Origin of the sequence: Pontibacterium sinense, assembly GCF_015209595.1 — a bacterium.
GTDB lineage: Bacteria > Pseudomonadota > Gammaproteobacteria > Pseudomonadales > Balneatricaceae > Pontibacterium > Pontibacterium sinense.
Genome location: NZ_JADEYS010000001.1, coordinates 1 through 57,671 on the forward strand (window position 1 = coordinate 1; position 57,671 = coordinate 57,671).

45 protein-coding genes, 1 tRNA gene and 1 pseudogene are annotated in these 57,671 nt (G+C 49.7%); 23 read left to right on the forward strand and 24 right to left on the reverse strand.

Annotated features, from left to right (window positions below; all coding sequences use genetic code 11):
• Nucleotides 1-179: 179 nt before the first annotated feature.
• The 5 genes from IOQ59_RS21080 to IOQ59_RS00030 are packed head-to-tail and all read left to right on the forward strand — an operon-like array spanning nucleotide 180 to nucleotide 7,173.
• Nucleotides 180-1,043 (forward strand): putative Ig domain-containing protein, encoded by an 864-nt coding sequence (locus IOQ59_RS21080; protein WP_193951202.1) that lies wholly within the window; start codon nucleotides 180-182, stop codon nucleotides 1,041-1,043.
• 24 nt (nucleotides 1,044-1,067) lie between these two features.
• On the forward strand, nucleotides 1,068-2,933 hold the full coding sequence (locus IOQ59_RS00015) for a L,D-transpeptidase Cds6 family protein (RefSeq protein WP_193951203.1): 1,866 nt from the start codon (nucleotides 1,068-1,070) through the stop codon (nucleotides 2,931-2,933).
• Nucleotides 2,933-3,736 carry an efflux RND transporter periplasmic adaptor subunit gene (locus IOQ59_RS00020; protein WP_193951204.1) on the forward strand — a complete coding sequence of 268 codons (804 nt, stop codon included), beginning with the start codon at nucleotides 2,933-2,935 and terminating at the stop codon, nucleotides 3,734-3,736. Before IOQ59_RS00015 ends, IOQ59_RS00020 begins: the two co-directional genes overlap by 1 nt.
• Complete coding sequence (locus IOQ59_RS00025; protein ID WP_193951205.1) at nucleotides 3,729-5,057, forward strand: efflux RND transporter periplasmic adaptor subunit; 1,329 nt, start codon at nucleotides 3,729-3,731, stop codon at nucleotides 5,055-5,057. Before IOQ59_RS00020 ends, IOQ59_RS00025 begins: the two co-directional genes overlap by 8 nt.
• A gap of 1 nt (nucleotide 5,058) precedes the next feature.
• Nucleotides 5,059-7,173 carry a site-2 protease family protein gene (locus tag IOQ59_RS00030; protein WP_193951206.1) on the forward strand — a complete coding sequence of 705 codons (2,115 nt, stop codon included), beginning with the start codon at nucleotides 5,059-5,061 and terminating at the stop codon, nucleotides 7,171-7,173.
• A 43-nt stretch (nucleotides 7,174-7,216) separates the two neighbouring features.
• On the opposite strand, the gene metA is transcribed toward IOQ59_RS00030, so the two are convergent.
• The 4 genes and pseudogenes from metA to IOQ59_RS00050 form a co-directional block, all read right to left on the reverse strand.
• A complete protein-coding gene (gene metA / locus IOQ59_RS00035) occupies nucleotides 7,217-8,134 on the reverse strand; it encodes a homoserine O-acetyltransferase MetA (protein ID WP_193951207.1) in 918 nt (305 codons plus the stop codon).
• A gap of 131 nt (nucleotides 8,135-8,265) precedes the next feature.
• The gene (locus tag IOQ59_RS00040) at nucleotides 8,266-9,192 is read right to left on the reverse strand and encodes an MBL fold metallo-hydrolase (RefSeq protein ID WP_193951208.1); all 927 of its coding nucleotides are present in this window, start codon (nucleotides 9,190-9,192) and stop codon (nucleotides 8,266-8,268) included.
• Between the two features lie 261 nt (nucleotides 9,193-9,453).
• A complete protein-coding gene (nhaA, locus tag IOQ59_RS00045; RefSeq protein WP_193951209.1) occupies nucleotides 9,454-10,875 on the reverse strand; it encodes a Na+/H+ antiporter NhaA in 1,422 nt (473 codons plus the stop codon).
• A gap of 36 nt (nucleotides 10,876-10,911) precedes the next feature.
• A pseudogene (locus IOQ59_RS00050) lies at nucleotides 10,912-12,032 on the reverse strand (IS3 family transposase).
• A gap of 1,224 nt (nucleotides 12,033-13,256) precedes the next feature.
• Here IOQ59_RS00050 and IOQ59_RS00055 point away from each other — a divergent pair.
• The 3 genes from IOQ59_RS00055 (at nucleotide 13,257) to IOQ59_RS00065 (ending at nucleotide 19,488) form a co-directional block, all read left to right on the forward strand.
• Nucleotides 13,257-15,785 carry a DUF8727 domain-containing protein gene (locus IOQ59_RS00055; protein WP_193951210.1) on the forward strand — a complete coding sequence of 843 codons (2,529 nt, stop codon included), beginning with the start codon at nucleotides 13,257-13,259 and terminating at the stop codon, nucleotides 15,783-15,785.
• 12 nt (nucleotides 15,786-15,797) lie between these two features.
• A complete protein-coding gene (locus tag IOQ59_RS00060; RefSeq protein WP_193951211.1) occupies nucleotides 15,798-17,600 on the forward strand; it encodes a hypothetical protein in 1,803 nt (600 codons plus the stop codon).
• Nucleotides 17,601-17,817: 217 nt separating this feature from the next.
• Nucleotides 17,818-19,488, forward strand: coding sequence for a hypothetical protein (locus IOQ59_RS00065; protein ID WP_193951212.1), 1,671 nt, complete (start codon nucleotides 17,818-17,820; stop codon nucleotides 19,486-19,488).
• A 27-nt stretch (nucleotides 19,489-19,515) separates the two neighbouring features.
• On the opposite strand, the gene IOQ59_RS00070 is transcribed toward IOQ59_RS00065, so the two are convergent.
• The 5 genes from IOQ59_RS00070 to IOQ59_RS00090 all read right to left on the reverse strand — a co-directional run bounded on the left by IOQ59_RS00070 (nucleotide 19,516) and on the right by IOQ59_RS00090 (nucleotide 24,696).
• Nucleotides 19,516-19,869, reverse strand: a complete 354-nt coding sequence (locus IOQ59_RS00070; RefSeq protein WP_193951213.1) for an HNH endonuclease — start codon at nucleotides 19,867-19,869, stop codon at nucleotides 19,516-19,518.
• 187 nt (nucleotides 19,870-20,056) lie between these two features.
• Entirely contained in the window at nucleotides 20,057-21,823 is a 1,767-nt protein-coding gene (locus IOQ59_RS00075; RefSeq protein WP_193951214.1) for a DUF927 domain-containing protein, read from the reverse strand.
• Between the two features lie 162 nt (nucleotides 21,824-21,985).
• Complete coding sequence (locus IOQ59_RS00080) at nucleotides 21,986-23,119, reverse strand: site-specific integrase (protein ID WP_193951215.1); 1,134 nt, start codon at nucleotides 23,117-23,119, stop codon at nucleotides 21,986-21,988.
• 2 nt (nucleotides 23,120-23,121) lie between these two features.
• Entirely contained in the window at nucleotides 23,122-23,586 is a 465-nt protein-coding gene (locus tag IOQ59_RS00085) for a hypothetical protein (protein WP_193951216.1), read from the reverse strand.
• Between the two features lie 498 nt (nucleotides 23,587-24,084).
• A complete protein-coding gene (locus IOQ59_RS00090) occupies nucleotides 24,085-24,696 on the reverse strand; it encodes a TM2 domain-containing protein (RefSeq protein ID WP_193951217.1) in 612 nt (203 codons plus the stop codon).
• 469 nt (nucleotides 24,697-25,165) lie between these two features.
• Between IOQ59_RS00090 and IOQ59_RS00095 the strand changes: the two genes are divergently transcribed.
• A complete protein-coding gene (locus IOQ59_RS00095; RefSeq protein WP_193951218.1) occupies nucleotides 25,166-25,774 on the forward strand; it encodes a hypothetical protein in 609 nt (202 codons plus the stop codon).
• A 58-nt stretch (nucleotides 25,775-25,832) separates the two neighbouring features.
• On the forward strand, nucleotides 25,833-26,834 hold the full coding sequence (locus tag IOQ59_RS00100) for a PD-(D/E)XK nuclease family protein (protein WP_193951219.1): 1,002 nt from the start codon (nucleotides 25,833-25,835) through the stop codon (nucleotides 26,832-26,834).
• An 86-nt stretch (nucleotides 26,835-26,920) separates the two neighbouring features.
• Here IOQ59_RS00100 and IOQ59_RS00105 read toward each other — a convergent pair whose 3' ends face one another.
• The 8 genes from IOQ59_RS00105 to IOQ59_RS00135 form a co-directional block, all read right to left on the reverse strand.
• On the reverse strand, nucleotides 26,921-27,517 hold the full coding sequence (locus IOQ59_RS00105) for a hypothetical protein (RefSeq protein WP_193951220.1): 597 nt from the start codon (nucleotides 27,515-27,517) through the stop codon (nucleotides 26,921-26,923).
• Between the two features lie 301 nt (nucleotides 27,518-27,818).
• Nucleotides 27,819-28,433 (reverse strand): tyrosine-type recombinase/integrase, encoded by a 615-nt coding sequence (locus IOQ59_RS21085; protein WP_228050577.1) that lies wholly within the window; start codon nucleotides 28,431-28,433, stop codon nucleotides 27,819-27,821.
• Nucleotides 28,397-29,035, reverse strand: a complete 639-nt coding sequence (locus IOQ59_RS21090) for a site-specific integrase family protein (protein WP_228050578.1) — start codon at nucleotides 29,033-29,035, stop codon at nucleotides 28,397-28,399. Before IOQ59_RS21090 ends, IOQ59_RS21085 begins: the two co-directional genes overlap by 37 nt.
• Before the next feature lie 217 nt (nucleotides 29,036-29,252).
• The gene (locus tag IOQ59_RS00115; RefSeq protein ID WP_193951221.1) at nucleotides 29,253-29,693 is read right to left on the reverse strand and encodes a DUF2787 family protein; all 441 of its coding nucleotides are present in this window, start codon (nucleotides 29,691-29,693) and stop codon (nucleotides 29,253-29,255) included.
• Nucleotides 29,690-30,337, reverse strand: coding sequence for a hypothetical protein (locus tag IOQ59_RS00120; RefSeq protein ID WP_193951222.1), 648 nt, complete (start codon nucleotides 30,335-30,337; stop codon nucleotides 29,690-29,692). Before IOQ59_RS00120 ends, IOQ59_RS00115 begins: the two co-directional genes overlap by 4 nt.
• A gap of 65 nt (nucleotides 30,338-30,402) precedes the next feature.
• The gene (locus IOQ59_RS00125) at nucleotides 30,403-30,678 is read right to left on the reverse strand and encodes a DUF1232 domain-containing protein (RefSeq protein ID WP_193951223.1); all 276 of its coding nucleotides are present in this window, start codon (nucleotides 30,676-30,678) and stop codon (nucleotides 30,403-30,405) included.
• Nucleotides 30,671-31,288 carry a hypothetical protein gene (locus IOQ59_RS00130; protein ID WP_193951224.1) on the reverse strand — a complete coding sequence of 206 codons (618 nt, stop codon included), beginning with the start codon at nucleotides 31,286-31,288 and terminating at the stop codon, nucleotides 30,671-30,673. The genes IOQ59_RS00125 and IOQ59_RS00130 overlap by 8 nt, the downstream gene beginning before the upstream one ends.
• A gap of 224 nt (nucleotides 31,289-31,512) precedes the next feature.
• Nucleotides 31,513-31,588: transfer RNA gene (locus tag IOQ59_RS00135), tRNA-Phe, on the reverse strand.
• Between the two features lie 247 nt (nucleotides 31,589-31,835).
• Between IOQ59_RS00135 and IOQ59_RS00140 the strand changes: the two genes are divergently transcribed.
• From IOQ59_RS00140 to IOQ59_RS00170, 7 genes are all read left to right on the forward strand, one after another.
• On the forward strand, nucleotides 31,836-33,005 hold the full coding sequence (locus tag IOQ59_RS00140; RefSeq protein ID WP_193951225.1) for a HupE/UreJ family protein: 1,170 nt from the start codon (nucleotides 31,836-31,838) through the stop codon (nucleotides 33,003-33,005).
• A 215-nt stretch (nucleotides 33,006-33,220) separates the two neighbouring features.
• Nucleotides 33,221-34,429: a hypothetical protein gene (locus IOQ59_RS00145; protein WP_193951226.1), complete on the forward strand. Its 1,209-nt coding sequence runs from the start codon at nucleotides 33,221-33,223 to the stop codon at nucleotides 34,427-34,429.
• Nucleotides 34,423-37,926, forward strand: coding sequence for a tetratricopeptide repeat protein (locus IOQ59_RS00150; RefSeq protein ID WP_193951227.1), 3,504 nt, complete (start codon nucleotides 34,423-34,425; stop codon nucleotides 37,924-37,926). The genes IOQ59_RS00145 and IOQ59_RS00150 overlap by 7 nt, the downstream gene beginning before the upstream one ends.
• Nucleotides 37,926-39,230: a glycosyltransferase family 2 protein gene (locus tag IOQ59_RS00155; RefSeq protein WP_193951228.1), complete on the forward strand. Its 1,305-nt coding sequence runs from the start codon at nucleotides 37,926-37,928 to the stop codon at nucleotides 39,228-39,230. The genes IOQ59_RS00150 and IOQ59_RS00155 overlap by 1 nt, the downstream gene beginning before the upstream one ends.
• The gene (locus tag IOQ59_RS00160; RefSeq protein WP_193951229.1) at nucleotides 39,231-39,413 is read left to right on the forward strand and encodes a hypothetical protein; all 183 of its coding nucleotides are present in this window, start codon (nucleotides 39,231-39,233) and stop codon (nucleotides 39,411-39,413) included.
• Nucleotides 39,388-41,283 carry a polysaccharide deacetylase family protein gene (locus IOQ59_RS00165; RefSeq protein WP_228050579.1) on the forward strand — a complete coding sequence of 632 codons (1,896 nt, stop codon included), beginning with the start codon at nucleotides 39,388-39,390 and terminating at the stop codon, nucleotides 41,281-41,283. Before IOQ59_RS00160 ends, IOQ59_RS00165 begins: the two co-directional genes overlap by 26 nt.
• Before the next feature lie 7 nt (nucleotides 41,284-41,290).
• Nucleotides 41,291-42,301: a hypothetical protein gene (locus IOQ59_RS00170; RefSeq protein ID WP_228050580.1), complete on the forward strand. Its 1,011-nt coding sequence runs from the start codon at nucleotides 41,291-41,293 to the stop codon at nucleotides 42,299-42,301.
• 70 nt (nucleotides 42,302-42,371) lie between these two features.
• On the opposite strand, the gene IOQ59_RS00175 is transcribed toward IOQ59_RS00170, so the two are convergent.
• The 3 genes from IOQ59_RS00175 to IOQ59_RS00185 form a co-directional block, all read right to left on the reverse strand.
• Nucleotides 42,372-42,644: an oxidative damage protection protein gene (locus IOQ59_RS00175; protein ID WP_193951232.1), complete on the reverse strand. Its 273-nt coding sequence runs from the start codon at nucleotides 42,642-42,644 to the stop codon at nucleotides 42,372-42,374.
• A gap of 66 nt (nucleotides 42,645-42,710) precedes the next feature.
• Nucleotides 42,711-43,766 (reverse strand): A/G-specific adenine glycosylase, encoded by a 1,056-nt coding sequence (gene mutY / locus IOQ59_RS00180; protein WP_193951233.1) that lies wholly within the window; start codon nucleotides 43,764-43,766, stop codon nucleotides 42,711-42,713.
• Entirely contained in the window at nucleotides 43,763-45,907 is a 2,145-nt protein-coding gene (locus tag IOQ59_RS00185; protein ID WP_193951234.1) for an AsmA family protein, read from the reverse strand. The genes mutY and IOQ59_RS00185 overlap by 4 nt, the downstream gene beginning before the upstream one ends.
• Nucleotides 45,908-46,083: 176 nt before the next feature.
• Between IOQ59_RS00185 and hisB the strand changes: the two genes are divergently transcribed.
• From hisB to IOQ59_RS00215, 6 genes are all read left to right on the forward strand, one after another.
• On the forward strand, nucleotides 46,084-46,677 hold the full coding sequence (gene hisB / locus IOQ59_RS00190; RefSeq protein WP_193951235.1) for an imidazoleglycerol-phosphate dehydratase HisB: 594 nt from the start codon (nucleotides 46,084-46,086) through the stop codon (nucleotides 46,675-46,677).
• 3 nt (nucleotides 46,678-46,680) lie between these two features.
• A complete protein-coding gene (gene hisH / locus IOQ59_RS00195; protein WP_193951236.1) occupies nucleotides 46,681-47,322 on the forward strand; it encodes an imidazole glycerol phosphate synthase subunit HisH in 642 nt (213 codons plus the stop codon).
• An 87-nt stretch (nucleotides 47,323-47,409) separates the two neighbouring features.
• Nucleotides 47,410-48,183 carry an imidazole glycerol phosphate synthase subunit HisF gene (hisF, locus tag IOQ59_RS00200; protein ID WP_193951237.1) on the forward strand — a complete coding sequence of 258 codons (774 nt, stop codon included), beginning with the start codon at nucleotides 47,410-47,412 and terminating at the stop codon, nucleotides 48,181-48,183.
• A 108-nt stretch (nucleotides 48,184-48,291) separates the two neighbouring features.
• Nucleotides 48,292-49,323, forward strand: coding sequence for an efflux RND transporter periplasmic adaptor subunit (locus IOQ59_RS00205; RefSeq protein ID WP_193951238.1), 1,032 nt, complete (start codon nucleotides 48,292-48,294; stop codon nucleotides 49,321-49,323).
• The gene (locus IOQ59_RS00210) at nucleotides 49,301-52,414 is read left to right on the forward strand and encodes an efflux RND transporter permease subunit (RefSeq protein WP_193951239.1); all 3,114 of its coding nucleotides are present in this window, start codon (nucleotides 49,301-49,303) and stop codon (nucleotides 52,412-52,414) included. Before IOQ59_RS00205 ends, IOQ59_RS00210 begins: the two co-directional genes overlap by 23 nt.
• Before the next feature lie 117 nt (nucleotides 52,415-52,531).
• Nucleotides 52,532-52,849: a hypothetical protein gene (locus IOQ59_RS00215; protein WP_193951240.1), complete on the forward strand. Its 318-nt coding sequence runs from the start codon at nucleotides 52,532-52,534 to the stop codon at nucleotides 52,847-52,849.
• Nucleotides 52,850-52,922: 73 nt separating this feature from the next.
• Here the strand turns inward: IOQ59_RS00215 and IOQ59_RS00220 are convergent, their stop codons facing one another.
• From IOQ59_RS00220 to elbB, 4 genes are read right to left on the reverse strand one after another with little or no spacing between them, the layout of a single operon-like run.
• On the reverse strand, nucleotides 52,923-53,849 hold the full coding sequence (locus tag IOQ59_RS00220; RefSeq protein WP_193951241.1) for a hypothetical protein: 927 nt from the start codon (nucleotides 53,847-53,849) through the stop codon (nucleotides 52,923-52,925).
• On the reverse strand, nucleotides 53,836-55,983 hold the full coding sequence (locus tag IOQ59_RS00225; RefSeq protein ID WP_193951242.1) for a putative bifunctional diguanylate cyclase/phosphodiesterase: 2,148 nt from the start codon (nucleotides 55,981-55,983) through the stop codon (nucleotides 53,836-53,838). The genes IOQ59_RS00220 and IOQ59_RS00225 overlap by 14 nt, the downstream gene beginning before the upstream one ends.
• Nucleotides 55,980-56,876: a phosphate/phosphite/phosphonate ABC transporter substrate-binding protein gene (locus IOQ59_RS00230; protein WP_228050581.1), complete on the reverse strand. Its 897-nt coding sequence runs from the start codon at nucleotides 56,874-56,876 to the stop codon at nucleotides 55,980-55,982. The genes IOQ59_RS00225 and IOQ59_RS00230 overlap by 4 nt, the downstream gene beginning before the upstream one ends.
• A gap of 45 nt (nucleotides 56,877-56,921) precedes the next feature.
• Nucleotides 56,922-57,575 (reverse strand): isoprenoid biosynthesis glyoxalase ElbB, encoded by a 654-nt coding sequence (elbB, locus tag IOQ59_RS00235; protein ID WP_193951244.1) that lies wholly within the window; start codon nucleotides 57,573-57,575, stop codon nucleotides 56,922-56,924.
• Between the last annotated feature and the right edge of the window lie 96 nt (nucleotides 57,576-57,671).

Below are 57,671 nucleotides of genomic sequence, written 5' to 3' on the forward strand. Positions count from 1 at the left end.
CAACACCAACGGATCCAACACCAACGGATCCAACACCAACGGATCCAACACCAACGGATCCAACACCAACGGATCCAGCACCAACAGATCCAACACCAACAGATCCAACACCAACGGATCCAGCACCAACGGATCCAGCACCAACAGATCCGACACCTCCGGTTCCTCCGCGCGATAACGTGGATAGGCAGCCGGTAGCACCCGCAGGTCAAGAGCGAACTCCGGTTGACCCGGGAACGCCAGAATTACCAGGAGCAGGTGACGATCCGATTCGTCCGGTCAAGCAGCCATTGCCTGATTTGGCATTGGATTTCGGTAACGATGCACCAGACAACACACCCGCTGCTCCGGCGCCAGCCCCTGCAAACGGTGAACAACCATTTGATCCAAATCCGTTTGGTCCTACAGCTGCTGGTGGAGAGCGTGATACGACTGCGCCACGGGGCACTGAACGGGCACTTCTGCCCGATGGTCAGTTCATCGAAGTCCTGCCACGTAACGCTAATCTGACCGATTACACACTGGATATTGGTCTGAATCTGGATGATCAGCTGGGATTGGTGAATACCCGATTCAGCTATGAAGTACCTGCCGCCGCATTTGTCTTTACTTCCGGCGGTGAAAGCTTCGTCGGAGAGCTGAGCTTACGTGCGGTACAGGTGGATGGTTCCCCATTACCTGCGTGGCTGAGTTTCGATGACGAAGGAGCGGTATTTAGCGGGGTTCCCGGTGAGAACGATGAAGCAGTGATCGAGATTCGAGTGATTGCCGAGTCGGCTGATGGTCAGAAAGCATCAGCCGTGTTCCAGATAAAGGTGAGTGATCAGCCGGGTGAAAACCCACAGGCCTCAGCACCTGAAAATACCGAGCAGGCCGGGGAAGAACTGGCCTCAGAGCAGACTGTCGACATGGAAATCGTCGCAGGTAAGGCGGGACTCAGTGATCAACTGGCGCAGCATGCTGCACTGGAGACCACGGCCACAGAGCAGCAGTTGCTTAAGCAACTGGCTCAGTTCAACTTTGACCAGACGCCTGCGTCGTAACCTACAAGAAAAAGATTCCGAGCCATGAATAAACGTATTTTTACACTTGCACCACTCAGCCTTGCCATGCTTTTAGCGGGATGCAGCATTGCACCGCAACCGATGAGCGTACAGGAGCTTGATACCCGTATGCGCGACGATCGCATTCGGATGTTTGCCAACCAGCCCCAGCGGATCGAAAACCTGACACTGGAGCAAGCGATCGATATGGCGGTGAATAACAACTTCGATCTGCGTCAGAAAATGATGGAAGAGGCGATTGCCAACCGTCAGTTGGATCTGGCGCACTACGACATGTTGCCTGAACTGGCTGCCTCAGCGGGTTATACATCGCGTAGCAATCAGGCGCTGTCTCGCAGCGTGGATGCCAATGGCAACGCGTCTAACACCTTCTCGACCTCTCAGGATCGCGATATCACCACGGCCAGTTTGAGCACAGTGTGGAACGTGTTGGATTTTGGTGTGAGCTACTATCAGGCGCAACAGTCGGCAGATCAGGTGTTAATTGCAGAGCAACGTCGCCGTAAGATCGTGCAGAATCTGGTGCAGCAAGTGCGATCTATGTATTGGAATGCCGTGGGCGCTCAGTACCTACAGTCCAAAGTTGACCCGCTTCTGATCAATGCACGTGAAGCCTTGGCGAAGGCTGAAAAAGTCGGTGCTGAGCAGCTGATGAATCCGCTGGATTCACTGCGCTATCGTAAGGACCTGCTCGAAATTATCCGTCAGTTGGAAGGCCTGCGTGACGAGCTGAGCAAAGCCCGTCCTGAACTGGCAACACTGCTGGGATTGGCGCCGGGGACTAACCTGGAACTGGCGGTGCCTGCCCAGTTCACGCTGTTGCAGCCGGAACTGAAATACTCCCTCGAAGAGATGGAAGATATCGCGCTGAGCAGCCGGCCGGAGTTGATCGAGGCAAACTATCAGCGCCGTATTTCAGCATTGGATACACGTAAAGCGATGGTGCGTTTGTTGCCGGGGATCGAGGTGGATCTGGGGCACTATTACGACAGCAACAGCTTCCTTGAAAACAGTGACTGGAGTCAGGGTGGTGTCCGCATCTCTTGGAACTTGTTCAACCTGCTGCGTGGCCCGAAAGATGTCGATTTGGCCAAAGCCCGCGAAGCGCTGGTAGACAGTCAGCGTATGGCGATGAACATGGCAGTGTTGTCTCAGGTGCACGTATCTTGGCTCGACTATCAGAGCCTGTCGCGTGAGTATGATCGTGCCCGTGAGTTGTCTGAAATCGGGACTGAAATCCATGCCCGGATGAAAGACCGTCAGGCCGGTTCTGTGCAGTCGCGTATGGAAGAGATCAAGTCGGCGACCAGTGCATTGACCGAAGAACTGCGCATGTTCCGCGCGTACGCCGGATTGCAGGAAGCGTACGGTCGTGTGAAAGCAACGTTGGGCAAAGATGATATGAACGATGTTGTGGGTGGCTTTTCTATCCCGGAACAGTCGCCCGTGGTTGTTGAACAACAGCCAGACACTGAGCAGGCTGTTGCTGCTGTGATTCCTGAAACACCGGAATATGATGCTGAACAGGCGTCTGCCGAGTTGTTGGCAACCATCGATCGTTGGGCTGATGCGTGGCGCAACAAGGATGTATCAACCTACCTGAATCAATACACATCGGACTTTCCGGGCAATGCCCGTGCACACAGTCGCTGGGCGAAAGAGCGTAGCATGCGTTTGCAGGAACCGCGCTATATCGAGCTGGAACTGGATAAAACCATGATCCAGGAGCAAAGTGCAGACGCGGCGATGGTTTCGTTTGAGCAGCTTTATAAATCCAATCTGTACAACGACCGTGTGCGTAAAGTGCTACGCCTGAAACGTGAGCAGGACGAGTGGAAAATCGTCGCTGAAGTCGCACAGGATCGTTAATGATGACGTTATTCATGGGACGGGTCTTCGGACTCGTCGTATTGCTTGTGCTGCTGACTTCGGTGGTCAGGGCTGAAGCGTTAGCCGACAGCGAAAAACTGCTGGCGAATACTTCAGACTCTCAAGCCCCAGGTGTGATGAGAAAGCAGGGGATTCGGGCACAAATCACTTCTCTGCAACGGATCACTCTCTCGTCAGAAATGCCGGGCCGGATCACCCGACTGAAAGGTTTACCGGGGGATCGTTTCAAGAAAGGTTCGACGCTGGTCAGCTTTGACTGTACCGAGCAGAAAGCGCTGTTACGTAAAGCACAGGCGATGGAGAAGTCAGGCGTGACTGAGCTGGCCGTTCAGAAACGTCTGCTGGAGCTGGATGCTGGCAGCACGATGGAGATGAGCAAAGCAGAAGCCCGTCTGGCAGAAAGCCGGGCCGAAGTGTCCGTGATGAAGGCACGCGTGTCTCGTTGTCAGATTAAAGCGCCGTTTGCAGGTCGCGTAGCGCAACGGGAAGCGTCTGAGCATGAGTATGTACGTGTGGGTACGCCCTTGCTGGAAGTGTTTGCCAAAAGTTCGCTGGAAATACGTTTGATCGTACCGTCGCGCTGGTTGGCAAAAATGAAAAAGGGTGATCCGTTTCAGGTTGCCGTAGAAGAAACCGGACGGGTGTACGCTGCGGAAGTAATTCGCACCGGTGCAGTGGTTGATCCGATCAGCCAGTCGGTTGAAATTGCCGGGCGCATCAAAGATAAAAGCAGCGAACTGCTACCCGGTATGAGTGGTTGGGCCCGCTTGCCGTATGAGTGAAGAGATCGTTGCACTGCAACGGCAGGTGACGGGGTTAAGTCGCTTGCATCAGCTGCAGAAAAAGTTACGTGAAAGTCAGTCTGTCGCCCAGATTGGCTTTTTGATGGTGAATGACACCCAACAGCTGGTGGCCTATCGGCAAGCGGTGTGGTGGCAGCCGGGTAAAGGTGTCAGTCATGCCTCCGGTTTGGTCGATGTCGAAAAGAATTCTCCCTATATCCGCTGGTGGAACAAAGTCTGTGCTCAGTTAGCGACGGATCAGATTGCCCCTGTGGATAAGTCCATGCTATCGGCTGATCTGGCCGAGCAGTGGGATGAATTTCTACCTGCCCATGCTATCGCCATACCTGTGTTATTGGCGGGAGGCGACGACAAGCGTGGTTTGTTGGTCCTGGCGCGTGATCTGCGCTGGCAGGATCATGAAATAGGTCTGTTGGCTGAGCTGGCCGATATCTATCGGTTTGCACTTCGGGGTCAACGTCGTCTACCGCGAAAACAGATCTCCACGCTGCGTAAACGTTTTCTGCCCGCTGCGCTTATTGCCGCTGTGGTACTGAGTTTTATACCGATCCGTATCACCGTACTGGCGCCAGCTGAGGTGGTTGCCAAGGATCCGCTGCCAGTGCGTGCTCCGTATGAAGGTGTAGTGGAAGAGCTTCACGTCCGTCCTAATCAGAGTGTGAAGCCGGGTGATCTGCTGATGTCACTGGACGGTACGGATCTGGAGAACCGGCTCTTAATCGCCCGTCAGGCCTTACAGATCGCGAACACCGAGTTTCGGCAGGTGGCGCAGCAGGCGGTATTCGATGAGAAAGGTAAGCTGGAGCTGGCCATTCGTCGCGGCATGGTCGAAAAGAGTGTGTCTGAGGTGAAATACCTGCAGTCCCTGTTACAACGAACTGAAGTGCGTGCAACCGTCCCAGGTATAGTGGTGTTGTCGGATGCAACAAGTTGGATCGGGCGTCCGGTAGCGCTGGGTGAGCAGGTGATGACATTGGCGGATCCGGCGTTGGCCGAGTTACGGGTGGAGTTGCCGGTGCGTGACGCGATCCCGCTGGAAATCGGATCGGATGTGCGTTTCTTTATGAATATAAGCCCGGATCAGCCGCTGGATGCGCGTCTGAACTGGCTTGCCTATAAGGCAACAGAGAACGATCAGAGGCAGCTTGCTTACAGTGGACGTGCCCATTTCGACGGGGAAAAAACATTGCCACGCATCGGTTTACGCGGCACAGCGCGGCTATACGGCGACCGTGCTCCGGTGATCTATTATCTCCTGAGACGACCTTTGGCCGCGCTACGTCAATGGGTTGGCTTCTGATATGGAAGCGGTGCTGAATGCGCCCGTTGATCTGCGGCCATTACGCGAAGAACTTAGTGTCCATCCTGCGGCACCGGGGCCTGATGGTGCACCGCGATGGGTCATTGAAGACCCGATAACCCATCGCTTTTATGAACTGGACTGGAGCAGCTTCGAAATATTACGTCGCTGGTCACTCCCACCAGAGCAGATCGTCACCGAGATTAATGCGCAGACATCCCTCGATCTCAGCCTTGAAGATGTGGAAGCAGTGCACGAGTATCTGGCGAAATCTCAACTGTTGCAGCCGGAAGTCGGGCAAGCCTTGTTTGAGCAATGGCAGCAAGGTCGTCGTTCATACGTCAGTCGGTTACTGCACGGTTATCTGTTTTTTCGTGTCCCGCTGATCCGCCCGGATAAGATGCTGACACGCATTGCCCCGGCATTTAGCGTCTGTTACCAACCGGGGTTCTGGTATCTCCTGCTGGCGATCTCGATGTTGGGCCTGTTTCTGGTGATGCGTCAGTGGGATCAGTTTGTGGGTACATTTGCAGGATACGGTCAGTTGCAGGACTGGGTCTGGTTTGGTCTGGCATTGGTGATCAGTAAATGTAGCCATGAGTTAGGCCATGCCTTGTCAGCCCATCGGTACGGCTGTCGTGTGCCGAGCATGGGGATCGCTTTTCTGGTGCTTTGGCCTGTGCTTTATACCGATACAAATGAAGCATGGAAGCTACAATCCCGCCGCTCAAGGCTGGTTATATCGGCCAGTGGGATGGCCGCTGAACTGGCACTCGCATCCGTGGCAACACTGGCGTGGAGTCTGACACCGGAAGGGCCGCTAAGCAGTGCGCTGTTTTTCCTCGCTTCCACCGCATGGATCATCACGTTGGGGATCAACCTGAACCCGTTTATGCGCTTTGACGGCTATTTTTTGCTGTCTGACTGGTTGCGGCAGCCCAATATGCACAGCCGGGCCTTTGCCGTTGCCCGCTGGTGGGTGAGGCGTACGTTATTTGGTTTAGACGATCGTCCACCCGAAGCGATGTCGTCAAAAACTCAACGCTTTATGATTTGGTTTGCGTTAGGGACCTGGTTGTATCGTCTGGTGCTGTTTCTAGGCATCGCGTTGATGGTCTATCACCTGTTTTTTAAACTGCTCGGTATCTTTCTGATGGTACTGGAGTTGGTGTGGTTTATTGGCCGTCCGGTCAGTAATGAGTTACTGGTCTGGTGGCAGAGGAGAGATGAAATTCGTTCACAGCGCCGTACTTTATTTCCGTTACTTGTCTTGCTGAGTGTGTTGATTGTCTTACTGTGGCCCTGGTCTCGCTCTGTACAGGCACCTGCTGTGGTTAAGCCGTTACAGCAACAGTCATTTTATGCAACGACACCGGGCATTGTGGTTCAGCTGCAGGTGCAGAAGGGCGATCAGGTCAAAGCCGGTCAGGTGTTACTCACCCTGGAATCGCCGGATCTGGCATTTGAACAGGCCCAGAGCCAGAAAGAGATCAATTTATTACAGTGGCAGCTGGATCATCAGACCAGCTCTGAGCGTCTGATGCAGCAGGGCGATCTGATCCGTGAACGTCTGACACAGGCATACTCGGAGTTGCATCGCATTCAGGATCAGCAAAGCAAGTTGATCTTTAAGGCGCCGTTTTCTGCAACGGTGACTGAGTTGAATGAAGGCTTACAAACTGGGCTTTGGGTTGCCGCACAAGAGCCGTTATTAACACTGGCTCAGCCGGTCGCCTTACACATCGAGATTCTGATTGAAGAGAGTGCTTTAGGTCGGCTTAGCAGTAACAAGCCGGTCGCGCTATATCCTGAACAGCCTGAGCTGGACGCATTTACCTGCTCGCAAACGGAAGTTGAGACATTGGCACTGTCGGAGTTGAGTACAGGGCATCTGGCATCCGTATACGGCGGCCCGATTGCGGTGAACCCGGCAGCAGAGGGCAAGCTGGTGCCCGATCAGGGCATCTATCGTCTGACCGCGTCAGGCTGTAACTCGACGGATATTGTTTTGCGTGAGCAGTTGGCAACCGCTCATCTGGTCGGGGAACCGTACAGTGTATTGAGCGGTTTGTGGCGGCGGATTCAGGGAACGTTTATTCGCGAAACAGGCTTCTAAGCCCGGCTAAGCAGTCTGTAAACGTTCCCCTCTGAAAGGTGTCTTACGACTCCTTATCCAACTGATACGGCGTGATCTGGTATACGTAGTAGTTCAGCCAGTTGGTGAACAACAGGTTGGCATGACTGCGCCACACATTGGTGGGTGTGTTTTCCGGATCATCACTGGGAAAGTAGGACTCAGGAATAATCGGTGAGATCCCGGCATCCTGATCACGCCAGTATTCCTGTGATAATGTTTCCGCATCATATTCCGGATGTCCGGTCACAAAAACCTGGCGGCGACAGGAACTGGCAAACAAATATCCGCCCGCATCCTCTGATGATGCCAGCATATTTAGATCGGTGTGATTGCAGATGAAGTTAACCGGGAAGTCCGCGTTACGCGAGTGGGGCACCAGAAACTCATCATCGAAGCCACGTGTCAGTGGCTCATGCGGATTCAGCACGCGGTGTTTGTACACACCTGAAAGTTTTTTATCACGCGTCTGTTTTGGCAGATCATAGAGTACATTCAATGCGGCTTGTGCGGCCCAGCATAAGAACAACGTTGAGGTGACGTGATCCTGTGACCAGCGGATGATTGTCTGGATCTTTTCCCAATAGGAAATATCTTCAAACTGCACCAACCCTAACGGCGCTCCTGTGATGATCAGGCCATCATAGTTGCTGTCTTTTACCTCATCGAAATCGCGATAAAAGCTGTCCAGATGCTGGCGAGGAGTATTTTTACTCTCGTGATTGTCGATACGAAGCAGCTCAATGCCCACCTGTAGCGGTGTATTTGAAAGCATACGAATCAGCTGATTCTCTGTCTCGATCTTTTTTGGCATCAGATTGAGCAGCAGCAGTTTCAGCGGACGTACATCCTGATGGGCAGCCCGGGTTTCGGTCATCACAAAGATGTTCTCGGAACCCAAAACATCAACAGCTGGCAGTAAGTCAGGAATCTTAATTGGCATTAGTTTTACCTCGGACAATCACACCCCAACCCGAATCATCGTGGGGCTTTCAGCAAAGTTCAGCGTTCCAGACTAGTAAATCCGTCTCGTTGCATCAACCTAAAGTTGAATAAATACGCTAAATTGCAGGCTTATAGGTCGTGTACGGACAGATCTTCGGCGAAATTGACTGGTCCTGCGTAGTGTTTACGGATCTGATCCAGCGTTTGTGGTTCGCGTTCTAACGTCCGTAACATGCGGTGCGACAGCACCAGCTTTTTAACACTGGCCTGTGCGGCCACTTCACCAATCCGTGACGGTGGCATATGCAGACGTCGCGCTACACCCCGTGCTGATTCGGGGGTGGCGTTATGGGCGACGAGCATGTCTGCTGAGGTTGCAAGGCGAGTCAGGTTTTCGCTGCTGGCACTGGTATCGCCACTGAAGACAATCGAACATCCGGCTAACTCGACCCGCCATGCGACAGCGGGTAATGGACCATGATTGACGTTCAGGGCTTTAAGGTTGATTCGCTCCAGCGACTGAAACCACACGCCTTCGTCGGCATTGATGACGGTTGCGGGCAGTTTGTATTCAGAGCGTTCGGAGTTATCCAGATAGTTGCTTAGATAGGGCCACGCTTGAGAAAGCAGAGCTTCCTGAAATTTATCCACAGCAGGCAGATTGGAATTGCCGTAAGGCCCATACACAGGCAAGTCCCGATCACGTCCGGTGAAAAATCCGGCCTTAACGTAAACGGGCCAGTCGGCGCTATGATCTACATGTAAGTGGCTAAACAACACCGCATCTAAGTCACTGAACTGTGCGCGAGATTTTTCGAAGTTCAGGCTACTGCCACCCCCGGCATCCACCATGACGCGGGCTTTTCCATCAAGCCAGACAAGATAGCTGCTGGATGCCCGTTGATCGCCCAACTCCGGTCCGCCACTGCCTAAGACCTGGAGTTTCACGCGGTCAGACTGACAACTATTGGCCGCTAAGGCGGTTGGGCTGGATAGACCGGCCAGTAACAGAAGCAGCATGGTGATGCGGAAATTGGGTAGAGCCAATACAGTCACGGCAGGCACCTGAAAAATAGATGTTGAGATAGAGCCATTTTAAATGCCCTGAAGCATGGGGTGTAGTACCAAAACTAGAACACCGCGCCGACCGATCGGTGCCTATAAGAGATCTCGATTGCAGAACATTCGAAAGATGGAGGGGCTTAGCAGGTAGAGCTCCTCTATCAGTACGTCTTAAGTGTGATGACAGAGGAACTCTACCTGCTGAAAGTTTGCTCAGGACTCAACCTGCGCTGTTTTATGACGGAGAGTCTAACTCTAAGTGAGTGACTGATTATCTGCCGGTTTATCTTCTATCGGTTGCGGATCATCCAATGGTTTTTCTTTTTGGGCTGTCAGATATAACCAGATAAACCCAGTCAGGCCGGCAGTTAATGACGCAAACAGGATTCCAGTTTTAGCCATTAACAGGTCCTCTGGATGATGGGCAAATCCCAGCTCAGCAATGAATATCGACATGGTGAAACCGATACCACCCATGAAGGCCACACCAATGATGTGGTGGAGGTTCAGTCCCTTAGGTAAATCGCAGATTCCTGCTTTAACCGCAACCCAGGTAAATCCGGCTATACCAATTAGCTTACCCACCACCAGCCCTAGCCCGATGCCCATTGCGACGGGGTGAAACACAATCCCGTCAATATTCGACCAGTCTATTGGCACACCCGCATTCGCCAGCGCAAAGATAGGAATTATCAGATAGGCGGACGGCAGGTGAATCTTGTATTCCAGAATCTGAGCAGGCGCCTGTACCAGATTCACCCCCTCACCTAATGCACGGACTCTGGAGCGAAGTGTGTCGTTGACGATGATATTTTCGTTCTTTCTATAGGCGTTTTTGATGTTTTGGACACTGTTGTTAATGAGTGACAAGAAGCGCTTTGGGTCATATTTGGGTTTCATGGGAATAATAAATGCGAGGATAACGCCGGCAAGCGTGGCGTGAACGCCACTTTTTAACATCGCAACCCAGAGGAACGCTCCAATAATGAGATAGGTAGACAACTTACGTACGCCGCCGAGGTTCAGGCAAATGAGTGTAAATATGAACAAACCCGCTAACGCTAAGGCCGCCATATTCAGCGTATCGGTATAGAACAGGGCGATAACAACTACGGCACCTAAATCATCAACAATCGCCAGTGCAACCAGAAACATCAGCAGGCTCTGGGGAATCCGTTTACCTAATAGCGCCAACGCACCCAGTGCAAAGGCGATGTCCGTTGCCATCGGAATTCCCCAACCGTTGGCGGTATGACCGCTGGGATTGATTGTGAAATAGATCAGAGCCGGTACTAACATCCCTCCGACAGCTGCGATGATCGGAAGCATTGCTTGTTTGATGTTAGCGAGTTCGCCAACTAAGAGTTCACGCTTCAGCTCTAGCCCGACCACGAGAAAGAAGAGAGCCATAAAGCCATCATTGATCCAGTGGTGAAGTGATTTCGAGAGCTGGAAATTCTCCAGACCTATTGTCATATAGAGCTGAAAGAAGTGGTGATAGGCATCGGCCCATTGGCTATTCGCAATGAACAATGCAACTACAGCACAGAGCATCAGCAAAACACCACTGGTTGTCTGCCTGTGAATAAATACTTCTATCGGGGATAGAACCCTATCAAGAGCACGTTCCCAGGGAGCAACGTGCTCTTTTCCCGAAAGCCTACGTTTACCTTTCATTGCAATCTCCTGGTTTTACCCCGTTTCCACGGACAGTCAGTTAAGAGCCGTTTGAGTCATTTTGGGTAACTTACATTTTTTGCGTTGGTTATAAAAGCGTTCAATGTAATCGAACACATCGGTCCGAGCTTCTGATCGGCTGCGATAATTACGACGATTGACTCGTTCCCGCTTCAGTAAACCGAAGAATCTTTCAGCTGTTGTATTGTCGTAGCAACTACCTACTGCACTCATACTCGAGACGACGTTGTGGTCCTTTAGAAAGCGCTGATACTCATGGCTAGTAAATTGTGATCCCTGATCGTAGTGGAGAATGACAGGCTCTTGCTGCTTTTTCTGCCACAACGCTATGAGTAGGGCTTGTATCACCAGTTGCTTCTCCATTGTATGGCTCATAGACCAGCCGACAACAATCCCCCTAAACAAATCAATGACAACCGCTAGGTACAACCAACCTTCTCGAGTTGGAATATAGGTAATATCCGTCACCCATTTCGCATTCGGTTGCTGTGCCGTGAAATCCCGTTCCAGATGATTCAGTACATAATCAGGTCGTTGTTCTGATTTCCTTTTACGCCATTGTCTCGTCGCGGGGATGCCCACGATATTATTGACCTTCATCAGGCGGGCTACACGGTTAAGGCTACAGCGTTCGCAGTCATGCTGAAGGTCTTCCCAGATACGTGGACTGCCAAACACATTGTCACTGGCCTGGTGCAACTGGTGTATTTTTCTGACAAGCCGTGCATTGTCCTGCTGTCGCTGGCTTGGCTTACGCACACGCCAGTCGTAGTAACCACTCGCAGATACCTTGAGTAAGTGGCACATCATTCGGACAGGAAAGGCGTCGCGGCAGCGTTCAATTATGTGAAACTTCACTTGGATGTTTGGCGAAGTACGCTGCCGCTTCTCTTAAAAAGTCCCGTTCCTTTTTGACTTGAGCAAGCTCCCGCTTCAGCTTGGCAAGCTCTTCATCTCTAGGATTCCCGTGGCCTGTAAATGCGGGGGAATCAGGTGACTGAGATTCCTTGATCCAACGGTGAAGATTACCTGAATTGATTCAGAGGCTTCGGGCAACTTCAGCTATCATGCTGTAGGGCAAGTGCTATCGCTTCGCGCTTGTACTCTGCGGAATATTTTCTTCTGGAATTGGACATCTAAACACCTCGTGGAAGTAGATTATCTACTCTTAACTAGGTGTCCGACAAATCGGGGTAAAACCATGTATCGGTCGGATAGGCTAGGAGTTATCAGAGTCTGGCAATTCAACTGAATAAATGCAAAGTCAGAGCCCAGAAACAAAAAAGGCCTGCAACAAGTGCAAGCCTCTAGTGTAGAAATAAGTGGTGCCCGGACGCGGAGCGATGGCCAGCGGCCATCACAACATCGCCCTTGTGGCGATGGCCCGAAGGGTGAGCCATGTAATGGTGAATAATCAACGAACGTAGTTCGATGAAGCTCCCCGGAAACAAAAAAGGCCTGCAACAAGTGCAAGCCTCCAATGTAGAAATAAGTGGTGCCCAGACGCGGAGCGATGGCCAGCGGCCATCACAACATCGCCCTTGTGGCGATGGCCCGAAGGGTGAGCCATATAATGGCGAATAATCAACGAACGTAGTTCGATGAAGCCCCGGAAACAAAAAAGGCCTGCAACAAGTGCAAGCCTCTAATGTAGAAATAAGTGGTGCCCAGACGCGGAATCGAACCACGGACACGGGGATTTTCAATCCTCTGCAAAACGCAGAGCCTTACATGCCTCAGCCCACGGGGTTCTGGTGACTTCAGACATCCTTCTGTCTATCAGTGAATTTCAAATGTCCTGAAGTTCCAGCATATTTCCACGTTAGCTATTATCATCTGTCAGGTGAAAACACCATCAAATCACTTTTCAGCGTTGGAGGATTGGTTTGAGGTTTCATTGCATTTAGTTTCCCCTAGATAGCGTAAAGCTCCTGTACATCCGACCAGAGAACGACCAGAGAGTCCGGTCCGAAGACGCCTGCTTTGATATAATTTGTAACCGCTCCCTCCCGAAAAATTAGCGGGGAAACCGGGGTGGCACGGACGGGCGAAGATGTGGTCTATATCAATCTACCCGACATTATGACGCAGTCTAGAAGAGCAACCGTATAGGAGTAGCTGTAAACTATTGTTCTTTCTTTGACCGTACTCGAACAGTATTGAGTGCATTGAATCGTGTAACTAGACCGATGTAGAGTTGAAAAGAAGGCAGTCATGACCTCACTATGTCACGGTATGAAGCAATGAATTAGCAGTATCTTATGAGCGGATACATAAGTCATGCTGCATGAACAAGAAAGCACTAGCTTTGTAAAGCTTTGATGGATTGCTAGATCAAGGAATCTTAAGGATTAAGAGTTATGAATGGACACTTACAACTGATTGTTGTTAAAGAGAAACAGTTATCAAACCCAGATCGCGGTATATGTAAAATTCTGTTTGTACGAGATGAAAACGGTAACTTGATACCGGTAGAAAGGGAGAAGGAGTTTTCTACTGGCGGGGTATGGATAAGTAAAGGTTATGAAAGTATAGAAAATAACTTTCATGATGGTGAATTATTTTTATTAGAAAACTACTATCCCCGAGATGATTCTGATAGAGAATCAGGTGCTGACTCTAAGATTGTGCATCACTCACATTGGGCTACGGGTGGATCAGCTAAAGCACTAGATAAGAACGAACTTGTACCAATAATTAACACTACGTTGCCTGAAGTGGGTACGGGATTATTGGAAATATATAGTCGTCCACCTAGAGGGGATTTCTTTATCAAGGAAGGTGGTGATATATATGGCCCTTTTACAGCATCGGTTTCCGGTGAAGAAGTAATCGCTACACCATCTCAAATTAATTTCCTTAACTTGTCAACGCATCACATTGTTAAAATATCTATTAGTGATTTAGATTCAGAAGGCTACTACTTGCCGTCTTTAGGGGTTGGCGCTGAAAGTAATATTGTTGGTTATATTCCATCTCTTCGTGATTTGTCGCGGTTAGATAAAGAAAAGCGTGCGATGCGGGACTATATTAATGATTCTCAACTTGTAACCTTTGTCGCGAAGCATTCTTTTGGAAAAAGAAACTTAGTAGGCCGAAAGGGAGCTGAGGCTCTTAAACAAGGTCTATCCGAAATGAGGCGAAAGGATAAAGCTTTTGGTAGTGACGAAAGGATAGTAAGGCTAGAGAAGCTTATAGATAGATACCTAGCAGAAACCGATGTCGGTTCAGAGATGATTGGTAGCTATCTTTCATCTAAGGACGGCCGAGAATTTCTTAAGTCGCAGCTGGAGACTAATCCTCGATTAGTTGAAGAGCATGCTCAAGATTTGATTCAGCATAATAAAGCTAGAGAGCAAGCCGAGGGTGAACTTAACGAAATAAAAGCACGTAAAGAAAGAGAGAAACAACAGCTTGTTGCAATTAGTGATAAGGTCGCGAAAGCTAAGCTTGAAGCTGAAGAAGAAATAGAGAAAATTCGAGAAAAAACAAAAGAGCAGGCTCAAGATCAGCTTCGAGCAATAAACCAAGATTTAGAACAGCAGATTGAAGCAAAAAGGGATGAGGTAGAGTCAATTGATCTCAAAAAAAAGGAGCTTCTCAAGGAACAACGCTTGCTTGAGAGTCTTGCAGGGATACAGGAAGAAATTCGCTATCAAGAAAGGAAAAAGAAAGAGTTAGATGATGCAGTAGACACTCAAGAAAAGGTGTTGAAAAACCCTGAGTTGCCTAAAGAAGTAACTCAGCTTAAAACTATACTTGATATACTGCATGGTCGGGTCTACGACTCTCAACTATCTGTTCCTAAGTTTGAAAGGCCTAAAAAGGCTACTAAGGTCCCTGATGATTCATCTGAACTAGTACAGCAGTTAGTTGAGCACTTTGAAGATACTGATGGTCGAAGTTTTACATTTGAAGAAATGGCTAACCTTGTAATTAGCGTTCAACAAAGCTTTTTAACTGTATTGAAAGGACGTCCAGGTACAGGAAAGACTTCTACCGCTATTCGTTTATCGCAAGCCTATAACTTATCCCCTGAATTCTCCTGTAGCGATAGCTTTTTGAACATTCCTGTAAGTCGGGGGTGGATGTCAGGAAGGGATTTTCTTGGATTTTATAATAGCTTAAAGGGTATTTACCAAGCTTCTAAAACTGGGATTTATCAGTTCTTAAGGCAAGGAGAGATTGAAGGTGCTAATGACTTTCTACGCATGGTGCTTCTGGATGAGGCTAACTTGAGCCCAATAGAGCATTATTGGTCGGATTTCTTGGCAATGTGTGATCCAGAAGGACGATATAGAAAAATTGATACGGGTGCTTCTGGAGCTGATAGGTTTCTCTCTGTTCCTGAAAACCTGAGGTTCATTGCAACCATCAATAATGACAATACAACTGAGCCGCTATCTCCACGATTATGCGATAGGGTTCCTGTAATATCGATGGATGTCTCTGGTGGTAATGGTGAAATAGTTGCAGCGGCAACTTCCATATTGGACGGTGCTGTTCCTTACACGACGCTAGACAACATGTTTGGGTGCCGCAGTGAAATTGAGTCAGAGATGCCTTTGGATCTAGTTAACTTTATTTCTCAAATGGAGCTAAGAGATAATTCTCTGGGATCCCCAATTATTGTAAGTCAGCGTAAGCGCAATGCTATGCATGCCTATTGCGATCGTGCTCAAAACTTAACAAACAGTCGTACTGCTGTAGATTTCGCACTTTCTCAACATGCATTGCCATTGGTAAACGGTCATGGAAAGGCATTCAAAAGCAGGCTAGAAAAGCTGCATGAACATGCTAGTAATAATTCCTTGGTGAGAACCGCTTCTCTACTTGAAGTAGTTTTATCTGACGGGGAGAACTTCGTCGGTAATTATTCCTTTCTCTAAGGGAAGCAAGAAATGGAACTATATGCAGAAATCCTCAACGGAAAGAGGAGAGGTAATAGTTTTAGGCTGCCACTTGTTGGTGAAGCGGCTGTTGAAGCAATACCTTATGTGCTAGAGACAGAGGCCATAGCGTTTCATCTCAAAGTAGATGAGCCTTGCGATCATGTGGAACTGATGTTGGAGCAGTTAAATTACAGCATGCATCCACAAATGAACGGAGATGATAGCTGTATCTACAGCTTGCTCCCCAACAGAACCTTGAAAGGCTACTACGAAACCCTCTTCTTCAATTACTTCGGATTAGCTTCCTTAGCATTGAAGGTTTCTAAGGGAGGGGAAACTATCATCTACGAAGTTTGCCCTTTTGAAGTACTTGCGCGCCAGTTGTCGGCTGATCAAGCGGAAAGAATGCTGACATATCTTCTGAGGGATACTGAAGCTGATCTGTTGAAAGCACTTGGAGCAACACGATTGGGAGCTGACCCGAACGGATCTGGGGACAATCCAGAAAAGCTTCTTGAGCAGTTGCTACAGCATATTGCCCTGCTAGAAGACGTAGCGCCTTATATTGCTCACAGACCGCTTACAGCCCTGACTGCACGTGCTGAATTGGTGGATGGCGTGAGTGTGGATGCCATTGATGAGAATGGTGTTGGCTGGTTGTTGGAAAATCTTTCTGTATTGGAAGAAACCGACGACCCTGATAAGGCACATCTTGAGAACGATGGGATTTATCTAAGTGCAGCAGAGTTGCAAACGACGGTAATTCGAGAAGACACCGATATACTGGAAAACAGAGCGTTGCATGGGTACGTTAGAAGCATGCAGGAGTTTGTGCATGAGCTGTTGTCAGGCTATCAAGGTTCTGAGTATCCGACCTCTAACAATTCGCATGATGGCTACGTTAGTTTTTTCACCGCGATGCAGAGATGGATTGGAAAGCTAGCAGGAATTCGAGTTGAGAGCTTACGTGATTGTGAGTTACGTTTAAGGAAGCTAGATGCGACATTTTGCCAGTACTTACCTGTCAGGCAGGACGTCATAGGTATTCCTCAATTCTCTCAACGTATTAAATCTAACACTCACTACTTAACTGTCTTTAAATCTGCATCAAGTTGGTATCAGCGTAATAAAATTGATTGGCGGACTCATCAAATGTTGCTTGCCATTAATAGTGTGCCAAAACTCTGGGAGTACTATACGGTAGTAAGGATGCAACGTTGGTGCAAACGGTTCGGAGAGGGAATCTCATCCAGTTGTGATTCTCTATGGTCTGGCAGTTTCTCGAATTGGACAGCCCACTTGTACTATGAACCATATTATTGGATGACAGGTCACCGGAATGCTGGAGTGGTTGTGAATAGTCAGCTACGTAGTGCTATTCGAGCAAGGCAGGACTACCCTGGGAGAATTCGGCAAGGTGAATACAATCGTCGAGTACCTGACATAATCATCGAGTTAAGACCACCAGAAGACTCTACTCTGCCAACGAAGTTACTGGCTTTTGATGCAAAGTATACGTCTCGAGAGAAAGCCTTCGAGCACTATCTGCCAGATGTTACCTTAAAATACGTACATGGTATTTCACATAAAAGCCAGGGCGCATGCATAGAATCGATGCTTGTGCTATATCCTGATGTTGATGATGCGCTGATGGATTTTCATGCTCATCCCTACAACTTATTTGGTTCGCGGCCTCATTTTCCTGTTTTGGGAGCTCAAGCTATGTCGTTAGGGCATGGAGATGAAGAATCTCACTGGCAGTTTGAGAGAACATTAGAACGTCTTATTGAGCTTGCTATTGATCGGGAATAGCTGAGCGCCAAAAGCTAGGTAGTACGCTGTTGCTGGAATGAGTCAAACTAAGATGCGTATGGGGTAAGTCTACCGCTCTTAACTGAACTTCCGGGGAGTCTAGGTACAATCAATAACTCTCAATGCAGGGCCATTCGAGGAGAGGGTGGTTCCTGTTTGGGACGTGATCGAACGTGCTTGCGCCTTCGCAAGTTCCTAATAGCCACAGGGATTGGCAATGAGCAAATTACTTATTCCATATGGATTTAAGGACGGGCGCTACTTCTCGCCGTTCGAAGTGGAGAACGGTGATCACTGTGGTTGCATATGTCCAGGTTGTGAGAAGCATCTGAGAGCGAATCATGGTAAGGGGCGCAAGCGGCCTTACTTTTCCCACCAAACCAATGCTGAGTGCACTGCAGGTTATGAAACAGCAGTGCATAAGGTTGCTAAGCAGATCATCCAGGATGAGGGGCTAGCTTACCTCCCTGAGCATATCATTTCGTTTCCCTCGCTGTTGCTGCCTAGCGGTAGGAGCTTCACTCGTGAGCCGCTAGTCATTTCAGGACATAGCCCTGCATTTGAGTTAGTCGAGCTAGAGAAGACAGTTCATCCCTACCGTCCAGATATCACTGCTCATACGTCCACAGATGTAATCTATATCGAAATTTTCGTCACGAATTCCACCAGTTACGAAAAATCAAACCACTTTAAACACAGTAACTTAGTCGAGATCGATTTGAGCCAGGCAGAAAGGGACGTTGTATTCGATCTTGAACGGTTTAAAGAGTTGGTATTGCATCAGGCTAGCCGGAAGTGGATTCACTGTAGTTTGTATGACGACAGAAAGAACAGGGCGCTGGAATCATTTCACAGTGAGTTCGAAAAGCAAAAGAAACAGGAGATAGATCGCCTAGAGGCTCGCCGGAGAAGCCAAGAACAGTTTAATAAAAATAGAGAAAAGGCCCGAGAGCCTTATCTTGAAGCGTTAACAGAACTCAGCCAGGTTATGACGAATGAGGGACTGCAACACCGCGTAAGTAACCTCAAACGAGAATCAGGGGAGACGTTAGCAAAGGCTAAGGCTTTCTTAGGCTTTCACCAAGGCTGGCCTGATCCAATAGGCTACTGCACAGTACATTGCTGGATTTTCAATACTCACTGGATTGTTTGGCAAGCATATATCTACGCAAATTATGTTAAGGGTAAAACTCGGGGCACCGTTGTTGATGCATTCAAGGTAAAAAAAGATGTGGTTGAACGCTATGGAGTGATGGACTGTGTCTTTTCATTGAATAATGCAAAGCAGGCGGGAAAGCGACAAGGAAGGATGCGAGAGAAATACTATGCAGACGTGGGGGCATGGTTTTTTTCTGATAGCGAGAACAAGCAGATTCCTAGCCCTTATGTACCGGTGATCCAGTTTCTGGAGGAACTAAAGCGCCTAAATATTTTGCGTTCTGGGGCGTCAGACCATCTGTTCTATGTGCAGCAAAATGATTTAGCGGTAGCACAGGAGAGGCGTTTACAGCAGCGGAGAGCTATTGAAGTGGAAAATGCTAAGCGACGAGAGGAGGCAGAGCGTTTGGCTCAGGTGGCAGCAGAGGAGCGCGAAAAGAAGCGTATCGCAGACCGAGCTGAGCAGGAAAAGCTGCGAAAAATAGATGCGGAATTAGCACACCACCGAATCCAGACCAGGATAAAAAGAATTACCGAGGAAGTTCTGGAACTCTATCAGTCTGGCTGTAATGTAGGTTTCCGATGCAACTATTGTTCATCAATCAAAGATCGGTGCGACCAAGCTTGTGAGTACTGTGGAAAGTCTCACTTTGAGCCTGTCGAGATCGATAAGGCCTTTGTCGATACTTTGGAGCATCGCCTGCTCTGCGATCCAAGAGTTGGAAGATAGAGTGTGTTTAAAAGACTATGGTAGCCGTCAATCCGTGGTCAGGAAAAGCAGGTCTTGGGGATGCCACTTACCCCGATTCTTACGTTGGGTGATCAGTTGTTTATAGCTGACGGGATCGGGCGCTGATGAACGTTGGTGTCGTTTCGCATTACAGAACCGGCAAGCCGCAACGATGTTCTTCTGCGTATCTTTTCCACCATCACATCTAGCAACCAGATGTTCGGAAGTACATTGGAATCGACTGGCTTGTTTAGCAGTGATCTGATGGTTGCCAGAAAACGTGTTGGGATCAGTTAGCCACATGAGGGCATTGCAGTAGTAGCAGCGACCTTTCTGGCGATTAAAAGCACGGTTTTTAAGTTTGGATTTGCGAGTTGGCATGTAGGGCTCCGTTGTAAGTGAAGCCCGCATGCCCTCAGGACAGTGGCGGGAACCAGCCGATCATTCGTACTGGCTATGCTGCTGATCCTATGGATACAGCAGGGGCTAGATTAGCGAATTTGGATTGTGGTGTGCAAGTAGCCCGCCACCACTCTCCTTGAGCGGTAGCGGGGAATGTGGGGCTGGATTATGCGGAGGACTTACGTTTAGCTGTTACTACGGGGTCGTCAGGCTCGGTGGGTTGAGGTTCTCCGATGAAGGAGTTGTGTACAGCGTAGACTCGCGGTTCTTTATCCTTAATGAATCCTGGTATGGCTCGTTTCACTTTCAAACGTCTTGCTTCGTCTGTATGTAACAAACCCTGATCTCTTAGAGTTTTGGCTACAGTCGTTGGAGTAACATGGTCAATCACCTTTTTGATTTGCTCGTCCGTGAAGTAGTAGAAATTTCTGTCCGCGTAGCACACTGGTGGAGCACTGGATTGGTAATCTGTCCGTAGGTAATGAATTCGCTGAGGGTTCTCTATCACAGAAGAGCGTAGTGCATTTACTGCTCGCTCTGCGTCAGACGGTGCTTCTAGTCCTTCGAGCCATGCCTGAATAGCGGATTTCACTGCCCCCTGCACTTGCTCTACGGTATAGGGAAGGATTCCCAGATCGACCGCTATCTCACCAGCAGTTTGAATGAGTGCGAACTTGGGCAGTACTCGCTGCACAGCGTTCCCTTTATTGAACAGAGGTGCCAACTCTGCGCCAATCTCGTCCATCAGCGCACCTACTTTGTTCCTGAGTTCATCCAGTGACGAGCTCGATTCGAACAACCTTCGCACATACTCAGGACCAGCGGTTCCATACTGCGTGTTCAGTGCGTGTCTTAGCCGGTCAGCTTCCGCTGAGGTGAGAGTAACTTCAGAATCGCTGTTCATCTCCATCATGGGGAGGTCCAGTAAACGAATCTGAGCGCCCATGTAGACTGCACCGCCGGTCATTCGCGTCATTGAAGCCGCTGAGAATTCGCCGGTACTAATAACGTTTACAAACCAGCTAAGCTCCTGGACGCGCTGAAGGTCACCATTCATGCGGGTTTTTCCTTTCCCGTCGAAAATGGTGTAGGTAACAGCCTCAAATCGACCGTTAAACTGCCGCAACTCGTCCAAAATAAGGGTTAGACCGTCACGCGCCTTGCACTTGAGTTCTATACCATTATCAGACGAATACCACTTATCTATAAAGCTGGCACCCTCAAGGCCAGGGTTGCCAAAGACACTTGCCGCAATACGCGCAGAGTTGGTCTTGCCATTTGATGATCCCCCGTAAGCGTGCACACCGATAGCCTCTGCGTTCATCAACCTGCTAATTACACACGTGAAGGCTAGGCTCAGCATGAAGATATTTAGCGGTGTGCCCGCTTGTGCAATGATCGCTTGCCACTCCTCGAACGATCCTGCTTGGTGTATTGCACCCACATCTTGGGCTCGCTCTGCACTGAGTTCAGGAACAGGTTGGGTAGCCCATGATGGGATGATAGTTTCCTGTGGAAGCAAGAAGGCTCCGCTTCCCAAGTGCAGCCCGAATTGATCAACCGTTGGCTGAGGTGGAGTAGCAGCCCCAAGCATGAGGTACTTGATGAACTCTCTTCGAAGCTGTAAGTCGGGTGATACATAGACCCCCAATTTCCCCAGCTGCGAGCACACGGCATTGTGGTTTCCAGCAAGGTCTCCCGCTGAAATCAGACACTGCTGCTCGAAACCGGCATTGGTCCGGAATGAGAGTCTTGTAAACCAGTTGCCACCGCTATCGTTATCGTAGATCTGCCTATCAACCCAGACGGGCTGATAGGCGAGTTGTACAAGCTTTGGTGGTTGGTCTTTCTTGCCAGATGGCACAAGTTTAAATGTGCCATCTTCGTTGAGTTCGTAACCTTCACGGACTGGTGGAAATGCCAACTGATTCATACCCCTACCTCCATGTTGCTCATGATCCACTGTTCTACCGTCTGCTCATCGTATCTAACCGATCTGCCGATTCTCACGTGAGCCCGAAGCTTCTCAATTGCCGACTTGCTAACGCCCAGACGCGCCGCTAGCCATTTAGTGTCCTTCAGTTGTTTCATCGTTTTAACCTCCATGTTGAGTAGGTTGGCTGATTTCGACAGCGTGTCTGAGATGTTCAGCGGATAGGTGGGCGTAGCAGGATGTGGTGTCTACGTTGCTGTGCCCTAACAGTTCTTTAACGGTGTAGATAGAAACACCGTTCTGAACGGCAGAGCTTGCAAAGTCATGGCGAAGATCATGGAATCGGAACTCTGCAGGGATGTTGGTTTCCCGTTTAATCCGTTTCCACTGGCTACGAGGTTCAGGAATTGGTCTACTGCCATCTCCCGCAGAGAAGACATAACCGGTTGAGGTAGCATTCATTGCTCTCTCCTTCAACAAAGCCAGAGCTTCAGTCGAAAGATAGACCTCTCGAGAGCGCCCTGACTTGGATTGTTCGATTCGCACAATACCTGCATGCCAATCAATCTGGTCGAACGTCAGGAGTCGGGCTTCACTAAGCCGCATCCCAGTTACCCAGAGGATGTAGATCAGGTCATGTACGGGGTTTAGTTTTTGGGTCTTGAGGGTATTAGCGAGTCGTTGCCTTTGGGCATCAGTCAGGTATCGAACAAGTGTATTGTTCTCCTGGAGCGACTTGATGCCATGTACTGGCGACTCTTCGATGTAGCCGAGCTCTTTGGCTTGGCGGAAGATAGCTTTCATCAGGTGCAGAAATTTATTAACGGTGGCGGTTGCCAAATTCTGCTGAAGCTGGGTCAAGAATGGATGTATTTCCTTATGGGAGATACTCTTGACCGGTAGGAGCCATAAGGAATCTGGAATAGATTTCATGCGGCTCAGGTCTGTGCGATGAGACCTTAGGGTGTTCTCCCGACTCGGTATGAATACCGTATCGACGAACTCTTTCAGAGTGATGTTGTTTGTTTGTACAACATCTCCGTACTCTAAAATTTGGTATCTGAGATCGACAGCTTTCTGTCGAGCTGCTTCAAGACGTAGAGAGGGATGCTCTCCTAACTTGATCTTATGTCTCTTCTTCTCGTGTTCCATGAAGAAGTAGAAGGACTTTCGTCCTGTCGGATATACGATGAGTACAAGTCCTGCTGCGAGGCTGTCTCTGTATTCCGCTTGTCGCTTACCGCTGGAACATTGTAAGCGCTTGAGGAGGGATTCACTGAGCTTGCGTCGGCTCATAACTACTGTCTAATCTGGCCGCTTTGCAACGTTTCCCCTCTTACTAGAATCTTCCGGATTTCCTTCAGTTTTTCTTCTGGATCTTGGCCCGGTGTTGCGGTGCTGAGGTTGGGGTAAGCTTCATCACCGTATGCTTTAAGAAGTTCCAGCCATCTTAGGGCGGCAGCGACAAATCCGTAATCATTATTTGCCATTTCTTGGTTGCCCCGAAGAATTGCTCTTGCAGAAGAAGGTTGGTTGCCTTCTAAAAGAAGCTTCTTTACAGCGAGAACTATCTTTTCCAGTGAGAAGCGTTTCTTGCTGGTGTTTCCTGTTTCTGTTACCGGAGAGAGGAGCGTTTCTTCAGCTGTACATTGGATGACGTACTGCAAGACGCGAGTCTCTTTATTCGGTGCGAGATGTTTAGGGACACCTATCGTTTCCATATCAAAGCGTTGTTCCGCAATGATTGTTGATTGGGAAGTCATAAGTTTTATCTCTAAATAATTGTAATTTTGATACGTTGACCCAGATAAAGTATCTGGCGTATCACGGGGTGCCGATCTAAAAAGCCATTCGGGTTTTTAGATCGGCGAAAAAAACTAAAATGTTAAGGAGCGTAGGAAGAGTGTTTTCTTCCTGTCAGCAATGCTGAATTCATTGCATGCTATGTCTTGGTTTTGTTTTGGTCAAGCTCTTTGTTTTTTATATCGTGCTGCCAAAATCTTTTAATATGACGCTAAAATCTTTTAATGTGATGCTAAGATTCGATGGCGTGATTTGTGGTTTTGTTTGAATTTATGGTGGGTAAAGTGAAAGGTCCTGAAGTTGGAGGGGATAATGAGTTGGTTGTTTGTTGAAGTGTTTGATTAAAAGGCTTTGTAACGCGTAATCGGTTGAATGAGACCAATGAAATACCGTATAAAAAAATTAGATACCCACCGACCTTGGAAGGTCGGAGGGTATCTAATTTCAGGCTGAAATCCTTACCACTTAAACTCAAACGGCTTGATCTGGCAGTAGTTGTACTTCTCGTTGAAATCATTCTCGTTGAGCATGAAATAACGAATCCCTTCGACGAGAGCTATTACCATTGCCAATCCTGGAATAACGAACGAGCTGATCAGGTAGGCTAACCCCAGTCCCCAACTGCCGATGTAGAACTTGTGCGCACCAAGGCCTCCGAGAAGCACAGCTAGGATGCCCGCCATGACTTTGCTTTTCCCACGGTTCATGACTGAGTCACTACCCATCCGAGGAGGCTGATCAGCAGCTTCAGGAGCGCTGATTCCCTGAATGGCCCGTATAATTTCCATCGCTTTCTTCTGACCTGCACCCGTCGTATCGAAGGAGTCTTTAAACCCTCCTTTAACGTTAAGCTCTATCGTGTTGTCGTCCAGTGTTCGGAACTGGATGGTGACGCGAAGACCAAACGGATTCAGACCGTACCGCCAAGCAGCCTCTAATAGTCCATCCTGAAGGTTTTCTTTCTTCAACTTTCCACCGGCTTTAAGCAGCGTTTCGCGCACATACTGAAAGGTATCAGAGTAGTTGGCAGTGGTTTGTAGGGTCGTATCAGATACTTTTTCAAATTCCATTGTTCATGTCCTTAATGTTGGGTGTCTTCATGACATTCCTATTGAGTTAACGGGGCCGCTCAGTCGGGTTTTAATTAAACGGCGAATAAAATTTCCCAAGATGGGATATTTAACAAACCCACTTACATTGCTTCGTATGGCAAAGATATTGTGGGAACCAAGGCAGCAGGCTTTTCGCGATGCGTTGTGGGCGATGCGAAAAGCGGCTTGTCCGAATCAGGTGGAAATGGTTAAGAAGCTAGGTAAGTCTCAGAACTTCGAAATATGAAAGCGGCGAGCACCGCTTGGAGTACGCAGAGGAGGAATGATTTGTCACACTTACGGCAAGATATTGAGTGAGTTTGCAGGACAGTTTGAGAGTGACAATCCGTTTTAAATCGTCTTGAATGTAAGAACCATAACGCATAGCCTTGAGCGATAAACACGCTCATATTGAGTACGACTGGAACTGATTACTAAAGGGACTTTTATGAAGATTTTGACTCAGGGAATCTTTGATGGGTTTTGCCTGCATTATTCCATTTTTAACGCGTTCAAAGCGTTAAACTCCCCATCTTCAAGCGCAATAGAATTCTCCGCTAATCACCTGACGAAGTGGGAGAAGATGATCGGACTATCTCCGTCTTTACAGAGCTTCGCATCTGGTGAGGGTAGTGACTTTGGCCCTCTAAGAGATGTAACGGATGTTCAGGTTAAGCGGAATTTCATCGCATCATGCTTTAATGTGGTCAATGAGAAGAATCTGAAGAAAGATTACAGGCCAAGCTCAATCAGTCTGGATGACCTTTGGGATGTAGATTTTCAATCCGCAGTCGTAATCCTGTGCCTGCAAGAGAATGCCATTCTGGAGCACCCTGATTTAGGTGATCATTGGGTGACAATTATCGGGAAGGATGATGAGACAGAGCGATTCCTAATTGCTTGCTCCTACACTCCTCATCTACACAACGATACTGAAGAAAAAGACGCTGTGACAAAGCGGTTTTTCAATAACTCCATTCGTTATGCGGAGCTCCAAGTTACTTGTATCTATCCTGAGAGTATCCAACTAATCGAGGTGTCAAACCGAAAATCCTGAGAATTAGCCCCTCAGGGCGTCATATTGATGGAGCATTAAATCAACAGGAGGTTGATTCGTGAACGCACCAAATCTATTTAGCCTGGCAACCAAGGAATTGTCACAGGATGCATTTCTTGCGTGGCTGCTACAGTGGGGAGATCCAGCACATGCTTCGGTTGATCCCTATCTTCATGAACTCGCTGTTAGGTTTATTCGACGTCTTGCCGGAAAGGATGAGGACTATCAGGTCCATAGTGTTCAGGCTGGGCGGCAGTGGAAGAATATTGATGTCTGGGCCTTCGTCAATGACGAGCTGTGTCTGGTCATTGAGGACAAGAAGGGTACTAAAGAGCACTCCAATCAGTTAACTCGGTATCGGGAGTTTGCTGCGAAGGAAAAGCCCAAGATGGAGCTGAGCTGCATCTACGTCAAGTTCGAAGAGCAATCTGACCTGAGCGCTGTTCGGGCTGCTAACTACAGTGTGTTTGATCGTGAGTTGATGATCGCTTTACTGGATAAGTATCTCGCAAATACACCACAGGCAAAGCAGAACAATATCATCAGGGACTTCTTCGATTATCTTACTGGGCTGCACAATGCCATTAACAGCTATCAAGTGCTCCCGTTAGATCAGTGGGGATGGTACGCGTGGCAGGGCTTTTTCTCTACGATTCAGAAAGAGCTGGGTACTGGCCGATGGGGCTATGTTGCTAATCCTGCCGGTGGGTTTCAGGGGTACTGGTGGCACACGCGTCGGTTCGAAGGGGTCGACTTCAGTTTCAATTGCTATCTACAGCTTGAACAAGACCAATTGATCTTCAAACAGAAGGTGGATAGCAGTGATTCCGATGGACGTCGTGTTGCCCGTAACTTCTATCGGAAGTGTCTAAAAAGAGCCGCGTCTAATACAGATATTTCGATCGAGAAGTACGGTCGTTTAGGAAAACATATGGGGGTGGCTCGATTAACAGATGGCTATCGGATTGTGAAAGACGATGGCTTGCTGGATCTTCCCGCAACGGTTGCGAAGCTTAGAGGTATGATGAGCTTACTAGACTCAGTGGAGTTCAGCCCATAGGTCGTGGCTTCTTTCCCAGATATAGAGCCCTACTAGCAGCACTGGTCTAGTAGGGCGTTTTTGTGCGTTTCATCTCTATCCTATGATCAGTGGAACGAAATAAATTCTTCCATCATCTCCCTCAGAATCAGTACAGCAAATTCCTTAGATACTGTTACAACGGACTGATCAAATTCATCTTGGATGTAATAGTGGGATTCGTCGTGATGGATGGTAATCCCTTCGTGAAGCCAGAAGACGGCAGGGCCGATCAGTGACGTTTTGTTGTTACGACGGTTCAGGTTCTTGAACAGTGTATACGGTCCACTGATCGTGACCGCTCCGTAGAGGCCGGTAGAAATTTGCTCCACGGGATGATCATCGAGTAAGTCGTTAAAGGCTTCAAGTAGATAGTCTTCCCCTACTGCGTCGTCAGCAAGTTCCCTGTTCACTAGCTCAGCCGAGCACTTGGATACTTCCAGAGTATATTCCTGTACCTCATCTACCATGATGAAGTTGGTCTCGCTTTCGTAAACTATTACTCCGCCGTGGAAGAAAACAAATGTTGGTTCATCCTGCCGGAGAGTGGGTGCTTTGGGATCAGAGTATGAAATTTGGTACACACCATTGATTTCGATACCGCCGTAGGTTGTTGAAACGTTAGTGACTAATTCGTTCTGAGGGGTCGGTTTGAACTGATACATTTTGCTTATCCTCATAGCTGAGCTTCTGTTAAATGATGGTGGAAGTCCCTTTCAATGTATCACGGATTTTTAATTGATCAAGACAAGAAATGTCTAATAATCAATTACTTATATAGTGTGTTGCTGGCTTCCTAGTAACCCTGTGGCTAGTGTTCTCGAGACTGGTTAGTAAGTGGTTAGCAGTAGTATTGGACCGTGATGATATTACTAAGAGGGCAAGGTTTCTTAGTAAGGGATTGCCGCTTAATAGGTGACAAAAAGATCTAGATAGGAAGCCCTTCCGGAAGGGGAAGGGCTTAGGTCAGGCCTGGTTACTAAACCTGAGTGCTTGTTCGACGCAGTTAGCGATCTGCTGTCCCGTTTGCTCTAGGCGATTATCGGCATAGTGGCTATATCTTTCTGCCATGCGAGAGGATGAGTGCCCCAGAGCAGCCTGTACGTCACTGAGACTGCCGCCTGAGTTGATGATCATTGAAGCGTGTGTATGCCGAAGCTGGTGGATGCAGAATGGCCCTTTAATCCCCGCTCTTTTGAGCATGCGATTAAAGGCTTTGGTAGGGGATTGGATAGGCTGCGCATACGAGGACGGTTTCTTAGGGTTCCCTCCTGGAAACAGGTAAGGGTGGCCCGGTATGCGTTGCAGGTTATGGAGTAGTTCAGCCGCCAATCGATTCAGCCGAACAGTTCTGGACTTACCAGATTTGGTTAAGGGTATGATCCAAGTAGGCCGTTCGCCAACCAGATTAACGTCCTCCCATTTGGCGTTAGCCGCTTCTGAACGTCTTACACCGGTTAACAGCAGAAACTTAATGTACTGACCGGCGTAGTAGTTTTGATCGCTGTCCGCCGCATCGAATAAGCGCTTAATCTCAGCAGGGCTCAGGAAGCGTTCACGCTTGTTGTTTTCGATAAGCAACTTGAGTCCAGTGACAGGACTTTTTTCCAAGAACCCCACAGCACGGCCATGTTGAACATGTGGCGCACCAAGGCCATGATTCGGTTGTTTGTTGCGGGTTTTAACTTGGCCATCAGGCGATTCTGAAACTGCTGCAAGGTCTGAATGTTAACTTCATCCAACAGCATGGAACCGATTGCAGGCTTCACATGATGGGTAAAGCGGCTGTAGTCATTTCTAGAACTGCGTTTAGAGGATGCAGAGTGGGGCAGGTAATGTTTCACCGCGAACTCTTCCACCGTGAAGGCGGTTTGAGTTCGCAGTTTCTGTTGTTTGGGATCTTCATCCCGACTGAGCATACCTTTGTACTCATTGGCGATGCCTCGGGCATCCTGCACTGTCAGTGGCCCGTATGCACCAAGCGCGATGCTTCGCTTTCGGCCACGCCACGTGTAGCGCAATAAGAACTTCTTAGAGCCATTTTTACCAACAAGGCATTTCAGGCCTGACACATCAGCGTCGCTGTACTCCTTTTCCGTGGACTGAGCATCAGCAGGGTTGGGTGGAAGTTGTTCAATCAAGCGGTTGGTAAACCGAAATCGGGTAGGGGAAGGGCTTCGCATAACGCCTCCTGAACGAGTGGGGTTCTTACAATCCCCGACACCTCCTCAAACATTTCACACACGCACACTCCATCCTCCCTAGCGGTCTGACGTTTCATGCAAACACACGAAACCGACACATCGGGTGAAACGAAAGGTTCCGGTCTATGTCCGGTCGTCTTGGTGAAAAAGTGAGTGAATGGTGCGAGAAGGGTGGGGAAAGCGGGGTAGTAGGTATTTACTCAGTCTCTAATGTGACGTCGAGATGGAAGACGCGCATGTCGATGTAGTTCATGAAATTGCCTTCCCAGATACGGTAGAAGTTGTGCATATCTTCCAATGCGTAGCGGCCAACGTATCTGACAAAACAGCAACCGGTGGTGAAATCGAAATCCACCTCTTTATCCAGTTCACAGTCCTGGCCCGTACCGACGTAGCTGAAGTCTGTGATGTACTCCAGCGTTCCGGTTTCGCCCTGGACTTTCACCCGAATCTCTACCGGATGGTAACCGCCTTTATCTGGAGCATAGTCGGGGTCGCGGAAGTTAAAGGTCGCAGCAGTTATGCTCCGGTCAGGGTTCTGGTCTTGCACCGCTTGGTTCAGATAATCGGTTAATAGGGTCACACACGCATGAGAGAGAGGAAGTGCATGCGCGTCGTGGGGAATTGAAAAAATCATGGTTCCTCCGTTGAGTTAGAGTCATTTTGGGATTTTGGAGATGCAGAAGCCTTTTGGCGCTTAGCCGCCCGTCCCTTTCCGGGGGACGTCGGCGTTTGCGCCTGATCAGATGAGTCAGCGGCATCAGCTACTGTGGATGACTTGGCATTCTTACCAACGTTATCCACGGTATTTGATGATTCAGGCTGTTCGGAAATTGGTTCCAAAGCATCCAGGCTTTCCATCCAGTTCTTAACAGGATGGCCAGGTACATGGAAAAAGATCGCTTTTGGAGCCTGAAGCAATACGCCTTCAGCACGCAACGCGGCACATAGAAAACCCGCATTGTTGGCACTGCCTGCCTTGAAGAGTGATTTAAAGGCAACGGACTTAATCGGCTTATCCGATTCAGCACTTGCCAACAGTTCGGCAATGTCCGTAAGCGCAATCCACTCCTTCGAAAACAATCCACCGGAGTCGTTGTGAGCAATGCGAATCGCCAATGTCTGGTTATCCACATGCTTACCGATCTCGTATGTGATCGAACCGGGAAAGCGTGGGCTTTGCTTTTTCGCTGGATTGGATTTCAGGATCAGGTACCGGGGTTGTACCTCAGATTCAGATGCAGCCTCTACGCTGCCTGTAGATGCAGTAACATCAGTCATAGTGTCATCCTAAGCGTTTGGTTAGATGTGAGTGTTGAAACGTCCCAGAACGGGACAGGACAGGTTTAGAGATCGTGGAACTTGGCTACCACGCCGAGTACGATCGCCAGATCATCGCCGTATCCCACGTAGGGAATCATGTCGGGTACAGCATCCGTAGGACAGAGGAAATAGAGGAGTGCGGCTATAGCTAATGCCTTGAGCCAAGCCGGGGTATCTGGGTCTTTCAGAAGCCTAAGCAAAGTCATGACCGCTTCGTACAACTCGTATGCTTTGCCTCCAAGTTGACGGAGCTTCTCTTTGATCTCATCTTCTGGAATACCTGAATGGTAACTACTCATCCCTATACCCCTTTAACCCCGAAAACCCCGATTTAATTAATGGAGGGAGAGATTCATGAGCCCAATCCTGAGCGTAGAGCAGATGCACAGGATCAAAAGCTTCCAGAGAATCAGGGACTTTTTCATTAAAGGAGCCAAAGGCTAAGTGTTTCAGGACGGGAACGTTCGGACACGTTAACGCCTTGAAGGGCGTGCCGTGTCCGTTGTAACTCACAATCTCCCATTGATCAGGAAGATCTATCCAGTACACCGCGTTTTCACAGCAATCACTGACTAATGAACTTGTTCCCGCCAGAGACCACGTATCCTCCAGTACAGCTGACTCCCAATCCCGTACCGTTTTACCGGTATGGGAAGCTATACAGAGATTGAGTTTGATTGGTTGGGTGTGCAGGGACTTGGCTGAAAGGGTAGTAATACCTTCAGCGATGATCAGCAGAACGGGTGTTTCAGGGTTAGGGATGGACAGAGGAACGTATTTGGCGTGCTCGACGATCTCTGCGAGCAGACTGCTCATAGAGAGATGGGCTGAGCTACTGAGGCTGAGTGCCAGATCTGTAGCGTACTTACCTTCAGACAGGGCTTCATCAAGGGAAAAACCGTCACACATGTTAAATCTCCTGAAAGTTAATTCAGGACATTGATATATGTTTAAGGGCTGCAAAAGCACGGTATTTGAGCGAAGCGTCAAATGCCCTGAAGTTTTGGTATTGGAGAGGGTGTATTGCAGTTTGTAGGAAGTAGCCAGACAGGGCTAGCAGCACATCCGACCAGAGAACGACCAGAGCCCAGAAACAACAAAGGCCTGCATTTGAGTGCAAGCCTTGAAGTAAGTGGTGCCCAGACGCGGAATCGAACCACGGACACGGGGATTTTCAATCCCCTGCTCTACCGACTGAGCTATCTGGGCAATGTCGTAAGACGATGCGTATTAAACGGATTTCGAAGCGTCCTGTCAACAAAGAAAACAGATATTTTTCATAAATTTATCGTTGCTGTGTTGGAATTTGGGGAAATCAGGATGTTGTGCTTGAAAAAGTTGAATCAGGCGATGTAATTAGAATGATTATTCAACCGTTTTACGTTGTATTTGAAGGGCTGTGATAAACTGGCTCAGGTCTAACAAACCATTAAGTGGGAGTGGGTCGGTAGCCAAGATGGTCTGGATCTATATGTCGAGAAAGTGTGCTTCTTACAGATCAGCCGAACGTGATGTGACAATGGGTTTGATAGGGGCTGCTGTTGCACCGAAGTATGTTGTTTCTATTCTTTTCCTCCTTCTTCTTTTCAGTAGCCCTGCATCTGCTCATCGTAGTTATGAATCTTATTTAACCCTTTCGTTTGATCGGCAGCCAGAGTTGATTTGGGAGATCGAAAGTAACAATTTTGAATTGTTATTCAATTTAGACGATAACGGTAATGAAATTATTAGTTGGAAAGAGTTGCTAAACCATCAGCAGGAAGTTTTGGAATACGCGCTCAATGAGATATCAGTACGCTTTGATAATCAATCGTTGTTATTGGAGGTGGGTACAGTAGAAGCAAAACGACGTGGAGATCAGACGTATCTGGTCGTGCATTTTCTATTGCCTGATGATTTTCACCCCGAGAAAATGGGATTGTCTTATAAGCTCTTTTTTGATGTGGATAAGCAGCAGCGGCTTTTATTAAGTATTTATTCAGTAAAAGGTAAGGATATTTACCTGTTATCTCCTGAAGAAAGTAGTATTCAGGTCGATATAACAGTTAATAACCTGTGGTTACAGGTGCGTCAGTTTGTGAAAGAAGGGGTCTACCATCTATTCGGCGGTTACGATCATGTCGCTTTCCTGCTGATGTTGTTATTGGCACATATGAGTCGAATCGACGATCGAAACACTATGTTGGTTGGTCGTCTGATTAAAGTAGTTACGTCATTTAGTGTGGCGCATACGCTGACGCTGTTTCTGGCGGCCACTAACACCGTTGTGTTACCGATAGCACTGGTTGAGCTGGTTATCGCGATTACGGTAATGGTTTCGGCATTGAGCAATGCCTTGGGCAGGGCACAGATGCTGAGTTGGCAGGTCGCATTTGTGTTTGGGTTAATTCATGGCTTTGGTTTTGCCAATGTTCTGAATGCAATTGAGTTGCAGCAAAATCATTACATGGTTTTGTTGTTTAGTTTTAACGTGGGTTTAGAAGTTGGACAGTTACTGCTGGTTTCTGCAGTTCTCCCACTGTTGTTATGGCTGAGACGTTTCAAGAGCAGTTTTAAGCGTTTTAGGAGTATTTGTTCAATAACTACGATCGCTCTCTCTTTTGTTTGGGTGTTGCAGCGCGTTTAGTGATTTGACGGGTACTCATATCAGGGCCATATATTCAGCTTCAGGTTTTATTATTCATGGTACAGCAGCAAACCCTAGGAAATACGGACAGTTGTATAGTGACAGGGGAGAGGCACAGTGGGAAGTTAACGCTAGTGCTAACCTTATTAAAGAGCGCTGAGTGTTTGCGCCCTGTCTTAATTACTCCATTTGAGAAAGAAACTAACAGCCGGAAAATGGATCAGACCCGCATCTTGGCGTCCAGCTTTTCAGGTTGTGAATCTTTTGAAATCTTATATGTGAAACCGGATTGGCGCTTACGTAAGCGTGATCTTGGGTTTAATTATCTTATTGATGATCTTCAGCAGGCCGTCGAACATGTACCCGGAGATGCGATCATCCTGCATCGGATAGAAGAGTTTTTCGAAGTGCAGGATCGCATTCATATTGAACTCTTTATCAGTGCCGTGACCAGTGCCGCTAAGCAGGTGGGGAAAAAGCTCTTTATAACCCTGCAACATGATGAGGCGCATCAGCTCTATCTGGAACAAGTTGAACGCTATGTCGATTTGGAGCTGTTGGTGGAGAAACCCGTCAATGGCATCGATACTCGGGAGGTAACGGTGCTTTACTCCTCGTTGCCGGTACAACAATCGAATTTTTCACTGGTGCGCAAAGCACTTGGGCATTTTGCTCTGCAAACTTCGGCGGATATGTCGACCGAAGAGTCGGTTGATAGCGGAAAGATATTGTTGATTTCGCAAGATACCGCATTGGTCAATAATTTGACTTATCTTCTGCGAGACAGCGATTTTAGTTTGAAAGTGATTGCGCCGAGTGTGGCTGAGATCGTACACCAGCTAATTTCTCGTCCAGAACTGATTATCTTCGCCGCAGCTGAATCAGAAACAGCTGAGCTGATGCGAATTGCGCGTGACAATCATCTTAAGGTTCTGCGTATTAGCACCGAGGGTTACGTGCGTAAGCTTGACCGTTTGCAGGCTTCACAGAAGGGGTATCTGGATCTGCTGGAGAGAAACTTCTATCTGGAAGACTTCGTTCTGGTGGTGGAGCGGGCACTGCGGACACGAATTTACGATACGAGTTTCAGCGAGTTACCAGAAGAAACCCCGTACTTAGATTGTAAACGAGGCTTCTTTGAGCGTGTACAAACGTTTGTGGATAACGGTCTCTGCTTCAGCATCTTCAGCTTCCGTACACCGGGAATAACGTGTCTGGAAAATGCACAAGTATTGGCCGGGCGGCCCTATGACATGGTGTGTTATGACGAATACAGTCATACCCTGAAGTTTTTTGCGGCTAATCTGTTGGCACATAACGCTGCACTAGTGGAACGTAAAGTGCTGGCTTCAGATCCAGACGCAGAATTGCTGGCGATTCAGGAGGCGCATGAGTTTCGGGCCGGGATCCCGGTCGAATGCTGAAGCATTGGCTGTATATCGTGTTGTTGAGTCTGTTGCCTTGTCCGGCGATGGCAGTGGAGATTGATGCTGCTTCTCTTGAGCAGGCGGTGGCGGCAGATCCAGAAGACCTGCGTGCCAGATTGGTATTAGGTCGCTATTACCTGATGGCTGGAGAGTTTGAAAAAGCCAGAGGGCAGCTTGAAGCTGTTGCAACACTAGACCCGGACTTGCCGTTGACAGCACGACTAACGCGTCAGCTTGATGGAATCCATGAGTTTTCGGATGCTCTTACCCAAATAGATCTTGCTAACCCATATGATCAGACGCGTCTTGAACACGTGGTTAACCGCTTGTACAGCGCGCAGGCATATGAGCAGCTAGACACTCTGCTGGATTGGCTCAAGGCGTATGACTTTAAACTTCCCGTCAGCGTGCGTGAAATTTATGTACAGCGGTTGCTGGACCACAATCGTGTGGATCAGGCGCTAAACCTACTGGAACAAGCCTCTGGAAATGAACGTAGCCCTCTACTCCTGAGGTTACGCGCTAAGGCATGTCATCGTCTGGAACGGATTGATTGTGCTGTCCACGCATACGGACAAGTCTGGAACGCTGAGCGTCAGCTTGACGATGGTTTGCAACTTCTGGCGCTGTTGGTCGAGAAAAAAGACCGCAATAAAGCCCAAATATTGCTGCAGCAGATGCAGCCGCAATGGCCTGATCATAAGCGCATAGCCGAGTTGAAGGTGGCACTGGATCAGCAAGAACAGGACAGCCAACGTGATCTTGAAAGTGCCTTTCATCTGAGCCCAGGGGATATCACATTACGTGCACTGGTTTCGTCGTTGTACAACAACAGTCAGCGTGAAATGGCGATTGAAGTACTTGATCGATATCTGGCGGAGTTTACCCCTGACAACGATACCCGTTATTTTGCTGCCGAGCGCTACGCTTGGGAAACTCAATACGAAAAAGCACTGACGTTGCTTAGCGATATTCAACCCAACACGGAAAAGGTTCAGTTACTTCGGGCGCGTATACACGCCTGGCGAGGCGAGCTGGATATTGCAAAGCCGCAGCTACGTCATCTCATCGACACGGCCCGCAATCGGGAGATTTTGTTGCAGAGTCGCATGATGATGGGGTTCAGCTATTACTGGGGAGGCGACTTAGCAACAGCTGTTACTTACTTCGACCCGCTGATGAAAATTGACAGTTCAACATTGGATTATCCTGCCATGGAGGAAGTCATCCTCTTGGGAAACAGGGACTACGACCGACTGATTGAGCTTTACGAAGCCCGCCTGTTGCAGCAGCCGGACAGCACAGATCTTATGCTGCAATTGGCTAATCTGTTTGAACAAAAGAAAGCCTATTCACAAGCACAGGATTATTACGAAGGTTATCTGAAGCTGCGACCGGATGATCATGCGGTTCGCAAGAGGCTGGGTTTGTTGTATATCGAGCACCACGAATATGTTCGTGGTTTTCTGCATCTTGAGCGGCATGCATTCCAGCAATACAGTGCCGATAGCTTATTCCAGCTGGCTCAACAGTATTATTGGTCCCGTCGTTACGCTGACGCGAAGCGGATTCTCGATCAGTTGACTCATCAGTTTCCAGATGACAAGCGGTCGAAAAAACTTGGAGAGCAGATCCAGAAGGAAGAGAAGGGGGCTCCGCTCGCGAAAAATATCCGTGATCCCCATCAGCTGGAGCTGGCAAGGAAAGCCTTCGAAGCGGACGATTTCAGAAGTGCTTCAGCTCAGCTTAGCGAGTACCTCCAGCAGTACCCCGCGGATATGGAGGCACACTATCTGTATGCCTTCACGTTGGCTCAACAGGGTCAGCATACCGTGGCGGCCAGTGAGTTCTATATCGTCAGTCGCTCTTATATGAACAGCGATGAAGTGTCCTATCACTATGGCTATAACCTGTCGCGTAGCGGTAACTACCGTGCCGCCCGGACAGTGCTGAAGAAACTTGCGCTGAAGTTACGAGAGACTCTTGAGCCGTCGTTGCAGCCTGTCCCGGATGAGCTGCAGGCATTTATAGAGAGTTGGCAGCACAGCTGGCAGGCACGAGATTTTTCTGCGTATAGCAAGCACTATGCTCCGGTATATCGTGAGAATGCTCGCTGGATACAACACAAGTCCGGCTTATTGAGCCGAAACAAGGATATTCAGGTTGTACTCAGTGAGCTGGGCGTAGTGAAAGGCGCATCCTATGGTGATGGCGGTATGCGTTATCTGGTGCGCTTTGTGCAGGATTATCGATCTGACAGGTTGAGCGATAAAGGCTTAAAACACCTGTTAGTTGATTGTGGCAGCAAGCCTGAAACAGAAGTTAACTGTTTGATTCAAAAAGAAAGCTGGAAAACTCTTCCTGACTCTGAAAAGAGTGCGGAGGAACAAGCGTATAAGCAGGAATTGTTGAAGCAGGTTGAACAAGAGCTGGAACGATTAGAAGTGGCCGCTCTGGAAAAGTCACCTCAGGATACGGTTGTGAACACTATCTACTTCGGTGAAGGTGTCGGCAAAGTGCTAAAGCCGGAAGGGGAAGTGTTATCCAGACGTGTTGCCGTTAAAGTACCCTCTCATCCAACAGCACAGTTTGGCTTGCTAGCTCGGGACCTGGAAGCAAAGCGAGTGCCGGATGAGGGCATTGAAACGCAGGAACAGTTTGCTTTTCGGTATCGTACGTTTAGTGACTCGGATGACGTGGAATATCGACGTCCGGAGGTATCTGTGCAAAAAAAGTGGCGTGACTATCAGCTGCAGGCCGCTCTGGCTGCGGTTGAATTTCGTCAGCCGCAGTGCCGTAACGAACGAGGCTTTCAGTTGGATCTGAACGGCCGTCGCAATGAAATTACGGTTGGGGCTCGTTTGGATAACATGCGGGATCAACTGCATCTGATGCCTTATTTGCGCTATCAGACTCAGGCAGAGGGTGTGTTTACAACCTGGTCAATGGATTATAGCTCGCTGTTTTTTGACAAACTCAGCTGTGCTTCGCTGGATCGTGAGCTGACGCGTTTGCAGCTTACGTTTAATCAATACCGGGCGTTGGGCCAGAAGCGCTCACTCTGGTATGCGTTCGCATTGGGACGTGTCAGCGATGACAATATTGAAACCATCGGCCAGTATGACTACGCATTTTATAAAGGTGAGACGGAACGGCTGGATTACGCCGCCGCACTTAACGGTTGGTATATCTGGAACAGCCAGCCAACCGATGATTATTATTCACCGGATTTCTACGATTCTAGCCGCGTGCGTCTCGAAGCAACGTTGGATTTGGGTAAGGAACTGGACCTGATTGCTAACTCCAGTGCCGGTTACACCTTCACCGAGAAGCGTGCCCTGTATGACTACGGGCTCTGGCTAAAGTATCCGATGGAGGAACGTGGCGTTGACGCGCGTGTGGGCTGTCAAAAAAGTAACTCTGGACGGACAGCACAAGCGAACAGAGCTTATCGCAGTACGAATTGTACGGCGTCACTGGAGTACCAGTGGTGATGAAGGGAGTACTCTTTCTGGCCTTTATTGCCCTGCTGGCAGGGTTGTCGATTTTCTCAGTGATCGAACTGCATAGTCTCTATTTCGCCATGCATTCGTTTATCGGCGAGCTGGGCGTGGTGATGCTGCTGATTTTTACGTTACTGATTACTTTGCGTTATCTTGGTTTGATGCTGTTCTCCATGCTGAACAACATCCGCCGTACGGCGCGCAGGCATAAGCCGAATCGTGACTATCCTAAGGTGTCGATCATTGTTCCGGCTTATAACGAAGACGTAGTCATTCAGAAATCGCTAATCTCCATCATGGAGCAAACATATCCGCGACTTGAGATTATTGTGGTAGATGATGGATCTGCCGATGCGACCTTCGTTAAAGCTAAGCAGTTGGAATACGACAACGGAGTATCGTCGCTAAAAGTACTCCGCAAACCCAACGGCGGTAAGGCGAAAGCGCTCAATTATGGTATGGAGCATAGTAGCGGCGAATTGATCATGGTGGTGGATGCGGATTCGAAACTATCTGACGATGCGATAGAGCGGATGGTGCCCTACTTTGATGATATACGTGTAGCGGCAGTGGCGGGGTCGGTGTACGTAAGCAACCGCATCAATACCCTGACTCGCCTGCAGGCACTGGAATATATCGAAGGCCTTAATATGGCGCGAAACGGGCAGGCATTTTTTAAGCTTGTATCGATTATTCCAGGTCCGATCGGCGTATTCCGCAAAACCGCTCTGCAAGAGGTCGGGGGGTACGATAGCGATACCTTTGCTGAGGATGCTGACCTGACCTTAAAGCTGATCGCAGCAGGTTACCGTATCGACTTCGAACCGGAGGCGTTTGCCTATACCGAGGCGCCGGACAGTCTGCTTGATCTGCTCAAACAGCGTTACCGCTGGACCCGGGGTATTCTTCAGTCGTTGGCAAAGCATAAGAGCATGATGTTGCACGTTATGCGCCGACCAAAGATCTCTCTGGTACTCTGGTATATGTTTTTTGAATCGATACTCTGGCCATTTATGGATGTGCTGGGGGCTTTGTTTTTCATTTATGTCTCATACACATCCGGTACCAGTGCCTTTATATTTTATTGGTGGCTGCTGTTCACTTTGCTGGATCTTGCCGGGGCGTTGTACTGTGTGTTGACTACACGTGAGAGTCTGTCTCTGACCTGGTACGCCATTTTCTACCGGCTCTACTTTATCTCTGTGATCAATGTGTCGAAGATCTTTGCGACGATCGAAGAGTGGATGAATCTAAAAATGGATTGGGGAAAGCTCAACCGGAAGGGGAACCTGTAGATGGATTTAATCGCATTTATGTCGATGGTGATCCTGATCATCACCATTTTGACGTTGTCATTCGGCGTAGTCGCCTATTTCCTTTACAAGCTGCGCGAGAAGCGTGCTAAAAAGCAACAACAAGTGACGTACGAAGAATTGAGAGAAGAGAGCGGTGATGACTTCATCTTCTTTGAAAAGTGAGCTAGGGGAAATGATGCGTTTCAACGCTTCCAAGTTATATAGCGCAGGTATTATATTTTTCTTTGCGGTGCTGACCATGAGCAGTGCGTTGGTAACCTACCAGCTCTATGTAAACTATTATCCACAGGCGGGCGCTGGTGGCAGCGGTGCTTTGGGTGGTAGTGAAGGTGGTTCAACGCTCTACTTTTTACGTTCAGAAGATACGTTGTCAAAGCTGAATAGTCTGGGGCTTGCGGATTACAATTACATTGATCGTCTTAACACGCTGGCCGATGGATATCGGGCCGCAGGTTTTGAGGTGAAATATGTTGTTGAACGAGAGATAGCCAGTCTACCAACGAATGCGGCACTGTTTGCGTTCGATACGGTTAATCTTTCAGATACGTCGATTGCCACTATCAACACGTTTTTGCGTGATGGCGGTTACCTGTTCTTCAACTACCACTTTGGCTTCCACGATGGCGAAACCTACCGTGCTAACGCGGCGATCAAAGAGATCACAGGGTTAGAATATTCATCAAAAGCCTCCTACGTTGATACTGAAGATCTTCTATTCATATCGCCTAAAATTCTGTCGCCGTTGAGCCAGCGGATCTATCCGAAGGGGCACAAGATCGGGGTTGAACTCTATGACCCATTACCGGTGTTTGTCTCCAAGACACTGACCCCCGATGCTATTTCTACCAACTGGGCGGGCACTGCCCCACTAGTGGTCACTGAGAACGACGTTGAGCAGGAGCTGACGTATGAGGAGTCTGGTGTGCTTTGGCATGGTCGGTATGGGAAAGGTAACTGGGTTTACAGTTCGCTGCCTTCATATAGCTTGTTTTCAGCTCCAGAAACTCCCGCTAAGTTGACCCAGCTAATGCAAGGTATTGCACAAGCGGCCACAGAACCTCTGCCGGTGGTGCCTTATCCCTATTTGGATAAGGACAAAGTGGTATTCGTTTCTGAAGATACAGAATATAAATTTGAATCCTTTCAAGGCTTTATCAATGCAGCCAATCGCTACCGGGTGCCGGTTACCGCATTCCTGGTTGCAGAGCTGGCCGAACAGTTTCCAGAGATGGTGAGAGAGGCTGCTCGCAGCCCTTATATTGAACTGGGGTCCCACAGTTACACTCACAAGAAAATCACGGAGACGGGCGAGGCAAATATCGTCAATGAGACGAAAGGATCTAAAACGCTGATCGATAAGATAGCCAACGATGACATCATGGGGTTTCGTCCGCCGCGTGAAGAGATCGATGAGCAGATGAACAGTATTCTTTCCGGTGCGAACTTCCGTTATGTATTGGAGAAGCGTAAAGACTACAAATACCCGACGATCGAGAGCATGGAAGCACCTTTATACGTTATTCCACGAAGCGGTACTGATGATTACCAGTATCTGGTCAATCTGGATTGGGATGCTGACGCTATTTTGCAGCGAATGATTGAGGAAACCGAGATAATCACTTACATGGATGGGTTATATAGCCTCAGTATTCACACTCATCTGATGGCCTATAAAAAGAATATCAAAATTGTGGAAAGGTACTTTGAGTATCTGAATACTCAGCCGCAGCTAACGCCCATGACTGGAATTGATATTGTTACCCGCGCCCGACAGGCGAAACAGATTCGCTACGAGGTGACCCCAACCCGTAAAAACTTCCTGATCCGGGTGAGTAATGACAACGGTGAATCAGTTGAGCGCCTGATTTTCCGTGCATATTGGCCGCAGGGTAAGGTGCTGGGTGAGATCACTGCAGAACTGGTTGGTGCTGAGATCGACTACGCTCACAATGTTGAACAGGGGTATACAGAAGTAACGGTGCACCACCTCAGTCCGAAGTCTGCTCTGAGTTTAATCGCTTCCTATGAATAAGAATCTCTTGAACAGGCTACATCGTTGGTTGGTGGTCTGTTCGACCATCATGATGGTCTCGATGCCGGTTGAGGCACGTTTCTATCTGGGTGTGGGGGGATATGAGGTTTGCACCGCAGAGAATCAGCTCACCGCTTACCGTGATAATTGTCCACAGGCACATGTACCGGTTACGGATCTTTTACCGGTGTTGGCTCCAAATACCAATGCAGTCTCGATCTGGATAAACCGGGACTGGCAGGAAGACTGGTATAGCGCCGAGGATATCCAGCACAAGTATATCGATCGTGGATACACACCAGTGTTCATTTTTTACTGGTTTGCCGACGACATCAGTCCTGAATTCGTAGAAACGAACCGCGAAGCCTATCTCAAGGACCTGCAACGCTTCACCACGTTCATTCAACAGATTGATGGCGAAAAGCTGGTTATTCTAAACCCGGAATTTAACCAAAACGGTATTGGTGCATATGCTCCGTTTAATGATCTGCTGATTGAGAGTATGCAGATGGTGCGTCAGGCACCGGATACAAAGGTGAGCTTTTGTGTTGGGGACTTCGGAGACTACAGCTATGTCCGTGATCTGCAAAACTGGAAGACGTTTCATCCCAGTATAGTGAGAGCGGCGCAAGAAGCTGATTTTATAAGCTTTCAGGAGATGCGTGCCGTGACCCGAAATTCTGTGCAGGGGCTAGATCAAACGCCATACCGTGCACTGGAGTTTGCGCGGTATCTACACGAGACCTACAACAAACCGACGTTTTTTGCGTATCTGGCACTATCGAGTTACGGATCTGAGGGCGAGGATGTGCAGGAAGCTGTGTACAAGCAATTCTCTGCGTTACTGCCGATCTTTAAACAGCAAGCAGACCTGATTGGATTTAACAGTTTCCACCTGTTGGACGTGCCTTATCATCAGGGCTATTTCAAAGAAGCGGAAAAGCATTTCGGTTTGATGGATCAGCGCGGGCGAGAGAAAGGGGCGATGGAAGCATTTCGTCGCCTAAATACGAACTGAACTGCTGCTAGACTCAGATAGCAAAACGCCGGAGTTCTTAAGACCCCGGCGTTTATCCGTGCTACAGGTATTACTTAGACGGTGGTACGTAACCTTCCGCTTTTTCGTAATCTTCACCGGCCATGAACTTTTCCATTTCCTGCGTCAGAAATTCACGCGTTTTTGGGTCCATCATGCTCAGGTGTTTTTCATTGATCAGCATGGTCTGGTGATCAGTCCACTCCTGCCATGCTTTTTTGGAAACGTTGTCGTAGATATCCTGACCTTTAGCGCCGGGATAAGGGGCGCGTTCCAGCCCTTCCAGCTCTTCTTGGTATTTACGACAGAATACGGTACGGCTCATCAGAGATCTCCAGAATACAAAATCGGTGCGTATACAAAATCAGTATGGGTCAGGACCTGACCGGAATTAAGACAATCCCGGTGACGGCAGCTTTTGCAGTAGCTTCTTAACGGGTGCTGCGAGGCCCACACTTTGTGGTTGCTCTAAGTTATACCAGAGCAGCGGCGAGCCTTCCATGACACATTCTGTAGGGCTTTTCAGTCTTGCCAGCACCGGTGTGATGTCCAGATGGAAGTGACTGAAGGTGTGACGCAGGGGAGCCAGAGCTTCAGCGCTGTCTGCGTCGATCTCCAACCCCGTTTCACCGTGGCTGTCTCGCAAGTCCTGTACCTGCGGGAAACTCCACAGGCCACCCCATAGGCCGCTTGGCGGGCGCTGGTAGAGTAATACCTCTCCCGCATCGTTGCGGATCATCAGCATTAAGGTCTGTTTAACCGGAATAACTTTTTTAGGTCGTGGTGCCGGAAGTTTATCGGTCTTACCTTGCGCGAAGGCACTGCACTGGGGTTGCAGCGGGCAGAGCAGGCAGCTGGGTTTACTGCGGGTGCAGAGTGTTGCGCCCAGATCCATCATCGCCTGTGTGTAATCACCGACGCGTGCATCGGGCGTATTACGTTCAGCGTATTGCCACAACTCCTTTTGCACTGCGGTGGTGCCGGACCAGCCTTCAACCGCATAGAAGCGAGCGAGCACCCGTTTTACGTTGCCATCAAGAATGGCTGCACGTTTACCGGTGGAGATCGATAGCACGGCACCGGCCGTTGAGCGGCCTATACCGGGCAGATCTTCCAGTGCCTCGACAGACTGCGGAAACTCGCCGTTGTATTCACTGACGACTCGCTGTGCGGCTTTGTGCAGGTTACGGGCGCGGGCGTAGTATCCGAGCCCGGTCCAGAGATGTAAGACCTCGTCCTGCTCGGCTTCCGCCAGCGACTGCACATCAGGGAAACGTTCTATAAAGCGCTGGAAGTAGGGGATCACTGTTGCAACCTGAGTTTGTTGCAACATGATCTCGGAAATCCAGGTGTGGTAAGCGGTCTTATTCGCCTGCCAGGGCAGGTCATGACGGCCGTGCTGATCAAACCAGTCCAGTACGGCCGTTGAGAAGTGCTCAGGTGTCATCGACCAAACAGTCCTTTCAACAGTTTTTGGCCTTCCTCTCCGCCTAATTTTTCGCCTAGCTTCTCCTTCAGCTTGTCTTTCTGCTCATCTACCTTAGCTTTTACTTTCGCCTTTGCTTTAGCTTCAAAGATGTTCTTGAAGACTGCCAGGTCTGGTTTGCATAGCTTGGCCGGATCAGTGTCGAATCCACCTTTACAGTCAACCGGGAACTCAACGCCTTCCAGGCTATCCGGAATGGAACAGGTCTCCTTAAACAGGTTCTGTTCGATGGTCAGGCCAACGCGGTAATCCAGACTCTCTTTTGGCAGATTCACTTTACCTTTGCCATTCAGAACCATCGCATCCAGCGCTGCTTTCAGATCTGGATTATTCACCACACCGTTGACGATTTTGGTGCTGGCGCTCAGATTGGCAAACGGCGTGGATTTATCCACTTCCTGTGTATTGATCCCCAGTGACTTCACGGTATTCAGACCCTGACACACGGTCTGGGCCATATCGATACCTTTCAGTTCGCCATCTTTCATCTGCACGTTGGTTGTGCCGTTCAGACTATGCACGATGTCATATACGGAGCGACCGCGGGCGGTGATGTTTGCCTGAGAGTTCAGCGCGCCGGTCAACGCGTCGGTATCTGCCGCCGCTTTCAGCATGTCGCCAACCTGAATACCTTTGATGTCTTTCTTCACGGCGATACGGATCGGTGTTTTACGCACATCCAGTGTCGCGCTGTTGCGCAGTGTGCCCTGATACATATCGGCGTTGATCTTGCTCGCTTTGATCAGGCCGTTGTGAGCGCTCACTACCAGGTCGATATTCTGGATATCCAGCTTGCTGACATGCAGTTTGCCCAAGCCCAGAGCCGCATCGATGTTCAGACCTTTCAGTGGCTCAACCGGGATGATCTTCTCTTTAGAGTAACGCTCGCCCGTGCTGGCCTGCTGTGCTTCAGCTGGCTGCTCTTTCGCCGGAGGCATGTAACGATCAGCATTCAGGCTGTCACCTTTCAGCGTTAGCTTGATGCCGCCACTGGCCAGATTAAAGGCTGCGTTACCCTTAAACGTGGTGTCGTCCAGTTTTAGGGTCAGAGCCTTAGCAGTGACTGTGTTCGCCGGTCCGCCCAACTCAGTCGACAAACTGATCGCCTTCAGAACATCGGGATCGGTAGTTTCAATCGCAGGCTGCCCCAGAGTCCCCAACAGTTTCTGCAGATCAAAAGGTGCAACATTAACCGCACCGCTGATTGCCGGTTTAGCAAAATCGTTCACGGCCAGTTTGCCGCTCAATGCCAGATTGGCGATCGCGACTTTCAGATTTTCCAGCGTGATAGCCTGCTTTGCTGCATCGGCAGTAATATCGGCCGCTAACGTCAGCGTCAGCGGTTTACCGCCGGTTGCTTCACCCTGAACGGTAATGGAACTGTTCAGCTTCTTCGCCCAGTACTGCTGTTTGGTGAGGTTAAAGCGGACATCACTATCGAGTTTGGAGCTAACCGTCATCGCCGGTTGGGCAGAACCATTTGCGTACTGTTCGGCGCTGAAGCTGAGGGTCAGCGGGAAAACCGCATCATCCTGTACCTTACCGGTGGTCAGGTTGAGGTCTTTCACCAAGGCTTTGCTGCCTGCCTTTTTGTCTTCGAAACTCAGGTTGCCGTTGGTCACGGCGATGCTGTCGATATCCAGAGCAATGGCGGTTCCGCCTGCGGTTTCTGCAGCATTGGGTTGCTCGGTTGACGTGTCGGCTTTATCAGAGGAGCCGGCGGGTGCCCAGTTGTTACTGCTGCCGTCCTGCACCAGATTAAGATTCAGGCCGTCAACCACAACGCTGCTCATCTGTACCTGACCGCTCAACAGAGCAGGGATACGCACCGATACCTGTGCTTTGTTCAGCGTGGCGAGCTGGGGTTGGTTTGGATATTTAACGCTGATTTGGCCGATCTCAAGCCCGAGCCAAGGAAAGACAGACCAACCAATGTCGCCACCAATATCTAGTTCGACACCGCCTTTTTCAAGCGCGACTTTTTCGATCTCGCCTTTGTATTCATTCGGGTCAAAGAAAATACCCAGAATGGCACCGCCCGCGACGATCAGTACGATCACCAGCGCAACGAGGCCTGCCACAAGTTTCATCAGCGTTTTCATGAATGCCTCCTTGGCACAGTCGTATAAGTCGCATGTTAAACAGAAGGAGAAGGACTGTCATGCGTTTGACTGTGACGTTTTTGCAGATCTTGGGTTTCAGCATAGATGCAGAAGATCGGCATCGGCGGGGATTGGTTGTATAATGGTCGTTTTTTACGAACATCTCGGAGAGCAACATGGCTGAGCGTCGCGCCACGGTATCCCGTGACACGCTGGAAACCCAGATCACAGTATCCATCAACCTGGACGGAACCGGCGAATTTAAGGCCGATACGGGTGTCCCGTTTCTGGAACATATGATGGATCAGATCGCCCGTCATGGTCTGATCGATCTTGAGGTGAACGCCAAGGGCGATACTCACATCGATGATCACCATACGGTAGAAGATATCGGTATCACTTTGGGTCAGGCCTTTAAACAGGCTGTTGGCGATAAAAAAGGGATCGTCCGTTACGGCCATGCGTATGTGCCGCTGGATGAAGCTCTGTCTCGTGTGGTTATCGATTTCTCCGGTCGTCCGGGCCTCGATTTCAAATGTGATTTCACCCGCGCCACCATTGGCCGTCTGGATACCCAGCTGTTTTGGGAGTTCTTCCAGGGCTTCGTTAATCACGCTGGTGTGACCCTGCATATCGACAACATCAAAGGGTTTAACGCGCACCATCAGGCGGAAACCATCTTTAAAGCGTTTGGTCGCGCACTGCGTATGGCGTTGGAGATCGATTGCCGCGCCGCAAACATGATGCCTTCTACCAAAGGAACTCTGTAAGCGATGGCAACCGTTGCAGTAATTGATTATGGCATGGGCAACCTGCACTCTGTTTCCAAAGCACTGGAACACGTAGCGCCGGGTGTTGAAGTAATTGTCACTGCCGATCCGGAAAAAGTCCGTAACGCTGATCGAGTGATCCTGCCGGGTGTCGGTGCGATCCGTGATTGTATGGCTGAAATTCGTCGTTTGGGTGTGGACAAAGAGGTGGCTGAAGCGATCGCTTCGGGTAAACCTTTCCTTGGCATCTGCGTCGGTTATCAGGCGTTGATGCAGTCCTCCGAAGAAAACGGCGGCGTAGAGTGCCTGTCTCACTTTGATGGTGAGGTGAAGTACTTTGGCGATGATCTGTCAGAAGACGGTGAGCGCCTGAAAGTGCCTCATATGGGTTGGAATGAGGTCTATCACAACGATCACCCGCTGTGGGAAGGGATCGAAGACGGTAGCCGTTTCTACTTTGTACACAGCTATCACGTACAGGTTGAGCAACGTGATTTGGTTGCAGCCACCTGCCGTTACGGTGTGGACTTTGATGTGGCAATTGCACGTGATAACGCCTTTGCGGTGCAGTTCCATCCGGAGAAAAGCTCCAAAGTGGGTCTGCAGCTGCTGAAAAACTTCCTCAATTGGGATGGCAAACTGTAAAACCATTCAGGTTTACAGTGTTCTAAATGATTGCGCCAGTCTGGTTCTTTTCAGTGACCAGACTGGCAATACAGAATAGGTAACAACATGGCTCTGGCAAAACGTATTATCCCTTGTCTGGACGTGGAAAATGGTCGCGTCGTAAAGGGTGTACAGTTTTTAGATATCCGCGACGCCGGTGATCCGGTTGAAGTTGCAAAGCGCTATGACGAACAGGGCGCGGATGAGATCACTTTCCTTGATATCACCGCTACCCACGAAGGTCGCGACACCATGGTTCACACCGTGGAGAAAATGGCCTCGCAGGTATTTATCCCACTGACTGTTGGCGGCGGCATCCGTACCTGTGACGATATCCGCACCATGCTTAATGCCGGTGCAGACAAAGTCTCCATCAACAGTGCTGCAGTTTTTAACCCGGAATTCGTGCGCGAAGCTGCTGATCGTTTTGGCTCCCAGTGCATCGTGGTTGCCATCGATGCCAAAAAAGTCAGCCAGCCGGGCAAAGAAGACAAATGGGAGATCTTCACCCACGGCGGTCGCAAGCCAACCGGTCTGGACGCGGTTGAATGGGCGAAGAAAATGGTTGATCTGGGTGCAGGTGAAATCTTGCTGACCTCCATGGATCAGGATGGCGTTAAGAACGGCTATGACCTCGGCGTAACCCGTGCGATCAGCGAAGCCGTTAACGTACCGGTTATCGCTTCCGGTGGTGTCGGCAATCTGGATCATCTGGTTGAAGGTTGCATCAAGGGGAAAGCGGATGCTGTACTAGCGGCCTCTATTTTCCACTTCAACGAATACACCGTCCCTGAAGCCAAGCAGTACATGCGTGACAAAGGTATCGAAGTGCGCCTGTAATCTGTACTGTTAAGATCCAATTAAAACCGCTGCCGGGAAACCCGCAGCGGTTTTTTTATGTCAGACGTTTGTAGTAGAGTCGAAGTCTACTTTGCTGAAGGAACAGTTATGAAGTCCGGTGTTTCTATCCCCATTTTCCTTATGTCTTTGCTCATGGCGTTGTCTGTGCAAGCGACGTCTGTACGTACGTCGACGGTAGCTGAGCTGGCGTTTTTTGTGGAGCAGAGTGCTCCGGCGAAGGTGGTCAATTATGATCACAGTTTGCTCAGTGCGCAGATTGAAGGCAGGGTGCTGGAGGTGCCTGTGCGGGTGGGGGATCAGGTTGCGGAAGGGCAAACGCTGGTGCGTCTGGAATGCAGCGATTACGAGTACATCCGCACGCAGGCTTCATCCGCAGTGGCGGCGCTGGATGCGCGTTTGCAACTGGCGCGGCAGCAGCTCAATCGGGCGGAAAGGTTGCTTAAGCAACGTAATGCATCGCAAGAGTTACGTGATCAGCGTCGTGCGGAATTAAGCGCATTGCAGGCGGAACGCAGGAGTGCTGAGGCGGCGGTGAGTAACGCTAAGTTGAAAGTGTCCCGCTGTGAAATTAAGGCTCCGTTTGCCGGTACGGTGACGGAGCGGCCTGTGATGCTTGGCAGTCTGGCATCTGTAGGAACACCATTGGTGAAGGTGTTGAGTGGGACTCAACCGGAAGTCTCCTCCCAAGTGCCCGCAGCTATGTTGGCCTCGTTGCAGCAGGCCTCTGTTCTCTATCTGCTGAGCGATAAGACTAGTTACCCGCTGGAAGTCAGGGTGCAGCTGCCGTTGGTGAATTCCAGTACCCGTACGCGTGAGGTGCGTCTGAACTTTACTGAACGGGCTGCGTTGACGGGTACGAGTGGCCGCCTTGTCTGGCGGAGTCGGGGTGTACAGATACCGGCGCAGTATGCGGTGAAGCGTAACAACGTCTTAGGTCTGATGATTTGGCTGCAGGGTGTTGTGCAGTTCTTGCCTTTGCCGGATGCATTGGAAGGTCAGGCGCTTCAGGTTGATCTGCCTGCTGACGCGCAGGTGATCATCGAAGGTCAACATGGCGTACAGAATGGTGATCGCGTAGAACGTTTGGAGCAGGCTGATGCTGCAACGACTGCTGAATAATCATGTACTGGCCAACCTGACCTTTGCGTTGGTGTTGGTGATCGGTTTTATCGCCTACAACATGCTGCCCCGCCAGCAAGATCCCACTATCAACTTCAACTGGATTGCGATCACTACGATTCTGCCCGGTGCATCGGCGCAGGATGTGGAGCAGCGGGTGACGTTGCCGTTGGAAGATGCGATCCGAAATATCCCGGACATGCGCTTTGTTTCATCCAACTCGCGTGAAAACGTATCCAGCTTGCTGGTGCGTTTTGAGGATATTGATGAGGATACCTTTGATAAACACCTGACAGATCTGCGGCGTGAAATTCAGAATGCTGAAAGCGAGTTGCCTAATGCAGCGCTGGATTCCTATGTTCTGGAGTTGACCAGTTCCAGCTCTTTCCCCAGCGCAACGCTGGCTGTCGTCGCTTCAGAAGATGGTGAAAACCTGCGCGTGCAGGCGCGTAATATCGAAAAAGATCTGGAGAAGCTAAAAGGCGTTGATCGGGTCGACCCCGTGGGGTTGGATGAACCCGAGATTCAGGTGAACTTTGATCCACAGCTGACGCAGGCGTTGGGGATCAGTCCGGTGCAGTTGGCGGATACGGTCCGTCAGTGGTTTCAGGATATCAGCGCCGGTAGCGTGAACGTGGGTCAGCAAGCATGGCTGGTCAGGCTGGCTGGACGGGATGCCGATCCCGATGCGGTGAAAAAGCTACCGTTGGTGGGGATGAACGGTGAGATCGAGCTGGACCGTGTGGCCGAAGTGACCTGGGGGCGAGAGAAAGCCCGGCAGGATGCCAGTGTAGATGGGCGTCCGGCGATCGTGATGCCAATCATGAAGAAAGACAACGCCAACACCATTGAGCTGGTTGGCCGAATCAAAACCTACATCGATCAGCGCAATCAGTTAAAGGATGTGACCGGTGTGGAGTTGGTGTTGATCGACGATCAGACCACCATGACCGAACAGGCGATCAGCCTGATGCAGAATAATGCACTGATTGGTTTGATGTTGGTGTTGGCGGTTGCCTGGTTATTTCTCGGCGCGCGGATTGCGATTCTGACGGCGATTGGTATCCCGTTCATTCTGGCCGGGACCTTCTGGGTGCTGTGGATGACGGGGGAGACCCTCAACGTTACAGTCCTGCTGGGCGTGGTGATTGTGCTGGGGATGCTGGTGGATGATGCCGTTGTGGTGGTGGAAGCAATCTACTATCGGTTACAGAAGGGCGAGAAGCCGCTGGATGCGGCCATTTCTGCATTAGGTGAAGTGGGGCGGCCGGTGACCACGGCAGTGCTGACCACGATGGCGGCGTTCCTGCCGCTGATGCTGCTGCCGGGCATCATGGGCGACTTTATGCGTGTGATCCCGATGGTGGTGACCATCGCCTTGGCGATCAGTCTGATCGAAGCGTTTTGGATGTTGCCGGCACATGTTGTCGTCGCAAAAATCAGTTTTGAGAAGCCGACCCGCTCCCAGCGTCTGCGTGAAAACCTGACACGCAAGGTGCAGATCTTCTACATCCGTTTTCTGATCAAAGCGATCCGTCGACCGCTGATTACACTGTTGCTGATCTTGCTGTTCTGTATGTCAGCCTTCAGCCTGCTGGTGACCGGCAAGATCAAGATGGATTACTTTGCCTCTGATCCGTTGCGGATCTTCTACGTCAATGTGGAAATGCCGGCCGGTACTCCATTGCAGCAGAGTCTGGCAAAAGTGCAGGAGATCGAAGCACAGGTACGTCAGCATCTGAACGATGAAGATGTGCGCGCCGTGACGGTGTATGCCGGTCAGATGTTTACCGAAACCGAACCGTTTTTTGGTGAGCATTACGGACAGGTGTTGGTGGGGCTGAAACCGAAAACGCCTGAAAATCGCTCCGTTGATAATCTGATCGACGCGATGCGGGCTGATGTAAATGCGGTACCGGGGCCGATGAACACCTCTTTCCTGCGGTTGGCTGGTGGGCCGCCTACCTCTAAACCGATCAGCGTAAAAGTGCGCGGCGATGAGTACGCCGAGATTCGTGCAGCGGCGGATGCACTCAAAGGTTTTCTGGTAACACAGAGTGATATTACCGATATCACCGACGATGCCGGTGGTGGCCGCCTGACACTGAATATGTCACCGAACTACGATGCGATCACCCGCGCTGGTTTGATGCCGTCCGATGTGATGCGTTCGGTGCAACTGCTGGTGGATGGCGAGATCGTCGCTGACATGCAGCATGAAGGGGAAAAGGTTGAAGTGCGTGTGCGCGCAAAACCGGTCCCTCTGGCTGAGATCGATCAGTTGCTACAGGCGCAGATTCCAACCCCCGCCGGTGAGCTGGTTTCCCTGTCCGAACTGGTCCATTTCCAGCGTGACAGCAGCCTCGGCAATATTCGGCACTATAACTTCCGTCGGGCGATTACCGTCGAAGCGGATATTGTCGAGGGTGGGATGGATACCGTGACCGCCAATCAGCTGTTGTTGGATGAATGGGATCGGATCTATCGTCAGCGTTTCCCCAATATCGATCTGGATATGACCGGTGAGCTGGATGATATTCAGGAGAGTATCGACTCTATCGGTGTCTTGTTCCTGTTTGGCCTGGGGCTGATGTATCTGATATTGGGAACGCAGTTCAGCAGTTATTGGCAACCGTTGATGATATTGGTGACGGTCCCGATGGCGTTTACCGGGGTGTTGATTGGCTTGCTGATCACCCAGAATCCGCTGAGCCTGTTTACCTTGTATGGCATCGTGGCCTTGGCGGGAATCGCTGTTAATGCTGCGATTGTGCTGATATCTGCAGCCAACGCGCGTCTGGATGCCGGCATGAGTTTGTTGCACTCAACGCTTTATGCGGCCCGTCGTCGAGTGATTCCAATTCTGATCACCTCACTGACGACGATTGCAGGGTTATTCTCGCTCGCAACAGGGTTGGGTGGGCATTCTCTGATTTGGGGGCCGGTGGCGACTGCAATTGTGAGTGGTCTGGTGTTCTCCACCGTGCTGACGTTGATTGTGGTGCCGGTTTTATACCGTTTGAGTATGGCGCGGGCTGCCCGAGCAAAACACGCGCTGCGAACAGCTGAGCTGAATCAAGCATCGTTGTGATTTCTTTCAGCCGCCGTGTGTTTTAGTGGATTTGGTCTACGCTGGCATAAGTTATGTGTGCACTCATCCTGGTCTATAGGTTTGAGTGCCGTTCTGAGCAATGCCGGGAGAGGCTGTATGGATATGGAAAACAATCGTCTGCTGATGCAGTTGGATAAATACCGCCGTGAGATAAATCGTGAAGTGCTGAACCCGGAAATACCGGATCTGGCGCTGGAAGATCTGAAACCGATGCTGGGTATGGTCGCCAGTGCACGAGTGCAGTACATCTCTGAGCTGCTTGAAATTGCGAAGCTGTCAGGTGATAGCCTGCCGACACCGGAACAGATTCGGCAACTGAAAGTCTGCCGTGAAACTTATGATGAGTTGGTGGCTGCCGCAAACGCGCTGGAGGCTGTTATCCAGCGTGGTTATCTGGACGTGAAAAGTAGCTGAAGGTTTGCCGACGCAGGGACGACGCAGGGACGTAGTATCGCTCCCTGCGAAAACCTGTCTGATGAGCGGTTGCTTAAAACTCGTAGCTGAGTTCCAGGTTATAGCGCCGTTCACCTTGATCACCACCGTTAAGGTGTTGCTCTATAGCGAACTCCATTTCGAAGCCGGGCATCGGTGCTTCATACTCAAGCTTGACCTGAGCGATCCAACGCTCATCGTCGTCCCAGACCCAGTCCTTTTCGTCATCGGCGCGTTCTGCGTCCAGCTCTCTCTGCCAATAGGGCCCGGTGGTGAGTTCCCAGCCGTCCAGTGGTGTTATCCAACTGAGAAACAGACCCGCTTCGTACTGCTGTTCCATTTCAGCTTCTTGGATTTTGTCGCGTGTATCATCGTGCCAGAGATTCAGGCGTTCCTGCTTATATTCCACGAACGGGTGCAGATAGATGCCCGGCCAGTGGGTAGAATATTCACCTTCAGCTTTTACCGACCACTCGTACCCCTTTAGATCGCCGCTGCGGGCTTTGGCGTCTTCGTGGAGTTGATTCGCGCCGTAGGATACGTGCAAATAGCGGTCATAGCGTGCTTTCAGTAACCAGCGATCCGCGCCCAAAATCCGACCCGTGTCGTAACGCAGGCCCAGCCCGGCATAAGTGATCCGTTCAAACTCGGTACGGGTTTTGTCTTTTTTCAGGCTGCCATCGTCTTTCAGCTGTAAGTCTTTGTCTTTGGTGTGCTTAAACAGGTGACCAACACGCCCGATATATTCGAGCTCAGGCAGTGTGCTTTCAACGGTGTAGGTAAGCAGGGTTTCCAACTGAGTTTTACGTTTCTGCTTAACTTTACGTTTATCAAAGTCTCCGGCGCTATCGTACGAGGTAATATCGGAGCCTGAACCGTCGGTATATTTTAGGTCGGTTTTAAGCTCCCATTGTCCAGCGGTCGCCGTTGAGGTGAGCAGACAGGCACTGCATAACAGCAACAGTGTGTCAGAGTGGTTCATGTACGGATTCCTTGTCCAGGATATGGGTAAGTTGTTCTAGCGGTGCAGGCTTGGCAAAGAGATAGCCCTGACCGTAATGACCACCTCGACTTTGCAGAAATTGTTGCTGGATGGTGGTTTCGATCCCTTCTGAGATGGTTTCGATACCCAATGAGTGAGCGAGTGTGATGATGGTTTCTACAACCTGATTCCCTTCTATCTGAGTGATATCTGTGATGAAACTGCGGTCGATTTTCAGGCCATCAATTGGCAGGCTATGGAGATAACTCAAGGATGAGTAGCCGGTGCCAAAGTCATCAATCCAGATATCGGCACCGGTCCCTTTCCAGTTGTAGAGAATATCGGCACAGGACTGAATATTCTCCATCATACTGGTTTCGGTAAGCTCCAGATGCAACGTATGTGCAGGTAACGCGTAGCTGCTAATGATCTGATGGATCTTGTCGCGAATAGATTGTTCCTTCAGTGCGGCACCCGAGATATTCACCGACAATTTAAAGCAAGGTCGGCGAGGCAATAGGTGATTCGTCAGGTCCTTACAGGCTCTCTCCAGTGTCCATAACGTGAGAGGCAGAATCAGGTCAGTTTTTTCGATCAGTGGAATAAAGCTATCCGGTGGAATGTTGCCTTTTTCCGGATGGTGCCAGCGGATCAATGCTTCGGCTCCCAGTATCTCGCCTGACTGAAGGTCAACAATAGGCTGATATGCCAGATGCAGATCGTTACGTGCCATCGCATCGCGCACCCCCTGCTGTATCAACATCTTGCTGATCACTGCGGTGTTCATATCGGGCTTGAAGAAGCGATGGCGTTTACGGCCGGAGTGTTTGGCCGCATACATGGCAATATCCGCTTGTTTGAGCAGTTCGGTGACGGTGCTGCCGTGTTCAGGGAAAAGCGTAATGCCTACGCTGGCGGAGACGTTATAGCGGCGGTCTTCGATGGTGAAACTGTTGTCGAGCCGATCGGCGATCTGCGTGGCTATACGATCGATCTGCTGCAGGTCGGCATATGCGGGTAACAACAAAACAAATTCATCGCCGCCAAGGCGCGAGAGAAGGAGGCTTTCAGGCACCGGGAAATCGAGTTCGTCGGCTAACGAAGCAACCAGATTGCTCAGGCGATGCGCAGCCTGAATCAATAGTTTGTCTCCCACCTCATGCCCGGCAACATCGTTCACTTGCTTAAAGTGGTCCAGATCGATAAATAGTACTGCAACATGACTACCGTGGCGCTCAGCCCAGTGAATCAACTTGCTCAGCTCTTCGTTGAACATACGGCGATTGGGTAGCTGGGTGAGCGGATCGTGATAGGCCAGCTGTTCAACCTGCCGCTGTGAGTGGTTGATTGAATCCTTCATCTCTTCCAGTGCTTCGCCCAGAAGTCCGAATTCGTCGTCGCGCTCCAATTGGAAGTGGATCTGCGTTTCACCGCCAGCGTAAGCCCGGCAGCGTTCGGCCAGACGTTTTACGGGCGACAGTAAATGCTGAGAGAGCAGGAAGATGATGGAGGTCGCGACGGCCAGTAGCACCGCGATAATCATCAGCGAGGTCACCAGAATATTGTTACGCAGTTGTTGTCCTTGATTCTCCAGGTCAGTGCTCAGGTTCTGAATATCAGATTCAGCGTCTTTGTAAGTGATAGCCAGTCGGAGCATGGCAAAGGTTGTATCACCGGAGGTAATTGGCTGGGCAATATGAATATAACGCCCGATTTTCTGAGTGTCCTTGGTCTGATCAGCGCTCAGTCCCGGTGGCAAGAATTCGCTGACGGGTAGACCGTAAGTGCGCAACTCAGTAGATCCATCGTGAATGATCAGACCTTGTTGATCATAGATATAGACATAGGGCACGCTACTTTGTTGGGTGAGTGCTTCAAGCTGTTCCTGAATTGCGCTGAAATCAGAGTTATACACAGCCGCATCCAGGTTGTTGGCGACTGTCGTTGCAACCAGCTCCGCATCCCTGATCAGCTGCTGTTCTACGGCTGTTGACAGATGCTGCTGGCCAGAAGCGATTGAGGCTCTGGCATAGTGCTCCAGATAGTAAAGGTTGACCACTAACACGCAGCAGCCAACAAACGCTGTCATTGCCGCAAGTAGGACGCCATAACGGGTTGCGAGCGAGTGCTTCATTCAGGCCATGTCCTGCTGGTGGCGTATATATCTTCCAGCAGTTGGGGAACTTCGGGAGTCAGCACTTCAAAACCATCGGTCTTTTCATAGCGAGATAACAACTTGCCATGACTTTCCTGCGTCATACTAAGCAGCAGCTTTTTTAAAGCCGTGGCACGTTCTTCTGACAGTTTGGAGCTGACGAGCTCTAATGCTCGGGGGTAGGGTTCAGAGCGGTAGATGATACGTAATTCGGACTTGAGCTCCTCAGGTACTCGTCCCTTATTCTCCCAGTCACCGTCATTGAGCGCACCGGCTTCAACCAGCCCTTTGTGTACCCACAGGAGGTTGTTTTTTTCGTTCCGACTGAAAAGATAATTGATCTTGTCAGAGGCACGGGGAGCGTTAAACCCCTCTATCTTCGTAGCGGATATGCCCTGCTTGTGGAGAAGAAGACGGGGGAGGTAATAACTGCTGAACGAGTTGTTATGTTCGAAGGCGATTCGTTTACCCAGCAAATCTCCCAGACTGGTTAACTGTGAATCTTTGTGGGTGTAGATCAGTGTCTGATACCGCTTTTGACGTGATTTCCACTTCATCACCAACGGAATAGCATCACCCTCATGTACCAGTACTGATGCGGTATAAGGTGTTTCGGTGACCCAGTGTACCTCTCCGTTTTTGACTGCCTCGGTCAGTTCGTCCAGTTCGGAGAAAAGCCTGACCTCTCCCCGCGTGATGCCTAAAGACTGCAGTTGAGATGCAACATATTTCGCCATTGGACGTAGCTGTTTGAAGTCTTTCTTGGGGCGGTCGCTGAGCTGAGCAAGCACCAGCGTATCAGCGATGGCGGGCGAGGTGTAAATAAGAGCAAGCCCGATTAGTGCCGGTGACAAAAGGCGGTGCAGCATCATAACTTCCTTGGCGTATGCAGTGACATGCTCTTACATATTGTCCGATCAGGCCATTTCAATCACGGCATCGACCAGCTTGTTGATGCCGGTTGCCGCTTCGGTGATCGATTCTGCCAGCATATAGGCTGGGGTCGTCACGACTCTTTTCTCGGTATCGATGATCATTTCATCCACAGGGCAGCTCTGGTGTTGTCCACCCATAGCCTCAATCGCTGCTGCAGTGTCAGTGTCGGTACCGATCGTGCATTGTGTGCCTTCTCCAAACAGCAATGGCGTCATTGCAGGAGCGATACAGATCAGCCCCACCGGTTTGCCCGCTTTGTGAATTTCCCGCGTGAAACGGGCAACCGTTTCATTTATTTCGCACTGGGCGCCGTTAACGGCAAAGTCGCATAAATTCTTCGCTGCACCAAAGCCGCCTGGAATAATCAGAGCGTCGTAATCAGCTGCGTTCACCGTGGACAGATCCAGAATGTCACCTCGTGCCAAACGTGCGGCTTCAACCAGAACATTGCGGCTTTCGCCTTCCGCAACATCGCCTTTAAGGTGATCAATGACGTGTAGTTGTTCGATATCAGGAGCCATGCACTGGTACTGAGCGTTGTTCTGTTCGATACGTAGGAGGGTCAGTACCGACTCGTAGATTTCTGATCCATCAAATACACCACAACCTGAGAGAATAACGGCGATTTTTTTCATACTGAGATCCTTTTCCGTAAACAGAACATATGAATGCTGGCGTTAAGAACGATGCTGAAGCATACCAACTGACAATTCCCGTAGGCTTTGGGCGAC

Bases quoted from the DNA above. Each gene is read 5' to 3' on its own strand.
- IOQ59_RS00015 (WP_193951203.1), top strand. From the start codon at position 1,068: ATGAATAAACGTATTTTTACACTTGCACCACTCAGCCTTGCCATGCTT.
- IOQ59_RS00020 (WP_193951204.1), top strand. From the start codon at position 2,933: ATGATGACGTTATTCATGGGACGGGTCTTCGGACTCGTCGTATTGCTT.
- IOQ59_RS00025 (WP_193951205.1), top strand. From the start codon at position 3,729: ATGAGTGAAGAGATCGTTGCACTGCAACGGCAGGTGACGGGGTTAAGT.
- IOQ59_RS00030 (WP_193951206.1), top strand. From the start codon at position 5,059: ATGGAAGCGGTGCTGAATGCGCCCGTTGATCTGCGGCCATTACGCGAA.
- metA (WP_193951207.1), bottom strand. From the start codon at position 8,134: ATGCCAATTAAGATTCCTGACTTACTGCCAGCTGTTGATGTTTTGGGT.
- nhaA (WP_193951209.1), bottom strand. From the start codon at position 10,875: ATGAAAGGTAAACGTAGGCTTTCGGGAAAAGAGCACGTTGCTCCCTGG.
- IOQ59_RS00055 (WP_193951210.1), top strand. From the start codon at position 13,257: ATGAATGGACACTTACAACTGATTGTTGTTAAAGAGAAACAGTTATCA.
- IOQ59_RS00060 (WP_193951211.1), top strand. From the start codon at position 15,798: ATGGAACTATATGCAGAAATCCTCAACGGAAAGAGGAGAGGTAATAGT.
- IOQ59_RS00065 (WP_193951212.1), top strand. From the start codon at position 17,818: ATGAGCAAATTACTTATTCCATATGGATTTAAGGACGGGCGCTACTTC.
- IOQ59_RS00070 (WP_193951213.1), bottom strand. From the start codon at position 19,869: ATGCCAACTCGCAAATCCAAACTTAAAAACCGTGCTTTTAATCGCCAG.
- IOQ59_RS00075 (WP_193951214.1), bottom strand. From the start codon at position 21,823: ATGAATCAGTTGGCATTTCCACCAGTCCGTGAAGGTTACGAACTCAAC.
- IOQ59_RS00080 (WP_193951215.1), bottom strand. From the start codon at position 23,119: ATGAGCCGACGCAAGCTCAGTGAATCCCTCCTCAAGCGCTTACAATGT.
- IOQ59_RS00085 (WP_193951216.1), bottom strand. From the start codon at position 23,586: ATGACTTCCCAATCAACAATCATTGCGGAACAACGCTTTGATATGGAA.
- IOQ59_RS00090 (WP_193951217.1), bottom strand. From the start codon at position 24,696: ATGGAATTTGAAAAAGTATCTGATACGACCCTACAAACCACTGCCAAC.
- IOQ59_RS00095 (WP_193951218.1), top strand. From the start codon at position 25,166: ATGAAGATTTTGACTCAGGGAATCTTTGATGGGTTTTGCCTGCATTAT.
- IOQ59_RS00105 (WP_193951220.1), bottom strand. From the start codon at position 27,517: ATGTATCAGTTCAAACCGACCCCTCAGAACGAATTAGTCACTAACGTT.
- IOQ59_RS21090 (WP_228050578.1), bottom strand. From the start codon at position 29,035: ATGCGAAGCCCTTCCCCTACCCGATTTCGGTTTACCAACCGCTTGATT.
- IOQ59_RS00115 (WP_193951221.1), bottom strand. From the start codon at position 29,693: ATGATTTTTTCAATTCCCCACGACGCGCATGCACTTCCTCTCTCTCAT.
- IOQ59_RS00120 (WP_193951222.1), bottom strand. From the start codon at position 30,337: ATGACTGATGTTACTGCATCTACAGGCAGCGTAGAGGCTGCATCTGAA.
- IOQ59_RS00125 (WP_193951223.1), bottom strand. From the start codon at position 30,678: ATGAGTAGTTACCATTCAGGTATTCCAGAAGATGAGATCAAAGAGAAG.
- IOQ59_RS00130 (WP_193951224.1), bottom strand. From the start codon at position 31,288: ATGTGTGACGGTTTTTCCCTTGATGAAGCCCTGTCTGAAGGTAAGTAC.
- IOQ59_RS00140 (WP_193951225.1), top strand. From the start codon at position 31,836: ATGGTCTGGATCTATATGTCGAGAAAGTGTGCTTCTTACAGATCAGCC.
- IOQ59_RS00145 (WP_193951226.1), top strand. From the start codon at position 33,221: ATGGATCAGACCCGCATCTTGGCGTCCAGCTTTTCAGGTTGTGAATCT.
- IOQ59_RS00150 (WP_193951227.1), top strand. From the start codon at position 34,423: ATGCTGAAGCATTGGCTGTATATCGTGTTGTTGAGTCTGTTGCCTTGT.
- IOQ59_RS00155 (WP_193951228.1), top strand. From the start codon at position 37,926: ATGAAGGGAGTACTCTTTCTGGCCTTTATTGCCCTGCTGGCAGGGTTG.
- IOQ59_RS00160 (WP_193951229.1), top strand. From the start codon at position 39,231: ATGGATTTAATCGCATTTATGTCGATGGTGATCCTGATCATCACCATT.
- IOQ59_RS00165 (WP_228050579.1), top strand. From the start codon at position 39,388: ATGACTTCATCTTCTTTGAAAAGTGAGCTAGGGGAAATGATGCGTTTC.
- IOQ59_RS00175 (WP_193951232.1), bottom strand. From the start codon at position 42,644: ATGAGCCGTACCGTATTCTGTCGTAAATACCAAGAAGAGCTGGAAGGG.
- mutY (WP_193951233.1), bottom strand. From the start codon at position 43,766: ATGACACCTGAGCACTTCTCAACGGCCGTACTGGACTGGTTTGATCAG.
- IOQ59_RS00185 (WP_193951234.1), bottom strand. From the start codon at position 45,907: ATGAAAACGCTGATGAAACTTGTGGCAGGCCTCGTTGCGCTGGTGATC.
- hisB (WP_193951235.1), top strand. From the start codon at position 46,084: ATGGCTGAGCGTCGCGCCACGGTATCCCGTGACACGCTGGAAACCCAG.
- hisH (WP_193951236.1), top strand. From the start codon at position 46,681: ATGGCAACCGTTGCAGTAATTGATTATGGCATGGGCAACCTGCACTCT.
- hisF (WP_193951237.1), top strand. From the start codon at position 47,410: ATGGCTCTGGCAAAACGTATTATCCCTTGTCTGGACGTGGAAAATGGT.
- IOQ59_RS00205 (WP_193951238.1), top strand. From the start codon at position 48,292: ATGAAGTCCGGTGTTTCTATCCCCATTTTCCTTATGTCTTTGCTCATG.
- IOQ59_RS00210 (WP_193951239.1), top strand. From the start codon at position 49,301: ATGCTGCAACGACTGCTGAATAATCATGTACTGGCCAACCTGACCTTT.
- IOQ59_RS00215 (WP_193951240.1), top strand. From the start codon at position 52,532: ATGGATATGGAAAACAATCGTCTGCTGATGCAGTTGGATAAATACCGC.
- IOQ59_RS00220 (WP_193951241.1), bottom strand. From the start codon at position 53,849: ATGAACCACTCTGACACACTGTTGCTGTTATGCAGTGCCTGTCTGCTC.
- IOQ59_RS00225 (WP_193951242.1), bottom strand. From the start codon at position 55,983: ATGAAGCACTCGCTCGCAACCCGTTATGGCGTCCTACTTGCGGCAATG.
- IOQ59_RS00230 (WP_228050581.1), bottom strand. From the start codon at position 56,876: ATGATGCTGCACCGCCTTTTGTCACCGGCACTAATCGGGCTTGCTCTT.
- elbB (WP_193951244.1), bottom strand. From the start codon at position 57,575: ATGAAAAAAATCGCCGTTATTCTCTCAGGTTGTGGTGTATTTGATGGA.